Origin of the sequence: Phenylobacterium sp., from assembly GCF_025934275.1 — a bacterium.
In the GTDB taxonomy this organism is placed as follows: domain Bacteria; phylum Pseudomonadota; class Alphaproteobacteria; order Caulobacterales; family Caulobacteraceae; genus Phenylobacterium.
Map to the genome: position 1 here is coordinate 1 of NZ_JAICYI010000002.1, position 51,553 is coordinate 51,553.

Consider the following 51,553-nt stretch of genomic DNA (forward strand, 5'->3'; position numbering starts at 1 on the left):
CTCGGGGACCCCGGTCAGTTGCGACCAGGCGGGATTGACCAGCCGGAAATAGCCGCCGTCCGCCACCACATGCATGAGGTCGCCGCTGCTCTCGAACAGCCAGCGGATCATGTCGGGCTTCCCGGCCGCGCCTGTCGCGCGCTTCTTGGCCATCGACTTCCCTCACCAACAGGAAGCCGATAGCGCAGTCAGGTAAACACAAGGTTTGGCCGCGGTGCGGCCGATGGCTCACCGGAGGTTGTATTTCCCCCTTAGAAGGCGTTCTCGCCGGTGATCGCGCGGCCCAGGATCAGGGCGTGCACGTCGTGGGCGCCTTCGTAGGTGTTCACCGTCTCCAGGTTCGCGGCGTGGCGCATCACGTGGTACTCGCCGGAGATGCCGTTGCCCCCGTGGATGTCGCGCGCCTCGCGGGCGATGGCCAGCGCCTTGCCGCAATTGTTGCGCTTCATCATCGAGATGGCTTCCGGGACCCAGGCGCCCTCGTCGATCAGCCGGCCGAGCGCCAGCGCCCCTTCCAGGCCGAGCGCGATCTCGGTCTGCATGTCGGCGAGCTTCTTCTGCACCAGCTGGCGGGCGGCCAGCGGCCTTCCGAACACCTTGCGCGTCGCTGCGTAATCGCGGCTCGCGTGGAAACAGAACTCCGCCGCGCCCATCGCGCCCCAGGCGATGCCGTAGCGGGCCTTGTTGAGGCAGGAGAACGGCCCCCGCAGGCCGGAAACGTTCGGCAGCATCATGTCCTCGGGCACGAACACGTCGGCCAGCGCGATCTCGCCGGTCACGGACGTCCGAAGGCTGAGCTTGTTCTGGATCTTCGGCGTCTCGAAGCCCTCGGCGCCTCGCTCCACCAGGAAGCCGCGGATCACGCCGTCCAGCTTGGCCCAGACCAGCGCCACATCGGCGATCGGGGCGTTGGTGATCCACATCTTGGCGCCGCTCAGCCGATAACCTCCGTCGACCGGCCTCGCGAGCGTGCGCATCGCGCCCGGGTCGGAGCCGCCGTCCGCCTCGGTCAGGCCGAAGCAGCCGATGATCTCCCCCTTGGCCATGCCGGGCAGGAACTTCTTCCTCTGCGCCTCGGAACCGAACGCGTAGATCGGGTACATCACCAGCGAGGACTGCACGCTCATCGCCGAGCGGTAGCCGGAGTCGATCGCCTCCACTTCGCGGGCGATCAGGCCATAGGCGACGTGGCTGACGCCGGCGCCGCCGTAACCCTCGGGCAGGGTCGAGCCCAGGAAGCCGAGAGCGCCCATCTCGGTCATGATCTCGCGGTCGAACCGCTCCTCGGCGAAGGCCGAAACCACGCGCGGCAGCAGCTTCCCGCGGGCGTAGGCGCGCGCCGCCTCCCAGACCATCCGCTCCTCGTCGGAGAGCCGCGAGGCGAGGTCGAGCGGATCGTCCCAGCGGAAGGTCTTCTGGCTTTCGCCGGTGTCGAGGGCCATCTGGTCAGGTCTCCTGGGCTGGGGCGCGCGCCTTATGCCGCCAAATCAGGCCCCGGTGTAGACGCCTTTGCGCTTCTCCAGGAACGCGGCGCGGGACTCCTTGACGTCGTTCGGCGCCTTGCGGGCGTAACCGAGCCCAACCGTCTCGTAGCGCAGCGCCTCCTCGATCTGCACGTCGACATTGTGCTGCAAGACCCGCTTGGACATGCGCAGCGCCAGCGGCGGCCATTGGGCCATCTGTTCGGCGTAGGCCACCGCCTCGTCGAGCAGGCTCTCGGTCGGCACGCTGCGGTTAAGCAGCCCGATCCGCAGCGCCTCCTCGGCCTCGACGGTGCGGCTGGTGAAGATGATGTCGGCCGCCGCCGCATATCCCACCACCCGCGGCAGGAAGTAGGAGAGCCCGGAATCCGGCGACAGGCTGCGCTCGATGAACACGCTCTTGAAGCGCGCCGCCGGCGAGCCAAGCCGCACGTCGCAGGCGAGCGCCGTCGACATGCCCGCGCCCGCCGCCACGCCGTTGATCGCGCCCACGATCGGCTTGTCGAAGGTGCGCCACATCATCGCCCAGCGGCCGACCCAGCCCATCTCGTCCATGCGCCCGTCCTGCGACGTCGGCTCCTCCGGCCGGCCGGTCGCCACCGGACCGGTGCCCATGAGGTCTGCTCCCGCGCAGAAGCCGCGCCCGGCGCCGGTCAGCACGAGCGCCCGCGCCTCGTCGTCGCCGCGCACCGCGGCCACCGCCTGCTCGACCTCGCGCCTGAGCCCCTGCGAGATGGCGTTCAGCCGGTCGGGGCGGTTCAGCGTCAGCACCGCGACCTGTCCGCGGCGCTCAAGGGTGATGGTCTCGTAGTCGACCGCTTCATAGGCCATGGCGTCCTCCTCGGTTTCCGGAAGCATCGCGCCGATGGCCGAGCAGGGAAAGCGCTGTTGCGGGGCTGGAATCGAGCCATCCTTGCCGGTCCGGCGCAACCAGCGCCGCGCTTCGGTGTTGTTGGGCGAGACCTGGCATGGAGTCCGCCGACGATGCACGGCGCCGCAGCTATCCTGAAGTCTTTCGCCTGGCTGGCGGTGCTCGCCTTCGCGATCGGTTTCTTCGGAGTCCTGGCCTTCCATCAGCCGACCCGCGCCATGGCCTCGAACGTGGCGGCCGAGCCGGCGGTCGCGTCCGGGCCGGCCTCGGCCGACTGGAACCTGCCCAAGCATATTTGAGCGGCCCCGGGCCGTTCAGCCGCCGCGGGCGACGAACCAGCCGTTCCGAAAGCCCTCGTCCGCCTTGCCGTACCTGAATGGCTGGCCGTCCGGCGTCGTGAGCCGCCCGCCTGCGGCCGCCAGCACCGCATGGCCGGCCGCGATGTCCCACTCCATGGTCGGGCCGTGCCGCGGATAGATGTCGGCTGCGCCCTCGGCGATCCGGCAGAGCTTGATCGAGGAGTCCATCGCCTCGGTCCTGTCGAAACCGTACTGGCCGCGGAGCTCATCCAGCGTCTCCGGCTTCATGGTGTGGCTGATCAGCACCAGGGCTTCGCCCGCCGGCCAGGGCCGCACGTGCACGGGCGCGGCCGCCCCGCCGCCCGTCCGCTTGAGCGCCCGGCCCTGCGAAGTGAACCAGGTCTCGCCGGTCGGCGGCGCGGCGACCGCGCCCGCCACGGGTCGCCCATGGTCGACCAGGCCGATATTGACCGTGAAGTGGGGGTCGCCGCGTACGAAGGCCTTGGTGCCGTCGAGCGGATCCACCAGGAAGAACCGCGGGCCGATCGCGTCCGGCGTGCCGAAACGGGCGGCGTCCTCCTCCGAGATGATCGGCAGATCGGGGAAGCGCTCGCGGAGCCCCTCCAGGATCAGCGCCTCGGCGCGGTGATCGGCCTCCGTCACAGGACTCTCGTCGTCCTTGCGCGTCACCGCCAGGCCAGACCGCCAGAGCGGCAGGATCAATTGCGCCGCGGCCTCGCAGAGCTCGGCCAGCTGCGGCCCCACGTCATCGATCACGCTCTCGCTGGCCAAGGTCCCGCCTGGAATTCCGCTGCCGGTGGTGGGCTCTCTTAGGGGGCCGCCGCGGTTTTCCAAAGGCTCAAATCACGCCAAGCTCGGGCCATGACCGACATGCCGGCCCCTGACGACGCCTCCGTTTCCACGCCGGCCGCCGCCGTGCGCCCGGCCCAGCTCGCCGCCTATCTCGCCGCGCGCATGTGCCACGACTTCATCAGCCCGGCGAGCGCCATCGTCTCCGGCCTGGACTTGCTGGACGATCCCGCCGCGCAGGACATGCGCGACGACGCGCTCGCCCTGATCAGCGCCTCGGCGCGCAAGCTCGCCGACCTCCTGGCGTTCTCGCGGGTGGCGTTCGGCGCGTCGGCTTCGGCCGAGACCTTCGACCCGCGCGACCTGGAGGCGCTGGCCCGGGGCGTGTTCGGCCATATGCGAGCGGAGCTGGCCTGGACGATCGAGCCCGTCTCGGTGAACAAGCCGGCCGCGCGCGCGCTGCTCAACCTCGCCCAGATGGCGGGGGCGGCGCTGCCGACGGGCGGCACGGCGAGCGTCCAGGCGGTGCAGGAGGCGGGCGCGATCGCGATTGCGGTGGAAGCTTCCGGACCGAGGGCGCGGCTACGGCCCGAGGTGCTCAGCGGCCTGCAGGGCCAGCCGCCAGGCGATGGCCTGCACGGCCACTGGGTGCAGGCCTATTACGTACACCTGTTGCTGGGCGACGCGGGCGGGCGGGTGTTCGCCGACGTGGCCGAGGAGAAGGTCGTCTTCGCCGCCACCGTCCCCGCCTGAGGGGCGGGCTACGGCTCCTTAACCATAGCGCGAGAAGCTCGCACCCGAAGGAGCCCGCGCCGCGTGAAGACCTGCCTCGTCGTCGACGACAGCCGCGTGATCCGCAAGGTCGCGCGCCACATCCTCGAAGAGCTCGGCTACCGCGTCGCGGAGGCGGGCGACGGCGCGGAGGCGCTGGCCCATTGCCGCAGCGGCATGCCGGAGGCGATTCTGCTGGACTGGCGCATGCCGGTTATGACCGGGCCCGAATTCCTGCGCCGGCTGCGCGTCGAGCCGGGCGGCGGCGATCCGAAGGTCATCTTCTGCTCGGTCGAGTGCGAGCTCGGCCGCATCCGCGAAGCTCTGGAGGCGGGCGCCGACGAGTTCATGATCAAGCCGTTCGACGCCGAGATCGTCGCCGGCAAACTGCAGGCTGCAGGCGCCCAATGACGCCCCGCGAGCGCGAATTCGTCGCCGCGCTCTGCGCCGAGCGCGCCGGCCTGAGCCTCGAGCACCGCCGCGGCTATCTGATGGACTCGGCGCTGGCGCCGGTGGCGCGGCGGGAGGGCTATCTGTCGATCTCCGAGCTGGTCCGCGCGGCCCGCGATCGCGCCGACGAGCGGCTGTCATGGGCCATCGTCGAAGGGCTGGCGCCTCCCCAGACCGGCTTCTTCCGGGATCCGGAGGTGTTCGCGGCCGTCGTGGACGCCTTGCCGGCCGGCCGCGCTGAGCCGATCCGCATCTGGAGCGCGGCCTGCGGATCGGGACAGGAAGTCTATTCCCTGGCCATGCTGCTGGCGGAGCGCGCCGCGGTCCCGGCGGCGGAGATCTTCGGCTCCGATCTCAGCCAGCGCCTGGTCGACAAGGCGAAGACCGGCCTCTACAGCGCCTTCGAGGTGCAACAGGGCCTCTCAGCCCGACGCCTGGTCCACCATTTCGAGCAGCAGGGGGAGAGTTTCGCCGTCGCGCCTCGCCTCCGGCAGGGCCTGCGCTGGCGGCGGGCGAACCTGCTGGACGATGCTCCGGGGCCCGATCGCTACGACGTGGTGCTCGGGCGCTATCTGCTGGGCGCCATGACGCGGCCCGCGCGCACGCGCGCGCTCGCCCGCCTCACCGCGGCCCTGAAGCCCGGCGGCTGTCTGGTGGTCTCGCCCAATGACGTCATCGCGGCCTACGCGCTCGGTCTCGAGCCGATCTGCGGCGCACCGGGCCTGTTCCGCCAGAGCGCATCGGTGGCTGCGGCGGCCTGAGGGGCGAAAGCCCCGCCGCTGAGGCGGCGGGGCCTGCCTGCGGACGCGCTTAGTGCTTGGCGTCCTGCGCGGTCTGCGACACCGCTTGGCCGGCGGCCGAAACGTCCTGCCCCGCGCCCTTGACGGTGTTGCAGGCGGCCACGGCGAAGCTGGCGGCGAGCGCCGCCAAGATCACGAATTTGCGCATAAGGTATTCTCCCGGGGGTTTGCGAGTCGCGCTCGCCGAACGCCTATGCTGCCGCCTGGTTCCCATCGGCAGTCTCTCCCGGGCTGTGGGCCGGCGCGCTCGGATTGGGGAAGATCAGCCGCGCGGTGATGCCGCCCTTCGCATTTCGGACCAGCTCCGTGCGCCCGCGCAGCTGTCGCGCGAAGGCGGTCATCAACGTCCGGCCGACGCCCGAGGTCACCAGGGCGTCGTCCGGCGCCTTGCCGTCGTCGGAGATCGCCAACTCGGCCTCGTCTCCCTTCACGGCGAAGTTCACGCTCAGCACCCCGCCGCGCTCGGAGAAGGCGTGCTTCTGGGCGTTGGTGATGGCCTCCACCGCGAACAGCGCCAGCGGCGCGAGCCGGTCTGGGTCGATGATCAGGGCCTCGACCGAGAGATCGGTCCTGACCGCCGGCCCATGCAGCATCTCGCCGGCCACGAGCTGTGCGGTCAGCTCCTCCAGGAACGGCCGCAGGTCCACGCGCTTCAGGTCGGGCCCCTGGTAGAGGGCGCGGTAGATGAGCGCCAGCGCCGTGATCCTCTGGCGCGTGTCGGACATCGCCGCCCGCGCGGCCGGGTCGGCGAGCGAGCGCTGCTGCATGTTGAGCAGGGAGGAGATGACCTGCAGGTTGTTCTTCACCCGGTGGTGGATCTCGCGCATCAGCGCGTCCTTCTGGGCCAGGCTGTCGCGCAGCGAGGCGTCGCGCCCGACGATCGCGTCGGCCATATCCTCCAGGGTTTCCGCGAGTTCGCGGATCTCCGGCGGCATCTGGTCGGCCTGCACCGGCCGCACGGAGAGCCGGCCGCGCGCATAGAGCGCCGCAATTCGCTGCAGATAGGCGATCCAGCGCACCACGAGACGATCGGTGGCCATGGTCACGGCGGCCAGCGCCAGCGCAAAGGTCAGCAGCGGGAAGGCGATGCCCGACAGTGGATTGACCCAGGCCCAGGAGATGATCCCCGGGGAGCGCGCCGAGAGCACCACATAGACGGCCTCGCCGACGACCGGGGCCGCCGAGTAGACCCGCCGCTCGCCTCGGGCGTCGCGCGCGTACCAGACATAGGAGCCCTGGGCGCGGACCTTGTCGCGCCAGTTCGCAGGCAGGGCGGTGAAGGCGGCGGCGCTGGTCTCGGTGATGAAGCGGCCGGTCGCGTCCGCCAGCGCCACCTCCGAATGCGCCGGCAGGATCGGGTCGGTGACCGACGGCTCCAGGCTGGCCAGCCTGATCACCGCCACGAACGCCCCGTCGAAGCGCCCATCGGAGGCGGCGGCGCGCACCGCCGTCAAGACCGCCGGTTCGCCCGCGTAGGGCGAGCCGGCATCGCGCGTGACGACCAGCGGCTGACCTGCGGCAAGCGCCTGGAACCAGGGCCGGGTTGCGCGGTGGTCGTCGGCGGGGACCGGACCGGCGGAGCAGACTAGCCGGCCGCGGCTGTCGAACCGGATCAGGTTGGCATAGCCCGGGATGCGCTGGGTCACCTCCGCCAGGCGCTGGCCGCATTGGTAGCCGATCGCCCCCGGCGCGAGGGTCTGCAGCAGGATGTCGGCGCCTTCCATGCGGGCGCGGGCGGTGGCGGCGCTTCGTTCGGCGGCAAAGCCCAGGTTGTGGCGCAGCTGCGCCCGTTCGCGGCTGAAGGCGATCCCCGACTGCAGCACGCCCAGCAGCAGCACGGGCAGCAGCGCGGCCGCCAGCGCCGCGGTGAGGCGGACCCTGATGGTGGTCAGTGATGCCCAGGGCAGGCCGGCCATGAAGCCCGTATCCGTCCTTACCGGACGGTGCTTAGCCGCTCCGCATCGGCGAGGATAGAGCGCATGGCCTCGCCCGCCGGCTCCCCGTCCCGATCGTAGGCGCCGCCCTCGAGAATGGCGTGCAGCGCCCGGCGCGCGCGGCTCACGCGGCTCTTCACCGTGCCCACGGCGCAGCCGCAGATCTCGGCCGCCTCCTCGTAGGCGAAACCGCCGGCGCCGACCAGGATCAGCGCCTCGCGCTGTTCTGGCGGCAGCATGGAAAGGCCCTGGCGCAGTTCGTCGAGCGCCACCGGCGCCTCCGGATCGTCGACGGCGACCAGCGTCCGCTCGGCGGCCTCCTGGTCGAGCTGGCTCTGGCGCCACGAGCGGCGCTTCTCGGAATAGAACTGGTTGCGCAGGATCATGAAGGTCCAGGCCTTCATGTTGGTGCCCATCTGGAAGCTGGCGCGCGCGTCCCAGGCCTTCATCATCGCGTCCTGGGCAAGGTCGTCGGCCGCGGCGGGATCGCCGCACAGGGTGCGTGCGAACGCCCGCAGGTGCGGGATCAGCTGGACCAGCTCGCGCTTGAAAGCCTCGTCGTCGGATTCGCGCGAGGACGCGGGTTGCTGCGCCCCGGCCATCAGCCCTTCTCCGAGGAGCGGCTGTCGGCGCGCCGCAGGATCTCGAGGAATTCCTCGGGCACGTCTTCGTTGACCACCTGGTCGAACATCTGGCGCAGGCGCACGCCGATCGCCTGCTGGCGCAAGCGGGCTTCGTCCAGGGCGGCGGACGACTTGCGTCGTTCACTGGAAGGCTTTTGCTCGATCATATCGTCGGCGTGCCGCTCTCGCGACGGCCGCCCCCTCTTTGTATTCTCGCCGTCGCTCAACGTCCGACTCCGTCGCCGGTTCCCTTAAGTGAGCGAACAAGATGCGGAAAACCGCGCCGATTGGGAACAAGTTCCCCCTGGTCACGTTTCTGGAGCATCATGGGGCCTCGGCGGGGCACGTCCTGCATGTCCGCTACTGTAAGCCTACAATGGAGGTGTTGCCTTTGAGTCTCCTTGCTCGACTCGCACCGCACCTGCCCTACGTGCGCCGCTACGCGCGCGCGTTGACGGGCGATCAGACGACCGGCGACCACTATGTCCGCGTCGCGCTGGAGGCCCTGGCCGCGGGCGAACGCGTGCTGGATCCCAACCTGACCCCGCGCGTCGCGCTCTATCACGTGTTCCACGCCATCTGGTGCTCCTCAGGTGCCCAGCTCGAAGGGCCAGGCGACGACGACCCGGCGGCCGATGACACCACGCGGCGGCTGATGCGCATCGCCCCGCGCTCCCGCCAGGCGTTCCTGCTCACCGCCCTCGAGGGCTTCACCCCCTCCGAGGCCGCCCAAATTCTGGGCGCGGACTTCTCCGAGGTCGAGAAGCTGATCGCCGAGGCGCAGGCCGAGATCGACGCGGAGCTCGCCACCGACGTGCTGATCATCGAGGACGAGCCAGTGATCGCCGCCGACATCGAGGCGCTGGTCAAAGAGCTCGGCCACACGGTGGTCGACATCGCCGCCACCCGCACCGAGGCGATCGACGCGGTGGCCCGCAAGACGCCCGGACTGGTGCTGGCCGACATCCAGCTCGCCGACGGTTCCTCGGGGATCGATGCGGTGAAGGACATCCTGGCCCGCTTCGACGTGCCGGTGATCTTCATCACCGCCTTCCCGGAGCGCCTGCTCACCGGCGAGCGGCCGGAGCCCACCTTCCTGATCACCAAGCCGTTCCAGCCGGAGACGGTGAAGGCGGCCATCGGCCAGGCGCTGTTCTTCCATCCGCGCAAGGCTTCGCGCCAGGCGGCGTGATCCCGGAACGAGGGCGCTCGGCCCCACGTTGAAGGTCAAGGGCGCCTCCGGGCGCCCTTGTCATGTCTGATGGAGCTTCGACGTCATGCTCGGCTGGTCATTGATCTTCGCCATATTGGCCGTCGTGGCCGGCCTCCTGGGCTTCCTGGGCCTCGCAGGCATCGCCGCCACGATCGCCAAGATCCTGTTCTTCGTCTTCCTCGTGCTGCTGGTCGTGAACTTCGCGATCCGCGCCTTCCGCGGCCGTTCGGTGCTGTAGCCCGCGCTCGGCTGCGGTCGTCCCCGCTCGCGTTGTCGGCGCGGAAGCCCTCGATCAGGACGGCGGATTGCTCGGATTGCCGCCCTTGGGCGCCAGCGGCCCGCCCTTGTCGTAGTTCTGGCGGCTCGCTGCGCTGGGCGGCGGAGCCTTGAAGGCCGCGGCCTGCGACGGCTGGGTGGCGTAAGGCTGCGAGGCGGAGGACAGGCCCGGCGCGTGGAACGCCCAGGTGATGACGAAGCCCAGGATCACCAGCGCCATCCCGATCACCAGCACCCACAGCATGGGCAGGCCTCTGCGGCCTTGTCGGGCCCGCGTCTCGCCGAGCGAGGGTCGATGGGAGTTGGCCATGAAGCGGGCTCCTTACTCGTTACTCGGACGGAAAATAGCTGAACGGCCCGGTCGAGGCGTGGGCATGGGAATCGAGGCGCGGACCGGTCATCGAGCCGATGAGGCCGCTGGCGAGCGCCAGCCCGAGCACCGCCGAGATGACCAGCAGGCGCCGTCGAGTCTGCTGATGGCGATAGTTCGGCGTCCGGACGAGGACGAAGCCGCTTCGGGAATCGAAGCTTGAGCGCATCGCGAGCCCTCCTCCCGAGAAGGCGGCCCCCATCGCCCGCCAGTCTCGGAAACGCCCGTCCTCGCCGGAACGTTCCGCGGCCGGGACGAGAACGGTCGAGCTCAAGAAAAATCTCGCAATTTCAACACTTATGGAGAAATGTCGAGAGCCGCCGCCCCGCGTCAGGGATCCAGCCGACGCCGGTCGCGGGGGCGCGCGAATTATTTTCGAAAAAAAGCGAGCCCTGCGGAACGCACTTGGGGGAGTGGGTGTTTAGCCAGTTGCGGAGGCGGCGACGCCCCCCCCGACTTGAGACTGGCGAGCATGCCAGTCTGCCGTCTCCGCACCCTTTTCTCGATGATGCACACTCTCCGGCGGGTCCCCAGGGACCCGCCCTTTCTTTGTGCGGCGTTCCGCTCCGGCATGCGGCGGGAGCTACTTCGGCGCGGCGAGCCGCAGGGTCACGTCGGCGCGGCGGCGAAGTGGCGCGGCTTTTCCATCGCTTGTCACTGCGCCCGCCTGACCCGCGGCGGCGACGTTGAAGTTGGCCGCCGGCAGGCCGTTGGCCGCCAAGGCCTGGGCGACCGCGGCCGCCCGTCGCCGTGAGAGTTCGAGATTGGCCGCCGGCGCGCCCGCGGCGTCGGCCAGGCCGGTCACCTCCACGGCGCGCACCGTGCAGTCGCGGGCGGCGGTCGCGGCCTGGTCGATCACCAGCCGGCCCTCGCGGGTCAGCTCCGCCGACTGCGGCTCGAAATAGATCGAGACGGTCTCGTCGGCGCAGCGCGGCGGCTCCTTCACCAGCCGGGATCGCGCCGGCTGCAGGCTCCCGCAGCCCCCCAAGAGCATCGCCGCGGCCAGCCCGGCCGCTACCGCCCGTTGCATCGTCCTTCTCCCCAGCGCCCACGACAAGGGGCGGCCGGCAGCCCGACCGCCCCTCGCCGGAGTGGCTCGTGCGCCTCAGTAGCGCGGCGTGCCGTCTTCCCAGTAGTACCGGCCAGTCGCCGGATCATAGTAGTAATAGCGGCCCGCGCGCTCGTCATAATACTGACGGCGGTTGGGAGCCGCCTGGGCGCCGCAGCCGCCTTCGTCGCGGCACCCCTTCACGGCGCCCGCGGCGCCGCCGATAGCCGCGCCGATAGCCGCGCCGCCGAGCGTGCTGCCATGGGCCAGGTTGTTGCCGACCACCGCGCCGGCGACTGCGCCGAGCGCGGCCCCGCCGAGCGTGGTGTTGGTCGTGTGCGGATCGTCGGCGCAGGCCGCGACCAGGACGCTGGCGCCGGCGAGGGCGATCAATGGCTTGAGCATGAGGCTCTCCTTGGTTGTCCCTGGATTGTCCCCTGACGCCCTAACGCCAGGCTGCCTGCGCAGTTCCGTTTCGGAACCGCCCGCCTCGACCGCCGTTGGAACCGCGCAACACCGGTTTTCGGAGCACTTCCCATGGTTGGCGGACGCTTGGACGACGGCGCAAGAGCCCCTGAGGCCCCCGACACAGGCGACATCCGTGCGGACCTGCGCCACGCCTATGAGCGCGGCCGGCAGGACGAGCGCGGCCGCCGCCGGCGTCACCCCGTCTTCATGACCGTCACCTTCATCTGCGCGATCGTCGGCCTCGTCTCGCTGGTGCTGGCGGGCGTGAACGGCTCGTTCGCCCGAGGCGGCGAAGTGATGGACAGCGGCCTGGCGATCGCCGCCAACCGGGCTGGCCCGGTCGCGCGCCAAGCCGCCGACAACGCCCGGCAGGTCGGGGGCGCGGCCAGCCCGTCCTCCCCGGCCGGAACCGCCAACGGCGCCGGCTGAGATCTGCGAGGTCTTGACGGTCCGTGACCCGCATCCATCGCGTCGAGGTGGTGGTGAACCTCGCCTCGGGCGGCGTGAACGCGGACGCTCCCGGCGAAATCGAGAAGATCTGCGCCGATCACGGGCTGGCGGCCCACGTCTGCGCGCCGTCCACGCATGACCTCGCCAACTGCTTGCGCGCGGCGGCGGACGCCGGGCCGGACCTCGTGATCACCCTGGCCGGCGATGGGACGGCGCGCGCCGCCGCCGAGCTCTGCGGCCCGCAAGGTCCGCTGCTCGCGCCGCTCCCGGGCGGCACCATGAACATGCTGCCGAAGGCGCTCTATGGCGATCGCGACTGGCCGGACGCCTTGAGCGTCGCGCTCGCCCAGGGCGAGGAACGCGACTTGTCGGGCGGCGAGGTCGAGGGTCGGGTTTTCCTGGTGGCGGCGGTGCTGGGCGCGCCGGCGCTCTGGGGCGCGGCGCGCGAGGCCGTGCGCATGGGCGCCGTCAAGCTCGCCTGGCTGCGCGGCCGGCGAGCCCTGAAGCGAGCCTTCTCTGGCCGGCTCCGCTACGCGCTGGACGGCGGCGCGCGCGCCAAGGCCGAGGCGCTCGTCTTCCTTTGCCCGTACGTCTCCCGGGCGCTGCCGGACGAAGCCTCGGCGCTGGAGGCCGCAGCGCTGGACCTCGACGGCGCGGCCGACGCCTTCCGCCTCGGCTTCCATGCCCTGATCGGCGATTGGCGCGCGGCGCCGGCCGTGGAGACGGCGGCCTGCCGCGAAGCCCGGGTCTGGGCGGCCGACGGCATTCCCGCCCTGCTCGATGGGGAGCTGGTGCGCTTGAACGCCGCCGCCAAAGTGAGCTACCGACCGGCGGTGGCCCGGGTGCTCGCCCTGGCGAAGGCCCCCTGAAACCCATGCCCCTCCGGCTCGCCCACCTCTCGGACATCCACTTCGGGGGCGAGAACCCGACGGCTGTCGCGGCCGCCCTCGAGCACCTCAACGCGGGCGCCTACGACCTGATCGTCGTCTCCGGCGACCTGACCCGCTTCGCCGAGCGGCGGGAGTTCGCGCAAGCCGCCCGCTGGCTCTCGGCCCTGAAAGGTCCGAGGCTGGTCACCCCCGGGAACCACGACGCCCCCTACCTCGCCTGGGCGGAGCGGGTGTTCAAGCCGTTCCGGCGCTTCGAGGCTGCGATCGGCCCGGCCGCCGGCCAGACCTACCAAGGCTCAGGGTTCGCCGTGCGCGGCCTGAACACCGCCCGGGGGGCGCAGCCGCGCCTCAACTGGTCGAAGGGCCAAATGGCGCTGCACGAGGCGCGCGACGCCGCGCGCTGGCTGGCCGCCGTGGAGCCCGAGTGCGTGCGCATCGTGGCCTGCCACCATCCGCTGATGGAGATGATCGGCGGCCCGATGACCGCGCGGGTCTGGAACGGCCAGGCTGCGGCGCGCCTGTTCGCCGAGGCCAAGGTCGACCTCGTGCTGTCGGGCCATATCCATGCGCCGTTCACCTGGGCCTATCCGTTCGGCGACGGCTGCACCTATGCGGTGGGCGCGGGCACGCTGTCGATCCGCGAGCGCGGGACGCCGGCCAGCTTCAACGTGGTGGAAATCGAAAGGGCGGCGATCCGCATCGCCGCCCTCGCTTGGTCAGGCTCGCGCTTCGAGCCGTATCGCACCTGGTCTGTCGACCGGCGCCCCGCCCTAGTCAAACGAGACTAAAGCGTTGGCCGTCCTCGCACGAAGTGCATCACGATCGAGACAAGGAACAGGACCAGGAAGACATAGAACAGGATCTTGGCCACACCCATCGCCGCCCCTGCGATTGTCGTGAAGCCGAGCACAGCGGCGATCAGAGCGATCACCAGGAAAGTCAGGGCCCAGCCTAGCATTTCGGGTTTCTCCAAACGCGCCTGTGAACGGCGCTGACGACTGCGGGCGCTCGCCCGCGCCGCACTCAACGTCTGCTTGGAGGCGCCGTTCCCACGGGCGTCACGACTTCCGCGCGCCGCGGCTGGCGAAGGCGGCGGAGACGACGGCCGTCAGGATGCGCGGATTCTTCACGATCACTGCGACCGCCGCGGCGATCGCTCCGGCGGCGACGAGCGGCCGCTCACGTGCGAGCTCGACCAGGCGCGAGGTCAGGTTCTGCTCGTCGCCCTTGGGCCGCTTGGGCCGCGCCTTGCGGGTCAAGAGGAAGGCCAGGATGAGTGCGATGAGGGCGGCCGCGAGCGCCACCGCCGCAGCGCCCCAGGCGGGGCCGATGAGGTCGCGCACGACGGCGTATAGCGCAAAAGCCAGCGCCACCACGCATACGACCGCCGCGGCCGCGATCGCGGCGATCGCGGCCACCAGCGAGATCAGTCTCTTGAAGATCAACGCCGGCCGGAGGAGAGCAGCAGGCCGATGAGGACTCCAACGCCGAGCGCCGCGCCGGTGGCGGCGAGCGGCCGCTCACGAACGCGCTCGGTCACATACTGCTGGGCCTGCTCCAGTTGTTCGCTGGCGGAGTCGGCATAGGCGCGCGACTGGGCGCGAAGCTGCTCGAGGCCATCCTGCACGGCTTGTTCGATCCGCGCGCGGGCGTCAGCGAAGGTGCGCTGGGCCTCGGCCGTCATGCGGCCGGCCGTGTCGGAGGTGGTCTTGGTCGCCTCGTCGGCGAAATCGGCGGCGTTGGCAGGCATGTGGGTGTCTCCGAAAAGGCAGCCCCGGCGCGCAGGCGGAGGAGCGCAAGCGTCAACGTTGGACATGGTAGGCGGGTTCCGCGTTTGGCGCAAAGGCGGAGCCGTGCCCCCTCTCCAATCGGCGGAACGCCGGCGGTTGGCGGCGGTTCCTTGTCGCGCTCCGGATTGGGCGGCCCTATGTATGGCCCATGACCCGCCAAGAAAGGGGCCGACCGACCGACCGCCGCCGCCTGGAGTTGGCCCTCGAGGCTGCCGGCCTAGGCGAGTTCGAGTGGGACATGGACCGCGATCTGCTCGTGGTCAGCGAACGCATGGCCGCGATCACGGGCGTGGCCGCCGGCGAGCACGGGGCGGACGGCGGGCGGGCTCTCGAATCCATCGTCCATCTCGACGACCTGTGGCGCGTGCGCGAGGCGCGCGAGCGGGCGCTCGCCGCCGGCGACAGTTTCGAATCGGAGTTCCGCCTCGTTCGCCCGGACGATAGCCGCAGTGTCTGGATCCGCGCCGCCGGAATCCTGGTGCGCGCCCCGGACGGGCGCCCGGTGCGGGTGACCGGCATCGTCCAGGACGTCAGCGGCCAGAAGCTCGACGAGGATCGCCGCACGGCGTTGATGGCCGAGCTCGACCATCGCGTGAAGAATGTGCTCGCCGCCGTCCAGGCGCTCGCCTACCAGACGGCCAGGCAGACCACGTCGCTCGATGTCTTCCTGCAGAACTTCGCCGGGCGGCTGAAGGCGATGGCCTCGGCCAACGAGCTGCTCACCGCCGCCCGCTGGCGCGGCGCCGCCGTCGATCACCTCGCCGCCGCCGAGCTCGGCGCGATCGCCCCGGGCCAGACGAGCTGGCAGGGTCCGGAGCTGTTCCTGACGCCGCGCGGCGCCAACGCGCTCGCGCTCGCCTTCCACGAGCTTTCAGCCAACGCCGTGAAGTTCGGCGCGCTGTCGGTGGAGACCGGTCGGGTCGACGTGCGCTGGCGGCGGGTCTCCGACGGCTTCGAGCTCGACTGGATCGAAAGCGGAGGCCCGCGCGTGGCCCCGCCCACCAGCCGCGGCTTCGGCTCCACGCTGCTGGAACAGGTCACCGGTCGCGAGCTCAACGGCCACGCCGAGATCGAATACCGCCCGTCCGGCGTCAGGGTTCGGCTGCGCGCCGGGGCCGGGGCCATCGCGCCGCGGCCGGAGACGGTGCCCGAGGCGCCGCCGGCGCGGGTCACCGAGACGCTCGCGCCGGGCCTGGGCGGCGGCGGGTTCAACCTCAAGGGCGCCCGCGTGCTGATCGTCGAGGATGCGGTGCTGCTCGCGCTCGAGTTGGAGACCGGGTTGTCCGAGGCCGGCGCGGACGTGATCGGTCCCGCCTATGAGCTGGAAGAGGCGATGGCGCTGCTCGATCGGCCGATCGACGCGGCCGTGCTCGACGCCAACCTCAACGGGCGCTCCGTCGCCCCGGTGGCGGAGGCGCTCGCCGCCCGGCATGTGCCGTTCGTCTTCGCGACCGGCTATGGCGAGACCGGCGGCGCGCCCGGCGGCTTCGACGCGCCGGTGATCCGCAAGCCCTACGATGTCACCCAGGTGGCCGCCGCGGTGGCCGAGCTGCTCAGCGCCTGACCCTGCGCGAACCCCCCTGAGACAAGGCGCCGCCTCGCGCCCCCTGAAGCTAAGCTGTAACAAGCTGCTTGGGGGATCTGCGGCGGGGGCCGCAGGGGCCGGACCGGCGGCCATGGGACCTCGCCCGGATCAAGCGACCCTGCCTCCCTGCCTGCTGCCGCAGCGCAAACTCAGATCACGCCCTTGGCCCTGAGCTCGGCCAGGCGGTCCTCCGAACAGCCGGCGAGATCCCTCAGCACCGCCTCGGTGTGCTCGCCGAGCATTGGCCCCGGCCAGCGCACCCGCCCGGGGGTCTCGGACAGCTTCGGAAAGGCATTCTGCATCTTCAGCTTGCCGAACACCGGGTGCGGCAGCTCGACGATGTCCTCGCGCGCCCGGAATTGCGGGTCTTCCAGCATGTCGGGGGCGCGGTAGATGCGGCTCGCCGGCACGCCGTGCGTCTGCAGCAGCGCGAGCAGGTCTGCCAATCGCTGGCCGCCCGTCCACTGGGCGATGATCGCGTCGAGCTCCGCCTGATGGGTCCCGCGCGCCGCGTGGTCCAGGAACTTCGGGTCCCGCGACAGCTCCGGCCGGCCCATCGCCTCGCACAGCCTGGCGAACACCGTGTCGCCATTGCCGCCGATCAGGATCAGCTCGTCGCCGGCGCACGGGTAGGCGTTCGACGGCGCGATCCCCGGCAGGATCGAGCCCGAGCGCTCGCGCACATAGCCGGTCAGATCGTATTCGGTGACCAGGTTCTCCATCACCGCCAGCACGCTCTCGTAGAGTGCCGCGTCGATCATCTGGCCGCGGCCGGTGCGCTCGCGGGCGTGCAGCGCCATCAGGACGCCCATGGCCGCATGCATGGCGGCCAGGCTGTCGCCGATGGAGATGCCGGCCCGGGCCGGCGGGCGGTCCGGCTCGCCGGTCACATAGCGCAGGCCGCCCATGGCTTCGCCGATCAGGCCGTAGCCGGCGCGCTGGGCGTAGGGGCCGGTCTGGCCGAAGCCGGAGACCCGGGCCATGATCAGCCCCGGGTTCTCGGCCGCGAGGCTCTCGTAGGAAAGGCCCCACTTCTCCATCGCGCCGGGGCGGAAGTTCTCGACCAGGACGTCCGCCCCGCCGATCAGCCGGCGCGCGATCGCCTGGCCGTCCGCCGTGCGCAGGTCCAGGCCCACCGACTTCTTGTTGCGTCCGATCACCGGCCACCAGGGCGACAGGCCCTTCGGCAGGCTGCGGCCCCACTGGCGCATGGGATCGCCGCCCTTCGGGTCCTCGATCTTGATCACCTCGGCGCCGAAGTCGCCCAGGATCTGCCCGCAGAACGGCCCGGCGATCAGGGTGCCCATCTCGATCACCCGCAGGCCGGCGAGCGGGCCTTCGGTATCGGCGGCGGCGTCGGTCATGTGGGGCGAGGCTCGAGAAGGAACGCAGGAGACAAGCGTGGGTTTGGGGATTTGGTCAGGAGCCGTGGCCCGTTGCGCTTGTCAACGCCGGAGGCCGACATGCCCCGCCGATTCGCCTTCGCGCTGATCGCCGCCGCCGCGCTCTCCGCCTGGTCCAGCACCCTCTCGAGGTCGCACAGCAGGTCAAGGCGGCGCTGAAGTAGGTTTTGCGCCGGAGCCGGCTGCGCGCTAGGCCGTGCGCATGGACGCCAAGACCGCCGCCTACGTGATCGCACCGCCCGCCCTCGTCGCCGTCCCTGTGGCGGGGGAGACGGGCCTCTTCCCGGTGCGCCGCATCCTGTGCGTCGGGCGCAACTACGCCGCCCACCGGCGCGAGATGGGCGGCGACGATCGCGATCCTCCGTTCTTCTTCGCCAAGCCCGCCGACGCCATCGTCCTGCCGGGCCGCGACGTCGCCTATCCGCCGCGCACGGCGAACCTGCACCACGAGATGGAGCTGGTCGTGGCGCTCAAGGCGGGCGGCGCCGAGGTTTCCCCGGAGCGCGCGCTCGAGCTCGTGTTCGGCTACGCCGCCGGCGTCGACCTCACCCGGCGCGACCTGCAGAACGCGGCCAAGGACAAGGGCCAGCCCTGGGAGGCCGGCAAGGCGTTCGACGAGGCGGCCCCGATCTCTTCCATCCGCCGCTGGTCTGGCCCGCCGCCCCAAGGGCGCATCCGGCTCTCGATGAACGGTGAGACGAGGCAGGACGCGAGCCTCGCCGACATGATCTGGAACGTGGCCGAGGTCATCGCCGAGGCCTCCAGGCTGTGGCGCCTGGCGGCGGGCGACCTGATCTTCACCGGCACGCCCGAGGGGGTCGGGCCGATCGTCCGCGGCGACCGCGTCGAAGGCGAGGTCGAGGGCGTGGGCAGGCTCGCGTTCACGGTGATCTGACATGGTCATGCGGCTGCACAGCTACTGGCGCGCCACGGCGCCCTACCGCGTGCGGATCGGGCTCAACCTCAAGGGTCTTCCGTTCGACTACGCGCCGGTGAACCTGGTCTCGGGCGACCAGCACGGCGACCGGTATCGCGCGCTCAATCCCCAGGAGCTCACGCCCGCGCTGGAGCTCGGCGACGGAAGGGTGCTGACCCAGAGCCTCGCCATTCTGGAGTGGCTGGAGGAGGTCCATCCCGCGCCGCCGCTGCTGCCGGCCGATCCGGCAGAGCGCGCAACCGTCCGCGCCATGGCCGATGTCGTCGCCTGCGACATCCATCCGTTGAACAACCTGCGCATCCAGCAGCAGCTCACCGCGCTGGGGGTCGATGACGCCGGCCGCAGCGCCTGGAGCCAGCGCTGGATCGAGGACGGCTTCCGCGCGCTCGAGCCGATGGTCGCCCGCCACACCGCCGGCTGGGCGTTCGGAGCCGAGCCCACGCTGGCCGACTGCTGCCTGATCCCGCAGGTCTATTCCGCCGAGCGCTACAAGGTCGACCTCGCCGCCTATCCCGCGATCCGCGCCGTGGCCGCGCGCGCCGCCGATCATGCCGCCTTCGCCGCCGCTCATCCCGACCGTCAGCCCGACGCTAGGCCGGGCTGACAGGGGTTGTGGCGGCCGTCGGAGGGCTCTAGAGCGCGGTCATGCTGGACGACCTGAAGGCCAACAACCGTCGGTGGGCGGAGCGCAAGACGTCCGAGGACCCGGGATTCTTCCAGCGCCTGCTCGGGCAGCAGGCGCCGGAATACCTCTGGATCGGCTGCTCGGATTCGCGCGTGCCGGCGACGGAGATCGTCGATCTCGATCCGGGCGAGATGTTCGTCCACCGCAACATCGCCAACCTCGCCCCGCCGCAGGACGCCAACTACCTGTCGGTGCTGCAGTTCGCCGTGGACGTGCTGCAGGTGAAGCACATCCTGGTGGTCGGCCATTACGGCTGCGGTGGGATCGCCGCGGCGGTGGACGGCGGCCGGCGCGGGCTGATCGACCACTGGCTGCATCCGATCCGCGAGGTCGCCCACGAGCACCGACACGAGCTCGACGCCCTTCCCGAAGAACGCGGCCGCCTCAACCGGCTCTGTGAGCTCAACGTGATCCGCCAGGTGAGGAACGTAGGCTCCGACGTCTTCGTGCAGGACGCCTGGGCTCGCGGCCAGAAGATCAGCGTCCACGGCTGGGTCTATTCTCTGGAGACCGGGCTCATCAAGGACCTCGACGTCACCGTGCGTGCGCCCGCCGATCTCGAACGGCTGGAAGGCTAGCCCGCGTCGGCTCGGGTGGCCGACGATCGCGGGCCGGCAAATCAGGCGAGCTTGATCTCGCGCAGCCGCTCCTGGAGGTAGTCGTTGGCGGTGATCGGCTCGGCGTAGCGGTCCGGGTGGGCCGCGTCGATGCAGTTCGGCAGCGTGCGGATCACGTAGTCCGAGTTGAAGTGCAGGAAGAACGGCGTCGAGTAGCGCGGGTAGCGCCGCCGCTCCGGCGCGGGATTGACCACCCGGTGCGTGGTGGACGGCAGCTTGTCGTTGGTCAGGCGCTGCAGCATGTCGCCGATGTTGCAGACCAGCGAGCCCGGCGGCGGGTTGATCGGGAGCCAGCCGCCATCGCGGTCCTTCACCTCCAGCCCGGCCTCCTCCGCGCCGAGCAGCAGGGTGATGACGTTGATGTCCTCGTGCGCCGCGGCGCGGATGTGCGGCCCGTCCTTCGGGACCGGCGGATAGTGCAGCAGGCGCAGGATGGAGTTGCCTTCCGCCACGGTGGGATCGAAGAAGCGGCGCTCCAGCCCGAGCCAGCTCGCGATCGCCTCCAGCACCTTCAGCCCCATGGCGTCCAGCGCGCCGTAGAGCCAGCCCACGGTCTCGTGGAAGCCCGGGACGTCGGCGTCGGGCCAGGCGTTGTCCGGCATGTGGTCGCGGTAGCGGTGGCCGGCCGGCAGGTCGCGTCCGACATGCCAGAATTCCTTCAGGTCGTAATGGGTCTCGCCCTTGGCCGTCTCGACGCCGAACGGCGTGTAGCCGCGCTGGCCCATCACCGGCAGCCTGTACTTGAGCTTGGTGGGGTCCGGGAGGGCGAAGAAACGCTTGGCCGAGGTCAGGGCCGCATCGATCCGCTCCTGCGGGATCCCGTGGTCGGCGATCACCGCGAATCCGTAGCGCGCGAAGGAATCGCCGAGCGCCTTGGCGAACCCCTCGAAATCGCGGCTGAACTCGCGGAACGAGACGGGCGCGAGGCTGCGGAGCGGGGCGGCGGCTTGGCTCATGGCGCGGAGCCTACACGTCCCGAACCCCGCTCTCCACCGCCGGCGTCGCCTCACATCGGCGGCTTGGCGCCGTTCTCGCCGATCGAGACCGAGCTGGCGGACATCGAGCCGTCCGGGCTCTTGCGCACCACCATGAAGACCGGGATGCCCGGCTTCACCTGCTCGCGCGCGCCGCCGGTGATCTGCACCACCGGGACGTTCGCGGGCACGGTGATGTGGCGCAGGCCCGTGCCGTTGTAGGCCACGTCCAGCTCGCGGCTGCCCCTCTTGCCGGCGACCACCTTGCCGACCGTGCCGTTAGTCATCATCGAGCCCGGCTTCAGGTCCCAGCCGTAGTGGCCCTCGCCCATCTTCACGCCGGGCGGGAAGACGTGGACCTCCAGGCTGCGTCCGACGCCTTCCGATTTCGGCATCTCGGTGGTGCCGATGAAGCTGCCCGGCGTGATCGCGTCGATCGCCACGGGCTTCATCACCGCCACCGTCCAGGCGGGCGCCAGCGCCACCTTCTCCCGGGCGCCATTGTCGGGCTTCACCGTGAGCACGTTGTCGGCGAGTGAGACGACGCGGCCGCGCACCACCGTGGGGCCGGGCGGCGTCGCGCCCTGGGCGTGGGCGGCCCCGGAGAGCGCGAAGGCCGCGGCGGCGCCGGCGAGCGCGGCGAAGAGTCTGGACATGGCGATCCCCGATCCGAGCAACAGCGCGTCCTACGGGAGCCCCGAAGGCCGACCGTGGCGCGGCGTTCACATAGCGGCGTTCAATCCGGCAGGTCAACGACGCCCGTCGCGCCGGGAACAGAGCCGCCGGCTCGGCGGTCCGATGGACGCCAAGCGGCAGGTCCCCTCCGATCCCAGCCGCGACCTCGCCAATGGCAGCGGCGCGGATTGCCGCTCGCTATTTCGAACCGCTCAGCTTGGCCTGCAGCTTCTTGGCCGCGTCGTCGTGCTTCTGGACGACGGGGATGGCCTTGCCGGCCAGCGCCTTCAGCCCGGCGTCGGAGCCGTCCTTGGCGTAGCCCTGCAAGAGGGTGAGCGTCTCGTCATGGGCGGAGACCTGCTGGTCCATGTAGGTCTTGTCGAAATCGTTCGGACCGGCCGCCTTGAGGTTGTCGAGGAAGCCCTTCCGCCGCTGGTCGAGGTCGGTCGGGGCCGTCTGGCCGGACTTGGCGATCACCGGCTTGGCTTCGGCGCCCAGTTTCGTGTGGTCGGTGGTCATCATCTTGGCGAAGGCCTTGACCGCGGGGTCCTTGGCCTTCTGCTCGGCGATCTTGGCCGCGTCGAGCTCGTACATGTTTCCCTGCACCAGGTTCGAGACGAAGGCGCCGGTGTCGTGCGCGCCCATCGTGGCGGCCGAGGTCGAGCCGACCGCCGCGCCGGTGACGTCCTGGGCCTTGTTCGCGGGCATGCTCTGGCCCGGGGTCGAGGTGTTGGCGGCCTCGGCGGTGTTGGTCTCTGCGGGCGCGGAATTGCCGGCCTGGTTCTTGTTGCAGGCCGCAAGCGACAGCGCCGCGGCCGCGGCGGCGCAAAGCATGATTGCGCGGGTCATGACGGGAGGCTCCTTTAGAACGGTTCACGAAACCGCGAGCCGGGGTCAGGGTTCCCGCGCGGGGGGCAAATGAGGGGAGCGCCGTCTTCGAGCGCGAGGGGCGTTGCGGAGCGCGCCCCGAAAGCCGATGTTGCGCGTCCCAGGAGGCCTCCATGATGCAGCTCACCTCGACGCCCGCCACGCCGAAGCGGCCGATCCGCGACGGCGTGACGATCACCCCGCTCCGCATGGACGCCGGCGCCGGCACCTTCCTGATGCACTATGCGCCGGGCTCGCGCTCGCCCGCCCATGTCCATCCGGACGGCGAGGAGATCTTCGTCATTTCGGGCAAGGGACGGCTGGACGACCTGCCGATCCAGGCCGGTGACTTCATCTACACGCCGCCCGGCGAATCCCACACGCTCTTCGCCGAGACCGAGGTGGTCATCCACGTGGTCCTGCCTGGGCCCGTGGTGGTGACTGAGTGAGCGAGAAGGATCCCGAGGCCCGGGCCCGCGACGAGGCGCGCCGCCGGCGGATCGGCCGGCTGGCGGTGATCTTCCTGGGGCTGCTGGTGCTGGTCTACCTGGTCCCCCTGTTCCTCCGCCTCGCCGGCGTGAGGTTCTGAGGCGTGGGCTGGATGGTCGGCGTGATGCTGGAGCTCGCCGACGAACCGCAGCCCGTGCGCCACTTCTACGCCGTGGGCCACGACGACCGCTCGCGCGCTGAGTGGGCCGCCGTCGATCAGGCGCTGACGACGGGGGCCGTGGCGACGAGCCCGGTCGGCGGGGTCGAGCCGGTGGAGGCGTTCGCCCGCCTGTCGCCGCGGATCATCCGCCGGATGGGCCTGGCGCCCGGCCGTGTCCACCCGCTCGGGCGGCTCTGGCCGCGCCGCTGGCTGGCGTAGCGGCGACTACTTCGCTTCGGCGACGGCCTTCATGGTGTTGATGACGCGCGTGAACATCGCCGTGCGCCCGGCCGTGTCCTTGGCCCGGTCGGCTCCGGCCGGCAGCGCCGCGGCGTCATAGATCAGGGTGTAGAGGATCTTCGACGTCTTCGGCCCGTCCGGCCGGACCTCCACCGTGCCGTGGTAGTCGATCGGCGACTTCGGCTGGGCGTAGGTGTAGGACCACGCCGTCCGGCTGACGAGCACCTCGTCCACCCGATCGGCGATGCGGCGCACGGCGCCCACCTCGTCGGCCTTGCCGGAGGTGATCACGCAGCTCGTCTTCAACCAGGCGCCGATATCGCAGAAGCCGCTGACCTTCTTCCAGGTCACCTCGGCCGGGGCGTTGACGCTCGCCTCCAGGGGGATGGTCACATAGTCGGCGGCGTGCGCCAGCCCGGCGGACGCACCCAGCGCGGCGGCGCTCGCCAGGACGGCGTTGCGGAAATGATGGCCCATGTCGAATCCCCCCAGGCGATTTGGCGCAGTTGGCCACAGCTTCCCGCGTGGGCCAAGCGTCGCCATGGCGCCGACGTGACGGACGTTCCTTCCGGGGTTGATCGAGCGGCCCAGGTCGATAGGGTCGGACCGCGACCTATTGGGAGAGGGTGTTGTCAGACCAGGATCTTGCAGCGTTCGTGCGCGAGCACGTTCGCTCGGTCTGGGCGCTCGAGCTGCTGCTGCTGCTCAAGCGCGACGCCGAACGCTGCTGGGAGCCGGCCGAGCTGGTCAGCGAGCTGCGCGCCTCGACGGGCCTCGTCAACGACAACCTGCAGCGGTTCGAGCGCGGCGGCATCACGGTCCGCGACGACAAGGGCTGCCATCGCTACGCGCCGGCGGCGGCGGTGCTGGGTCAGCTCTGCGACCGTCTGGAGGCGGCCTACAAGGAGCGGCCGGTGGCGATCGTCAACCTGATCGCCGCGCCGCGCGATCCGGTGCAGTCGCTGGCCAATGCGTTCAAGTTCAGGGGGGAAGACAAATGAGCGCGCTCGCGCCGACGGCGGTTTATCTCTTATGCCTGCTCACCAGCGGGGTGTGCGCCATCCTGCTGCTGCGGGCCTATTTCCGCGAGCGCTCGCGGCTGCTGTTGTGGACCGCCGTCAGCTTCGTCTTCCTGGCGCTCAACAACCTGGCGCTGGTCGCCGACATGGTCGTCTTCCCCGCGACCGATCTCTGGATCTGGCGCCAGCTCGCCGCCGCCTTGGCGCTCGGCGTGCTGCTCTACGGCTTCATCTGGGAGGCGGAGTCGTGAACCTGCATCCCATCTTCGTCGCCGGCGCCCTGACCTTCGGCTACCTGATCGGCGGCGTGTTCTTCGTGAAGTTCTGGCGCCGCACGCACGACGTACTGTTCCTGGCCTTCGCCGCGGCCTTCGGCTTGATGGCGGTGAACCAGGCGGTGCCAGCGATCTACGGCATTCCCGACGAGGCGCTGAGCGGGGTCTACCTGCTTCGGCTTGCGGCCTACCTGCTGATCATCTGGGCGATCCTGCGCAAGAACATGGCCCGGCCGCGTTAGAATCCGCGGCCCGAGAGCATGGCCAGCACCGCCACGATGGCGATCGCTGCGAGCAGGATCAGGCCGGCGTGGCGCCGGCGGCCGAGTAGCGGCTCGGCGCCGGCGGGCCTTTGCGGCGGGGCGCGACGGGCCCGTTCGCGCTCGCGGCGGTAGCGGCGCAGATCGGTGACGCGCGGATCGGACTTAGGCCGTCGCACGGGGGAACCAGCGGATCTCGCGCATGATTCCGCAGCATACCCGAGCCGCGCCGGGCGCCAACGCGGGCTTGGCGAAATCCGCCCTGTCGCCTTAAGTCTTGCATCCGATGCCGAGCCTTGACGACGTCGCCGAGCTGATCGACGCCCGCCGCACCGGCCCGGGGCCGCTGGTCGTCGGGGTCACCGGCTCGGTTGCGGTCGGCAAGAGCACCTTCGCCGCCGCCTTGACGGATCGCCTCGCCGAGCGCCCTCGCCCCCCATCCGTCGAGCTCGTCTGCACCGACGGCTTCCTGCTCGACAATGCCGCCTTGCTGGCGCGCGGCCTGACCCTGCGCAAGGGATTCCCCGAGAGCTACGACGCCGAGGCGCTGGCGCGGACCCTGGCGAGCCTCCGGCAAGGCGCGGCGAAGGTTCCGGTCTATTCGCATATCACCTACGACATCGACCCGGGGCTGGCGCGCGAGGTCGCCCGCCCCGAGGTGCTGGTGGTCGAGGGTCTCGGCCTGCACGATCCCGCGGCGGTCGGCCTCGACGCGCTCATCTATCTCGAGGCCGAAGAGGCGCATCTCGAGGCTTGGTTCACGGCCCGATTCGTGGCGCTCTGGCGCGCCGCCGAGCACGATCCAGCCTCTTTCTACGCCCGCTTCCGGACCATGAGCGCCGAGCAGACGGAAGCCTTCGCCGGCGAGGTCTGGCGACAGATCAACCTGCCGAACCTGCGCGACCACATCGCGCCGGCCCGCGAGCGCGCCGACATCGTCGTCCGCAAGGGCCCGGAGCACCAGATCGAGGCCATCGTGAGCCGCTACGACGCCAGCCGCTCGAGCTCGTCGGCCGGAATTTCCTCGTTGGTGTAGACGTTCTGCACGTCGTCCTCGTCGTCGAGGGCGTCGAGCAGCTTCATCAGCGTCGCGGCCGGCTCGCCGCTCAGGGGCGTGCGGCTCCTCGGCCGCCGGGCGACGGCGGCGGACTTGGCTTCGCCGAGGCTCTTCTCAAGGGCCGCCGCCACCTCCGACAGCTGCTCGAAGGCGGTGTAGATGGTGTGGCCGTCCTCGTCGGACTCGACGTCCTCGGCGCCGGCCTCGATGGCCGCGTCCATCACCGCCTCATCGCTGCCCGCCGCAACCGGATAGACGATCTCGCCCACGCGCTCGAACATGAACGCCACCGAGCCCGTCTCGCCGAGGTTGCCGCCGTGCTTGCCGAAGATCGAGCGGACGTTGGAGGCGGCCCGGTTGCGGTTGTCGGTCAGCACTTCGACGATCAGGCCCACCCCGCCGGGTCCGAAGCCCTCGTAGCGGATCTCCTCGTAGGTCTCCGCGTCGCCGCCCTGCGCCTTCTTGATCGCCCGCTCGATGACGTCCTTCGACATCGACTCGGCCTTGGCGTTGGCGATCGCCAGCCGGAGCCTAGGGTTCATCGCCGGGTCGGGCATCCCATGCTTCGCCGCCACGGTGATCTCGCGCGACAGCTTGGAGAACAGCTTCGAGCGGGCCGCATCGGCGCGGCCCTTGCGGTGCATGATGTTCTTGAATTTGGAGTGGCCGGCCATCTTGCGAACTGGTCGAGACGAGGAACGGCGCCGGTTCTACCCTCAGGGTCCGGCTTGCGGAACCCCCGCTATGTGCGAGGGTTAGGCCGCTGGAAGCGAGACCGGCGGAGGCTGCAGCCATGACCGAGAGCGTGCTGGACCAGATCGACGACATCCTGCCGGCGCAGCCCAATGGCGAGCTCGTCCACTGGATGCAGCCCCGGCCGCTGACGATGGGGCCCGCCGGGATCTCCATCGCCACCGCGGCGGCCTTCGCGATCGGCGCGCTCACCGCCGTGGCCGCGCTGGCGCTGCTGCGCTGGGGCTGGGGCCGCAACGGACCGAGAAAGGCTGAGCAGGGCTCCTAGAACGGAAAGAGCCCCGACGTGGGGGTCGTCGGGGCTCCCGTCCGTGTGACGCAGATCGGGGTTGGGGGTTGATCAGGCGTCGGAGCTTGTTTCACCCGGGAAATGTGGCGGATTCCCGACACAGGCGAGGACGTTCTGGGGCCCATGTGCGCCATCCGGTCGCAACCCGACAACTCTTGGGCGATCGTCTGCAATCTCCCATAGAGCCTCGCGGCCCGCCCGCGAAATTGTGATCTTGCGCCGGCTTGTCCTGCGCCGCCGCGCGGGCTTCCGATTTGACCCAGCGGAGGATGAACATGGAAACCAGCATCGCCGAGATCGGCGCGGGCGTTTACCGGCTCTCGACCTGGGTGGCGGACGTCGCGCCGCCGGCCGGCTTCACCTTCAACCAGTTCCTGATCGATGCCGACGAGCCGATGCTGTTTCATTGCGGGCACCGCCAGCTGTTCCCGCTCGTCTCGGAGGCGGTGGCGCGGATCATGCCGCTGGAACGGCTGCGGTGGATCAGCTTCGGCCACGTGGAGGCGGACGAGTGCGGCGCGATGAACGCCTGGCTCGCCGCCGCGCCGCAGGCGCAGATCGTCCACGGAGAGCTCGGCTGCATGATCTCGCTCAACGACCTCGCCGACCGGCCGCCCCGGCCGCTGGCCGACGGCGAGGTGCTGGATCTCGGCGGCAAGCGGATGCGCTGGCTCGCCACGCCGCACGTGCCGCATGGCTGGGAAGCCGGCGTGTTCTTCGAGGAGACGGCCGACGTGCTGCTCTGCGGCGACCTCCTCACCCACGTGGGCGGCGGCCCGCCGATCACCGACGCCGACATCCTCTCACTGGCCATCGAGTCGGAGGCGCAGTTCGGCGCCATGACCATGGCGCCCGGCACCGCCGATCAGCTCCGCCGCCTGGCCGAGCTGGCTCCGCGCACGCTCGCCCTGATGCACGGCGCATCCTTCGCCGGAGACGGCGCCGAGCCGCTGCGGGGCCTGGCGGAGTTCTGCCAGGCGGCGGCGCGCGCCTCGGTCGAACCGGCCTAGCGACGGCGTCGCACGAGCAGCGGCGACGGACGCTCGGACGGTCAGGAATCGGTCACGGGCTCGCAGGCGAGGGCGTCAACCTGGCCGCCGGCCAGCCGGAAGACGTGCTCTTGGCTGTGGCCGACCTGGATGGTCAGCGTGGTCTCCCGGTCGAGCCCGGCATAGACCCCGCGCAGGATGCGGCCCAACACGCCATGGCTGACGGCGATCAGGCGGTCGTCTTCGGCCGCCTCCGCCAGAAAGCTGCGGGCCCGGGCGCTGATCTCGTCGAAGCTCTCTCCGCCGGGGACATGGAAGGGCTGCTCGTGATCGGGCACGCCGGTGGGAAGGCGCCGGCGGAGCGCTTCGGCGCGCAGGCCGTCGAGCTCGCCCATCGAGTGCTCGCGCAGGCGCTCGTCGATCTCGACCGGGAGATCGAGCCGTTCGCCGACGATCCGCGCCGTCTGCTGGGCGCGCCCCAACGGCGAGGCGACCAGCCGCCAGGCGCCGCCCGGCTCGCGCGCGACGAGATCCGCCAGCAGCTCGGCCATGGCCCGGGCCTGGCGCACGCCGCGTTCGGTGAGCGGCGAGTCCAGCCGGCCCTGGGCCCGGCGGATCACGTTCCACTCGGTCTCGCCATGGCGGACCAGGTAGATCATCGGCGGCGCCGCACCACCGGATGCGAGGAGGAGAGGCCGCCGTCCACGGCGATGAACTGGCCGTTGACGTAGGAGGCGTCGTCCGAGGCCAGGAACAGGCCCATGTTGGCGATCTCGTGCGGCTCGCCGCCGCGGGTCAGCGGGTTGAGCTGGCCGATCTTGTCGGCGGTGCCGCGCGCGCGGGCGGCCTCGTAGACGCCGCGCGTCATGCCGGTCTCGATCAGCCCCGGGCAGATCGCGTTCACCCGCACCCCCGTGCCGTAGAGCTCGTTGGCCGCGGTCTGGGCGAGGCTGATGACGCCCGCCTTGGAGGCCGAATAGGGCATGCCGCCCGCGCCCGAGCGGATGCCGGCGACCGACGCCGTCATGATGATCGAGCCCTTCCCCTTGGCGATCATGATCGGGCTGGCGTGCTTCAGGGCCAGGAAGTGGCCGATCAGGTTGACGCGCAGGATTTCGGCCCAGTGCGCCGCCGTCTGGTCCTGCAGCGGGACGTAGCCGCCGGAGATGCCGGCGTTGGCCCAGATCACGTCCAGCCCGCCGAAGTCGTTCACCGCTCGCGTGACGTACTGCTGCACGAAGCCCTCGTCGGCGGCGTCGCCGGCCATCGCGACCGACTTGCCGCCGGCGGCGGCGATCTCCTTGGCGGTCTCGCTCACCGTCTCGGCCTTGTCGACGCAGACCACGCTCGCGCCTTCGCCGGCGAAGATCTTGGCCGCGGCGCGGCCGATCCCGCTCGCCGCCCCGGTTATCACCGCCGAGCGGCCCTCCAGTCGTCCCATGCTGTGCCTTTCGCTGTCCTAGGCCGCCTGTTTGGCCCGGCTCGCGGCCGCCACGATGGCGTCGATGACCGTGTCGTAGAGCCCCGGCGGCAGGTCGTGCCCCATCCCCGGGATGATGCGCAGCTCGGCGCCCGGGATCGCCTTGGCGGTCAGCTCGCCGCCGATCGGCATGACCAGCGGATCGTCCGCCCCGTGCGCCACAACGGCCGGGACCTTCAGCGTCTTCAGCTCTTCCGTCCGGTCGCCGTCGGCTCCGATCGCCTGCCGCTGGCGGACCACCCCGCTCGGATTGAACGCGCGCCGGTATTCCGAAACGACGCGCTGGCGCAGCTGGTCCTCGTCCCACGGATAGGCCGGGCTGCCGATGGTCCGCGCGTTCCTGATCCCGTGCGCCACGAACGCCTCGAAGTCGGCCTCGGGATCCGGCGGGGCCACGTTCAGCACCGCGGCTGCCGCCGGCGTCGACTGCAGGATCGGCGGGTTCGCCGCCGGGGCGGCCATGATCGAGGTCATCGAGAGCACGCGATCCGGGTGGTCGATGGCGACCCGCTGAGTGATCATGCCGCCCATGGAGACGCCGGCCACGTGCGCCTTCTTCACGCCCGCGGCGTCCAGGACCGCGATGACGTCGTTGGCCATGTCCTTCAGGACGTAGCTCCCGCCGTCGAGCCAGCTGGACAAGCCCACGTCGCGGTTGTCCATGCGGATCGCGCGGAAGCCGCGCGCCACCAGCTTTTCGCAGAACGGAACCGGCCAGCGGGTCATCTGCGAGCCCAGCCCGTTGATCAGGATCACCGTCTCGGGGTTCGCATCCCCAAAGGTTTCGTACTCCAGCTCGACCCGGCCGTTCTTCGCGCGCGGCATGTTCGTTCTCCTCGCTCAGGGGACCAGCAGCACTCGGCCCACGGCCTGGCGGCTTTCGATGTAGCGGTGGGCGTCGGCGGCTTCGGAGAGCTTGAACTGGCGGTCGATCACCACTTTCAGCTCGCCCTTCGCCACATCCTCGATCAGCCCCTGGATGATCCCATAGACCCGGTCGGTGGCGATCTCGGCGCCCAGGAACACCCCCGAGAGGGTGCGGTTGCCGCCCATCATGGTGGAGACGTCCACCTTCATCGGCTCGCGGCCCGCCTGGCCGACCATCGAAACCCGCCCGCGGTAGGCCAGCGACAGGATCGAGGCCTGCAAGGTCGTGCCCCCCACCGGATCGACGATCACGTCGCAGCCCTTGTTGTCGGTGAGCCGCATCACCTCGGTGACCAGATCGTCCCTCTGGTAGTTGATCCCGTGGGTCAGCCCGAGCGGCTGCAGCTTCTCCAGCCGCGCATCGGAGGAGGCGGTCGCCAGCACCATCGAGGCGCCGGCCCGCGCGGCGAGCTGGATGGCCGCGATCCCCACGCCCGAGGCGCCGGCCTGCACCAGGACGACCTCGCTCTTCTTCATCCGTCCGAACTCGAACAGGCACTCGTGCGCGGTCCCGAACGGGATCGGCACGCAGGCCGCGAGCTTGAGGTCCATGCCCGCGGGGATCTTCCAGGCGGCCCGGGCCGAGACCGCGCGCAGCTCGGCATGGCTGCCGTAGGCGCCCGTGGTCACCGCTTTGTCGCCCACCTTGAGGTTTGTGACCTCGCTGCCGACCTCGACGACCTCGCCCGCCGCCTGGTAGCCGACGACGTGCGGCTTGGTGACCAGCGCGCCGCGCAGCCGGTTCAAGGTGTCGCCGCCCTCGATCGAGACCGCCTCCACCCGGATGACGATGCCCCTGGGGTGGCACTCGGGGTCCGGGACGTTCTCGTAGCGGAACACGTCCGGCGCGCCGTTCTCGTAATAGACCGCCGCCTTCATTCCGCGCCTCCCGTTCCAAACATCTGTTTGACTTCACGCATCCCACGGCCATGCTGCCGAGGCAAGGGAGGGCCCATGCAGCTCGCCAAGCCGAGGGTCGACATCGGGCTTTCCACAAATCATCTCGAACCCATGCTGGCGTTCTGGCAAGGGGAGGCGGGGCTCGCCTTCGACCACCTGCTCCCGATCCGCAAGGGTCAGGACCAGCACCGCCACGACGCCAACGGCAGCGTTGTGAAGATCAACCACGTCGCCGAGCCGATCCCCGACGCGCCGCCCTCCGGCTATCGCGAGCTGATCGTCGCGCGTGAGGGCGTGGCCGCGCCGCGCCACCTGAAGGACCCGGAAGGGAACCGCATATCCCTCGTTCCGCGGGGCCACGACGGCGTCAGCCAGATCGGCATCCGCCTCGCCGTGCGTGACCTCGAGGCCCATCGCCGCTTCTACCGCGAGGCGCTCGGGCTGCCGGAGGAGGCGCCCGGCCGCTTCCGCGCCGGCGAGAGCCTTATCCTGCTCGAACAGGACCCTGATGCGCCCGCCGACGCGCAGATGCGCGGTCCCGGCTGGCGCTACATCACCTTCCAGGTCTTCAAGGTCGACGAGGAGCACGCCAAGGTGCTGGCCCATGGCGGCCGCGAAGCGATGGCGCCGGTGACGCTCGGGACGACGGCCCGCATCTCCATGGTCCGCGATCCCGACGGCAACTGGATCGAGCTCTCGCAGAGGGCTTCCATCGTGGGCTCGCTGGAGTAGCGTCGCCCGCACGGTCTGGGAGGTGAAGCCATGTCACGCGCGCTGGTTCTGGGCGGCGGCGGTCCGGTGGGGATCGCCTGGGAGTGCGGACTCATCGCAGGCTTCGCCCGCGCCGGCGTCGATCTCGGCCGCGCCGACTTCACCCTCGGCACCTCGGCGGGCTCCTTCGTCGGCGCACGGCTAGCCCTGGGCGCCGAGGCCGCGAGCCTCGCCGATCCGATCCTCGCCGAGGGCGAGCGGGCGGCCAGCGCGCCGCGCGCAAGGGGTGCCGAGCGGCGGCCGGCGGACCTCACCTTCCTGATGCAGAAGATGGCCGAGGCGCAGGGCTCGCTGCGCAATCCCGCCGAGGTCCGCGCCGAGATCGGCCAGTGGGCGCTCGCCGCCGACACCATGGCCGAGGACGACTTCATCGCCAGCTTCGGCCGCTCCTTCGCCAGCCTGCCGGCGGACTGTTGGCCCGAGCGCGGCTACGCCTGCACGGCGGTCGACGCGGAGAGCGGCGCCTTCCAGCTCTGGACCAAGGAGTCCGGCGTGGGCGTCACCCGCGCGGTGGCCTCCAGCTGCTCGGTGCCCGGGGTCTATCCGCCGGTCAGCATCGAGGGCCGCCGCTACATCGACGGCGGCATGCGCTCCGGAACCAACGCGGACCTGGCGACGGGCCATGACCTCGTGGTGCTCGTCGCGGTACGGACGGCCGCCGCCGCCGCCGGCGGCGCCGCCGAGCGCATCGCGGCGCGCCTCGACGAGGAGATCCGCACCCTCAAGGAAGGCGGCTCGGAGGTGGTGGTGATCGGGCCCGACGAGGCGAGCCAGCAGGCGTTCGGCGCCAACCTGATGGACTTCCGCCGCCGTCCCGGGGCCGCCAAGGCCGGCATGGCGCAGGGCGCGGCCGAAGCGGAGCGCCTGCGCGCCCTCTGGACGTAGGCCGGATCTCCACGCGTGACCGTCTTCTTCGTCTGCGGCGCGCCGAAGTCGGGCACCACCTGGCTGCAGCGCCTGCTCGATGCGCACCCTCAGGTCGCCTGCGCCGGCGAAGGCCACTTCATCGAACGCTTCACGGCCCCGCTCTCGCAGCTCGTCAGCAGCTACAACCGCCAGATGCTCCTCGAGGTCGAGGAGGTCTATGAGGGCCGCCCGGCCTATGGGCCCGTGAACCAGGCCGAGTTCGACGAAGTCGCCCGCACCTTCATTTTGAACCGCATGATGTCGCGCCGGGCGGGGCCGGAGGTCCGCTGGATCGGCGACAAGACCCCGCGCTACACGCACTATCTGCCGCAGCTCCACCGGCTGTTTCCCGCCGCCAGGATCATCCACATCGTGCGCGATCCGCGCGACGTCGCCGTCTCGCGCATGGCGCATTCGAAGCGCGCCGGCGCGCCGGACGCGCTCACCCCCGGGACCGAGCCCTACTGGGCGACCGTCAAGGACGCCGTGCAGTTGTGGAACGAGGCGGTGAGGGACGTGGACGCCTTCGCCGCGGCGCATCCCCGTCTGGTCCACGAGCTCCGCTATTGCGACCTGCAGGCCGACCCGGCGGCCGAGACCGCCCGGCTGTTCGGCTTCCTGGGCGTCGATACCGGCGCGCCGCTGCTGGAGCGCGTCGTGGCCGCCGCCTCGTTCGAGGCGCTGAGCGGCCGGCGCCCCGGCGAGGAGGATCCGGACTCGTTCCTGCGCAAGGGCGTGTCCGGCGACTGGAAGACCCAGCTCGATCCGCCGACCGCCCAGCTCGTCCTCGCGGCCTGCGGCGAGCTCATGCGCGCCAAGGGCTTCGCCGGCTAGCTACCGGTTCTTCTTCACGTACGCGCGCACGGCGGCGATGATCTGGTCCTGGTCGTGCGGCTCCAGATAGGCGTGCATCGGCAGGCTGATCACGCGGCCCGCCTTGGCCTCGGTCACCGGCAGGCCGTGCGGCGCCGTCGGATAGCCGGAATAGACGCCCTGCATGTGGATCGGGATCGGATAGTAGACGGCGGTCGGGACGCCCTGTTCGCGTAAGCTCGCGGCCAGGCCGTCGCGGGCCCCAAGCTCGATCGTGTACTGCGCCCAGACCGAGACCCCGCCCTCGATCACCTTGGGCGTCGTGACGAGGTCGCCCAGGCCCGCCGCATAACGCTCCGCCACGCGGTTACGGGCCGCGATCTCGTCGGCGAAGATGCCGAGCTTCTGCAACAGGACTGCGGCCTGCAGGGTGTCCATCCGCGCGTTCAGGCCGATGCGCAGGTTCAGGTACTTGGGGTCGTGCTCGAAAGTGCGCCCCTCGAGGTCGGACTTCACCGCCTGGCCGTGCACGCGCAGGCTGACCAACAGGTCGTGCAGGCGCGCGTCGTTGCACAGCACAGCCCCGCCGTCGCCGTAGCAGCCCAGCGGCTTGGCGGGGAAGAAGGAGGTGGTGGCCACGTCCGCCCAGCGGATCGGATGCTGGCCGGCCAGCGTGCAGCCGAAGCCCTGGGCGGAATCGGCGATCAGCTTCAGGCCGTGCTTCTGCGCCACCCGGGCGATCGCCGGATAGTCGGCGGGCTGGCCGAACAGGTCGACGGCGATCACCGCCCTGGGCCTGAGCTTGCCCTCGCGCTTCACGCCCTCGATCGCAAACTGCAGGCTCTCGGGGTCGAGGTTGTACGTCTCCGGATCGATGTCGACGAACACCGGCGAGGCGCCGACCAGCGGCATGACCTCGGCCGTCGCGGCGAAGGTGAACGAGGGGCAGAAGACCGCATCGCCTGGTCCGATCCCCCAGGCCATCAACGGCAGGATCAACGCCTCGGTGCCGGAGCCGCAGGCCAGGGCATGCTCTGCCTGCCCGAACGCCGCCAGGGCCGTCTCCAGCTCGGCGATCTCCGGACCCATGACGTAGGCGCCGGAGCGGACCACCTTCAGGATCGCGTCCTCCAGCGGCTGGCCGAGGCGGCGGCGCTGGGCCTGCAGGTCGATGAACGGAATCGGCATGGGTCCTCGGTTCGCGCCCCCCGCGGGAGAATCGGTTGCGCCGCTCTTCGCATGCTCGCTGCGGTCGCGCCAAACACGCTTGTTTTCGAATGATTTCGGGCTAGCGTCGTTCGCGGAACGGCGCCCATCGGACGCCAGGGAAGGGGGAATTCCCATGGTCGCAACGACCTTGAACCAGGCGCAGGCGCGCACGGGCTACTTCTACTTCTGGATAGCCGTGGGTTGTGCGCTGTTCGCCTGGGGCGCCTTCGCAACCACCTACTGGACCCAGCTCGCGGCCGGCACCTTCGTCGGCGGCTTTCCACTGATGCACCTGCACGCCGGGCTGTTCTTCAGCTGGACCGTGTTCTTCATGTGGCAGACCTGGCAGGCGCGGAACGGCCGCCTCGAGCACCACCGCGCCTGGGGCGTGGCCGGGGTCTCGCTCGCGACCGCCATGCTGGTCATCGGGCTGGCGCTGGCGATCCATTCGGTCAGAGACTTTCAGGCGCAGGGTTACGGCGATCGCGCCCGCAGCTTCTTCATCCTGCCGTTCACCGGCATCGGGCTGTTCGCGCTGTTCTTCGTCGCGGCGGTGGCGAACGTCGCCCGGCCGGACTGGCACAAGCGGCTGATGGTGACGGCGACGGTTTCGCTGCTGGCGGCGGCGGCCGGACGGGTGGGCTTCCTGCTCGCCACCGGCGGCGGCGGGCCGGGAATGCGGCCCGGCACCGTCGCCCCGCCGCCGCAGTTCGCGGGCTTCCAGGGCTCGCTGATGATCAGCCTCTTCCTGGTGGCGGGCGCGATCTACGACTGGCGCACGCGCGGCCGGCCGCACCCGGCCTACCTGATCGGGCTCGCGACCATTGTGGGCGTCGGCTACCTGGGCTCGGTCATCTCGGTGACGCCGCCCTGGCTGCACTTCGTCGACGGCTGGCTGGCCCTCGGAAGCTAGCGCCGCGGCTCCGGGCCAGGAAATGGTCCATGCCGTCTCCGGCGCCCGCCGCGAAGCCTAGATCTGCCGCGCGCGGCCCTCCCAGTAGGGCGCGCGCACCTTGTTGCGCTGGATCTTGCCGGCCTCCGAGCGGGGCAGGTCGGCGACGAAGTCGATCTTCTTCGGCGCCTTGAAGCCCGGCAGATTGGCGCGGGCGAAGGCCAGGATCTCCTCGGCGAGTTCCGCCGAGGGGGCATAGCCCTCCTTCAGCAGGATCACCGCGCGGACCTGCTCGCCCCACTGGTCGTCGGGGACCCCGACCGTCGAGGAGTCGGCCACCGCCTCGTGCTTGATGAGCTCGTTGTCGATCTCCTGCGGGTAGATGTTCACCCCGCCGGAGATGATCGTCTCGGCGTCGCGGCCGGTGAGGAACAGATAGTCCTCCTCATCGTAGTAGCCCACGTCGCCGAGGGTGAAGTAGTCGCCCACCCGGCTCTTCTGGGTCTTGGCCTCGTCCTTGAAGTAGACGAAGCCGCCGCCCGGCGGCAGTTGGTGGTAGATCTTGCCTGGGACGCCCGGCGGGCACTCGGCGCCTTCGTCGTCGAGGATCTTCGAGCCCAGCATGACCGGCCGCTTGCCGACCGAGCCCGGCTTCTTCAGCCACTCGTGGCTGTCGATCGTGAAGCCGGCGCCGCCTTCCGAGCCTGCGTAGTACTCTGTGATGATCGGGCCGAACCATTCGATCATGGCCAGCTTCACCTCGGGCGGACAGGGCGCCGCGCCGTGGATGATGAACTTCACGTGGCCGACGTCGTACTTCGCCTTCACCTCGTCCGGCAGCGCCAGCAGCCGCTGGAACATGATCGGCACCAGGTGCATGTGGGTGACGCGCTTCTCGGCGATGGTGCGCAGCGTGGCTTCGCTGTCCCACTTGTCCAGGAACACCAGCTGGGCGCCGGTGCTCATCGCCGCGCCGATGTCGAACGCCAGCGGGGCGGCATGGTAGGCGGGGCCCGCGCAGAGCTGCACCGAGTGCTCGTCGTAGCCGCGCGCGGCGAACGGGTTGACCATCACCATTGGCGGATTGGGCCGGAACACGCCCTTCGGCCGGCCGGTGGTCCCGGATGTGTACATCATCTGGTTGCCCAGCGCCGGCTCCTCGATGTCCGAACCGTCGTGCGTGGCGAGGGCGGCGTCGTAGTCGGCGAATCCCGGAATCGGCCCGCCGATCGCCACCTTGACGATCAAGTTCGGGCATTGCTCGGCCGCAGGCCCTGCCGCGGCGATGCGGTCCTCGGCGAACAGGGCCTTGGCCTCGCAGTCATTGACCACGTAGGCGATCTCCTCCGCCGTCAGGTGCCAGTTGACCGGCGTGATGCGCAATCCGCTGCGGCGGGTGGCGGCCAGCACCTCCACGAACTCCGCCCGGTTCGAGCAGAGCAGCGCCACCGCGTCGCCCTTCTTCAGCCCCGCCTCGCGCAGCAGCCGCGCGATGCGGTTGGCGTTTGCGTTCACCTCGACGTAGGAGCGGGTCTTCCCGGACGGGTCGTGGATGTAGGGCTTCTCGCCATGCAGCTCGGCCCACACCGACAGCGTCATGCCGGTCGGCGCGGCCGCCGCGAGCCGCTCGTCCAGGGTTTCGCGTTCCTTCAAAGCTTCCATCAAAATCCTCCCGCCTACGCTACGCGCGGCGCTGAAATTGCGTTTGGGGCGCGCGGACAGGGCGGACGAAATGGTCCGCCTCGCAGGCTCCGCGACCGGGATCGCAACAAAACACGCCGGAAGCCAGGCGCCAATTCCCTTGCGCCCGAGGCGCGGAGTCTCAGGCCGCCCGTCGGCAAAGCCCGGCCGCAACGCATCCTCCGCCCGGCGGCGGCCGTTTTCGCCTTGCGCTTGCGCGCGTCGGGCCCAGATTCGGGCGTCGGTTCTGGAGGTCCCCCCGTGGCGTTCCCGTTCGACGGCTATGAGGTGGCGGCGCATCTGCGGCCGTCGCAGGCCGCCTACGGCTTCGACCTCGATCGCGCGCTCTCGGCTGTCGTGGCGCTTGAGGCGCGCACGCCGCAGGACGCCTTCACCGCCGCAAGTCTCGGCGCCGAGCGTGTCGGCAACGGCGTCGTGATCGGGCCCAACGGCCTGATCGTCACCATCGGCTACCTGATCATGGAGGCCGACGCCGTGGTGCTCACGCTCGAGGGCGGCCGCCGCGTCGCGGCCCATGCGCTGGGCTCCGATCCGGTGACCGGCTTTGGGCTGGTGCAGGCGCTGGAGCCGCTGGGCCTGCCGACCCTGCGGCTCGGGGATTCGTCAGGACTGCGCGCCGGCAGCCCGGTGATCGTCGCCGGCGCCGGCGGCCGCGCCCATGCGGCGGCGGGCGAGGTGGTCACCCGCATGCGCTTCGCGGGCTACTGGGAATACCTGCTGGACGACGCCATCATCACCCAGCCCGGCCATCCCCACTGGAGCGGCGCGGCGCTGATCTCGCCGGCCGGCGACCTGGTCGGCGTCGGCTCGCTCAGCCTGGAGGGCCAGACCCGCTCCGGCGCGGTCAAGCCGATCAACATGTTCGTGCCCGTCGACCTGTTGCCGCCGATCCTCGACGACCTGGCGCGCGGCCGCCCCGCCCATCCGGCCAGGCCCTGGCTGGGCGTGCTGGCGCAGGACCTCGATCCGCATGCGGTGGTCGTGGCGGGCGTCAATCCGCACGGGCCCGCCGCGCGCGCCGAGCTGCGCCGCGGCGACGTCATCCTGGCGGTGGACGGCGAGCCGGTCTCAGATCTCGCCGACTTCTACCGCAAGCTCTGGGTGCGGGGCCCGGCCGGCGCGACCATACCCCTGCGCCTGCAGCGCGACGGCGACGTCTTCGACGTGGAGGTCCGCTCGGTCGACCGCACGTCGATGCTGAAGAAGCCGCGGATGAACTGAGGGGCCGGGCCGCCGCTCCGCCGGCGCGTGTTTCCGCCCTGACGCAAAATCGCGGGTTGGCCGCGCTCGTTCGGCGCCTCAGAATGGGGCCGCATAGAGGAAATTATGAGATGAGTGATTCGCCCCACCGGGGGCGGAGTGCGGCGCTGTCTGACCTCCCGACGGTGGATGTCTCGGCCATGCCTTCGGTGCTGGCCCGGATCGCCGCCCTGACCTTGAAGTATCGCGCCCGGGTGGCGCTGACGGTGGCGACCTCGCTGGTCGCGACCATCGCCAGCATGACCCTGCCTCGGCTCTACGGCCACGCCATCGACGATGCGCTGCGGCTCTCGGCCCGCGGGCACGCGGGCGTTGCGCGCCACGCGCTGCTGGTCACCGCCGCCCTGGTGATCGCCGCCACGCTCACCCGCGGCGTGCTCACCGCCGCGGCCGGCTACCAGTCGGAATATCTGTCGCAACGGGTCGCTTACGACCTGCGGCTGAAGTTCTTCCAGCAGCTGCAGCGCCTCTCCTTCGGCTTCCACGATCGCGTCCACTCGGGCGACCTGATCACCCGCGGGATGCTGGACCTGGAGGGCACGCGCGCCTTCGTCCAGACCTCGCTGCAGCAGGCGCTGTCGCTGGTCATGCTGATCAGCTTCTCCGCCTACATGATGATCTCCGCAGACCGGCTGATGGCGGTGCTGGGCCTGGCCTTCGTGCCGATCGCGGGCTTCGCGCTCGCCCGCATGGGGTTCCTGCTGCGGGTCACCTGGCTGCGAGTGCAGCAGCTGATGTCGATCCTGACGCTGACGATGGAGGAGAACCTCCAGGGGATCCGCGTGGTGCGCGCCTTCGCCGGCAAGAACTTCGAGATGGGCAAGTTCGACGAGGCCGCCGGCAATGCGCTCGCCTACGCCTTCAAGCGAATCACCCTGCGCTACCGCGGGGTCTCGGCCATGCAGGTGAGCTTCTACGGCTCGATGGCGCTGCTCCTGTGGATCGGCGGCGGCAAGGTGGCGGCGGGCCGGATGACCCCCGGTCGGCTGACCGAGTTCCTCGGCTACATGACGCTGCTGCAGGCGCCGATCCGGCAGGTGGCGATGATCTTCAACTCCATGGCCCGCGCCACCTCCTCCGGCGGGCGGGTGTTCGAGGTGCTGGACCTGAAGCCCGAGATCGCCGATAGGCCGGAGGCCAAGCCGCTCGCCCCCACCGAGGGCACGCTGCGCTTCGAGCATGTCGACTTCCGCTACGCGCCGACCAGCAAGCCGATCCTCACCGACCTCAGCTTCGAGGTCCGCGCCGGCAAGACCCTCGGCATCGTGGGTCCGCCGGGCTCCGGCAAGTCGACGCTCGCCAACCTGATCCCGCGCTTCTACGACGTGAGCGGCGGGGCGATCACCATCGATGGCGTCGACATCCGCGACGTGACCCTCGCCTCGCTGCGCCAGTACGTCGGCCTGGTCCAGCAGGAGGCTTTCCTGTTCGACGCCTCGGTCGGCCACAACGTCGCCTACGCCGATCCCTGGGCGGAGGATCAGCGCATCCTGGGCGCCGCCAAGACCGCCCAGATCCACGAGCACATCTCGGGCCTGCCGGCCGGCTACGAGACCCGCGTCGGCGAACGCGGCGTGGCGCTCTCCGGCGGCCAGCGCCAGCGGATGAGCATCGCCCGCGGCGTGGTGCCGGAGCCCGGGATCATGATCTTCGACGACTCCACGGCGGCCATCGACGCGGTCACCGAGCGGAAGGTGCGCGACGGCCTCGCCCACGCCACCAGCATGAAGGCGACGATCATCATCGCTCACCGGCTGTCGTCCCTGATGCATGCCGACGAGATCCTGGTCCTCGACGAGGGCCGCATCGTCGAGCGCGGAACGCACCCGGAGCTGATCGCCCAGGGCGGCGTCTACGCCGACCTCTACGAGTTGCAGACGCGCTCCGACGCCCGCGCCACCCTGGAGGGCGAGGCCGAGGACGCCCCCGCCCGGCGGGAGGCCCGCGCGTGACCGACGCCGTCCTCGAGCCTGACGTCACCGCCCGGCGGGCGCCCCGCGCCTCGCTGGGCTCGCCGGAAGGCGACGACGTCTTCGGGACTTTCGATCCCCGGATCGCGCGGCGGTTCTTCAGTTACCTCGGCCCGCACCGGCGCGACTTCCTGATCACCCAGGTGGCGGTGCTGCTGTCGGCCGCCTCACAGGTGACGCTGCCCTACCTGATCGGCCAGGTGGTGGCCGCCGCCACCCACCATGACGCGGTCCGGCTGCACACGACGCTCATCTGGTTCGTCGCCGGGGCGGCGGCCTTCGTGGTCTGCTTCTTCTGCGGCGAGTGGCTGTCCTCGCGCCTGGCGCAGCGGGTGATCTTCGACATCCGCCGGGCGATGTTCGCCCACTTCCAGGACATCTCGCTGTCGTTCATGGACAAGACGCACGTCGGGCGGATCATGGCCCGCCTGCAGGGCGACGTGAATTCGCTCCAGGAGTTCCTGGAGAGCTCCACCGGCGCGGTCGGCGATTTCGCCACCCTGATCGGCATCTCGGTGATGCTGGTCGTCATGGACGTGCGGCTGGGCCTGCTCACATTGCTCGTACTTCCGGCGCTGATCGGCATCCGCGCGCTGTGGCTGCCCCACTCCAAGAAGACCTTCCGGCTCGCCCGCGACGCCTCCTCCACCGCCAACTCGGCGCTGGCCGAGAACATCAACGGCGTGCGCACGGTGCAGGAGACCCGCCGCGAGCAGCTCAACTTCGAGCTCTACCGCGAGAAGGCGCACGACAACTTCAAGGCCCAGACCGGCGCCTCCTGGATGAGCCAGATCATGGTCCCGACCGTGGATGTGCTCACCGGCGTCGCCATGTCGCTGGTGATCGTGGTGGGCGGCGAGGCGGTGCTCGACAAGCGCCTCGAGGTCGGCGTGATGGTCGCCTTCCTGTTCTACGTGCAGCGCTTCTTCGACCCGGTCCGCATGCTCTCGATGCAGTACACCATCATGCAGCGGGCGATGGCCGCCGGGCACCGGATCTTCGAGGTGCTCGACGTGCCAGTCACCATCAAGGACAAGCCGGACGCCCTGGCGCTGGAAGCCTTCGAGCCCACCGTCGAGTTCCGCGACGTGACCTTCGGCTACGAGCCGGGCCGGCCGATCCTGCACGACGTCTCGTTCAAGGTGCGCCCCCGCGAGGTGGTGGCCCTGGTCGGACCCACCGGCTCGGGCAAGACCTCGATCATCTCGCTCACCCACCGCTTCTACGAGGTTGACAAGGGCCAGGTGCTGGTCGGCGGCCACGACGTGCGCGACGTCACCCTCGACAGCCTCGGCCGCAACATCGGCATGGTGCTGCAGGAGCCGTTCCTGTTCACCGGCGCCATCGAGGAGAACATCCGCTACAACACCTCGGCCTCGCGCGAGGAGATCGTGGAGGCGGCCAAGGCGGTCTCGGCGCACGATTTCATCATGCGGCTGCCGGAGGGCTACGACACCCAGCTCGGTCAGCGGGGCCGCAACATCTCGGTGGGCCAGCGCCAGCTGATCTCCTTCGCCCGGGCGCTGGTCGCCGACCCGCAGATCCTGATCCTCGACGAGGCCACCGCCAATATCGACAGCTTCACCGAGCAGGCAATCCAGAAGGCGCTGAAGGTGCTGTTCGCCGGGCGCACCTGCATGGTGATCGCCCACCGGCTGGCCACCATCCGCGACGCCGACCGGATCATCGTGCTGCAGCAGGGCCGGATCATCGAGCAGGGCAGCCACGGCCAGCTGATGCGCGCCAGGGGCCTCTACCACCGCCTCTACACCTCGGCCCACGCGAGCTTCGACGACCAGGTCGTAGCCGCCACCGGCGACGCCGAGTTCGCCACCCGGACCTAGCCGCCACCAAGAAGGCGTCTTCAATGCTCGCCAACGCGCGCCTGCAGACCATCGTCTGGACCTCGGACAAGGGCCGGGCCGCCGGCTTCTACGAAGGCGTCCTTGGCCTCACCCTGCTGCGCGAATCTCACGGCGCCCTAGTCTACGACGTCGGCGGCGGCGAGCTGCGCGTCTCGCCGGTGCCCACGACCGAGCCCTCCGCGCACACGGTGCTGGGCTTCGCGGTGGCCGATATCGACGCGGTCGCGGCCGCGCTCGCCGGCAAGGGCGTCGCCGTCGAACGCTTCCCCGGCTTCAGCCACGACGCCCGCGGCGTCTGGCGCGCCCCCGACGGCGCCCAGGTGCTGTGGATCCGCGATCCCGACGGCAACCTGCTCTCGGTGGTGCAGTACGCCTGAGACCTGCGGCCCGCGGACGTGAGCCCTCAGGCCCTCGTCTGGCGGGTGTTGGACCAGATCACTTGGCCCACGCCGAGCAGGGCCAGGATCGTCCCGTAGAGCGCCCACTGCGGGTTGCTGACCATGAAGCCGCGCATGATGGCCGCCGGGCCGATGTGCAGGCCCTGTCCGATCCAGACCAGCCCCATGAAGACGAACAGCAGGCCCACCAGCGTGCTGAAGATCCTCATGACGATATTGAACGCACCCGCCATCGTCGTTCCCTCCCGTCTTGTCCTCGCCGGTCGAGACTTCGCTCGCGGCCGCTCATCCTGGCCGAAAACCGGCCCCGGCGCGAGCATCGGCCCGCGCGGGACGCCGGATCAGGCCTTCCGGAACACCCAGATCTCGCCCACGCCGCCCAGCGGGATCGGCGGCCGATCGAGCGCGAGGCCGGCCAAGGCGGCCGGGGGCCCCGGATCGGCCATGTAGTAGGCGAGCCGCTCTGACGAGCGCCGCAGCTCGCGGCCGGCCCGATCCAGCTCGACGTAGTCGATCACCTGCTGCAGCCGGCCCAGGTCCTCCCGGAACCGCCGCTCGCGCACGTAGAGCCGAAGCCGTGCGCCGCCCGCCAGCGGCTGCTCGAGGACCGGCGCCGTCGGATCGGCCGGCGGCTGCCGCATGGCTGCGGGGCTCGGCAGGTGGAACGCCGCGAGCCCGCCGTCCGCCAGGTGCCGCGCGGCGGTTGCGAAGGCGTTGCGCCAGGCCGCGCCGGCCGGCAGGTGCGCCAGGCCGAAGTAGGGGCAGATCACGAGATCGAAGGCCCGCTTGAGGTCGAGCGCGGTCATGTCGCCCAGCCGAAGCTCGATGCGCCCCGCGACGTCGGCCGGCAGCGACCCGAGGCGCGCCTTCGCCTGCTCCAGCATGGGGCGGGCGATGTCGATCCCGGTGACCGCAAAGCCCCGCTCGGCCAGGGCGGCCGCCACCCGTCCGGAGCCCGTCCCGAGCTCCAGGACTTGCGCGCCCGGCGGGGCCAGCTCCGCATAGATGCCGATGTCGCCCGCCAGCCGCACGTCGGCCGCCGTGACCACGTCGTAAAAGGCCGCGCTCAGCGAGCCTGGCGCATAGTATGGCTTGGTCGGCATGGCGGCCGAAGCTGGGCCGGGCGTTGCGCTCGATCAAGGGCGGGGCCAAATTGGTCTTGACCAAGACGGGCTTGCACAAAGGGGGACATCTGCCGTGAGCAGCCTTCGCCCGCGCCTCGCGCGCTTCGTCCTCATCCTCGTGGCGCCGCTCGTGCTGGCCGCCTGCGGCTACAACGTGATCCCGACCCAGCAGGTGAAAGCCCAGCAGGCCTGGGCTGAGGTCCAGAACCAGTACCAGCGCCGCAGCGACCTGATCCCCAACCTCGTCAACACGGTGAAGGGCTACGCCGCTCAGGAGAAGAGCGTTTTGGTGGAGGTCACCGAAGCGCGCGCCTCGGCGACCCAGGTGAAGGTCGACGCCTCCACCCTCACCGACCCGGCGAAATTCCAGCAGTACCAGGCCGCCCAGGACCGGCTGACCGGCGTGCTCGGCCGGCTGATGATGATCTCCGAGCGCTATCCGGACCTGAAGTCGAACGAGAACTTCCTGGCGCTGCAAAGCCAGCTCGAAGGCACCGAGAATCGCATCGCCATCGCCAGGCGCGACTACAACCAGGCGGTCGCCGACTACAACACCAGCCTTCGAACCTTCCCGCAGATGATCTGGGCGCGCCTCCAGCACGCCCAACCCATGCAGTTGTTCTCCGCCACGGCGCAGGCGCAGTCGGCGCCGACGGTCTCCTTCGACACCACGCCGCCGCCCCTACCGTCCGGCGCCGCCCCGGCCCAGTCGGGCGGCCCGGCGCCTGCATCCGCCGCGCCGCCCCCGGGCCAGGCCCCGAAGTGATCGCCGCAGTCGGCTTCGACCCTGCCTTCTCCCGCTGCGGGAGAAGGTGTCGGGCGGAGCCCGACGGATGAGGGGTCGCCTTGCTCTTTCCCTCGGTTCGCAACTGAGATGACGTTCAGCCCCTCATCCGACCGCCTGCGGCCGCCGCCTTCTCCCGCACGGCGGGAAGGCTCGATCGCCGCTCTCCTCGTCATGCTGGCGGCGGTCCTCCTGGCCCTTCCTGCGCTGGCCGCGCCGACGTTCCCGCCGCTGACCGGCCGGGTGGTGGACGACGCCCATCTCCTGTCGCCGCAGAGCGTCCAGAAGCTCGACGGCGAGCTGGCGCAGCTGGAGGCCCAGACCGGCCACCAGCTGGTGGTCGCCACCATCCCCGACCTGCAGGGCTATTCCATCGAAGACTACGGCTACCAGCTCGGCCGCACCTGGCAGCTCGGCCGCAAGGGGATCAACGACGGGGCCATTCTGCTGGTCGCGCCCAACGATCGAAAGGTCCGCATCGAGGTGGGCTACGGCCTGGAGCCGGTGCTCACCGACGCGCTCTCCGACGTCATCCTGCAGCGCAAGGTCCTGCCGCAGTTCAAGGCCGGCCACATGGAGCAGGGGATCGTCGACGGGGCCGAGGCCGTGATCCAGCAGCTGTCGCTGCCCGACGACCAGGCCAAGGCCCAGGTCGCCCAGGCCGCGCAGCAGCCGGCGGTCCAGACCGGCGGCCGCCGCAGCGGCTCGCCGATCCCGCTGGTGGCCATCTTCCTCGTGCTGTGGGTGATCGGCGCGCTGTTCCGGCGGCGCAGCGGCTTCGGCGCCGGCGGCCTCTGGTGGCTGCTGCCGCTCGCGCTTTCCAGCGGCGGCCGCAGCCGCGACGGCTGGAGCGGCGGCGGCTTTTCGGGCGGCGGTTTCGGCGGGGGCGGTTTCTCCGGCGGCGGCGGCTCGTTCGGGGGCGGCGGCGCCTCAGGGAGCTGGTGAGATGGCTGACCACAACGCCTTGAGCCCCGCCGATCTCGCCGCCGTCGAGGCGGCCGTGCGCCAGGCCGAGGCGCGCACCACCGGCGAGATCTACTGCATGGTGGCGCAGGAGAGCTCGCACTACATCGAGACCCCGCTCGCCTGGGCGGCCGGTGTGGCGCTGCTCGCGCCGGCGATCCTCCTCCTGGGCGGCGTGCACGTGAGCGCGCCCGACCTGTTCGGCGGCTGGACCGCGGCCCAGGTGGGCGAGCTCGCCGAGACCGCCGTCCGCCGGGCGCTGATCGGCGCGGTGCTCCTGCAGGCCGCCCTGTTCGCGGTCGTTGGCGTGCTCGTGGCGCTGCGGCCGGTCCGGCTCGCGCTCACTCCCAGGGGCGTGAAGCGCCATAGCGTCCGCCGGCGCGCCGCCGAGCTGTTCCTGAGCAAGGGCCTCGAGGCCACCCGACACCACACCGGCGTGCTGATCTTCGTCTCGCTCGCCGAGCGCATGGCCGAGCTGATCGCTGACGAGGGGATCGCCGCCCACGTCGAGCCGCAGGTCTGGGACCGCGCCATGGCCGCGCTCGCCGAGGGCCTGAAGCGGGGCGAGCCGGGCGCGGGGTTCGCCGCTGCAGTCGGGCTCTGCGGCGACGTCCTCGCGGAGCGCTTCCCGGCCGACCCGAACGACAATCCCAATCAGCTGCCGAATTCGGTCGTCCTGCTGCCGAGGCATTGAAGCCTCAAGCCGCGTGCAGAGGGGAAAAATTCGCTTCTCGCGAGAGTGGAACCGGTTTTTGCAGTTGTTCTCCAAGCTCGGCCGCACCAGATTGCGTGGGTGGAGCGTTTGGGGTTGACGTGGACGACCGCAATAAATTCGGCCGCCCGGACGCGGCGCCCTTCGCGCAAGTCGCGGAGACGCTCGGTTTGGGCATGGCGTTCCAGATCCTCGCCGGTCCGGGCGGGGTGGGCCGCCGCTTCACCTACCTGTCGCCGAACTGCGAGGCGCTGACCGGCGTGCCGGCCGAGGCGGCGCTGGCCGATCCCGCCAAGCTCTACGACCAGATCCTCCCCGAGCATCGCGACGCCTTCGTCCGCGCCGAGGCCGAGGCGCTCGCGGGCGACGGCCGTCTCGACATCGAGGTGCGCATGCGGCGCGCCGACGGCGAGGTCCGTTGGCGGCGCATCGCATCGCTCGGGCGCAGCCTCGCCGACGGCGGTTCGCTCTGGGACGGACTGATGAGCGACGTCACCGAACTCAAGCTCGGCGCCGAGGAGCTGGAGGCCCAGCGTCGCCGCCTGGAGGTGGCGGTCGAGTCCACCGGCCTTGGGTTCTGGGAGTGGGACGTCCGGTCGGGCCAGCTCACCTGGTCGGAGCGCAACAAGGCCATCTTCGGCCTGCCGGCCGACGCGCCGGTCACGATCGAGGCTTACATGGCGATGATCCACCCGGACGACGTGGATCGCGTCCGCAAGGCGTACGCCGATGCCCGCGATCGTCCCGGCGGCGGCGACTTCGGGTTCCAGTACCGCGCCGTTGTCCCCAATGGGCAGATCCGCTGGATCCTGACCCGCGGCCGCGTCGTCACCGACGAGGCCGGCCCCGCCATGGTGGTCGGCACCACGCTCGACACCACCGACCGGCGCGAGGCCGAGGAGCGCCGCAACCTGGTCATGGGCGAGCTCGCCCACCGCGCCAAGAACGGCATCCAGGTGATGACCGCCATCATCTCCGAGACCGCCCGTAGCGCCGAGAGCGTCAAGGGCTTCGAGGAGCTGCTCGTCGCGCGCCTGCAGGCCATGGCCCAGTCGCAGGACCTGGTCACCGCCGCCGGCGGCCGGCCGGTGCCGCTGCATGAGCTGGCCGCCCAGGCGCTCGGCCCGTTCGGCCTCGCCCGCTTCGACATCGAGCCGGCGATCGCCGAGCTGACCGTCAACGGCGATGTCGCCGCCGGTCTCGCCCTGCTCCTGCACGAGATGGCCACCAACGCGGTGAAGTACGGCGCGCTTTCGCGTCCCGAGGGCCGCATCGCGCTGAATGCCGACGGCGCCGGGCCGGGCATGGCGGCGCTCAACTGGCGCGAGCGCGGCGGTCCGCGCGTCGAGCCCTCCAACCGTCGCGGATTCGGCTCGCGCCTGCTGCAGGCGGCGCTACGCAACCAGGGCGGCAAGGTCGAGCCGGCGTTCGACCCGGACGGCTTTTCCGCGCGCATGGAGTTCCGCGTCTCCGGCTAGCGCCTGTCCCGCACAGCGCCCGCTTTGCCCGCCCCGTCCGCTGCGCTACGATTGGGCGCTCTTTGGAGGAGCGCCATGGCCTACAAACTCAACGTCAACGGCAAGGTCCTGACGGCCGACGTCGATCCGGACACGCCGCTGCTCTGGACGCTTCGCGACACCCTCGGCATCACCGGGCCGAAGTTCGGCTGCGGCGTCGGCCAGTGCGGCGCCTGCACGGTGCATATCGACGGCCAGCCGGTCCGCTCCTGCTCGACCCCGGTCTCCGCCGTGGGCGAGAAGAAGGTCACCACCATCGAAGGCGTCGGCGCCGACCCGGTGGGCAGGAAGCTGCAGGCCGCCTGGGCCGAGTTCGACGTCGCCCAGTGCGGCTACTGCCAACCGGGCCAGATCATGTCGGCGACCGCGCTCTTGAAGGCCAAGCCCAGGCCGACCGACGCCGACATCGACGCGGCGATGAGCGGCAACATCTGCCGCTGCGCCACCTACAACCGCATCCGCGCCGCCATCAAGCGCGCCTCCGGCCAGCCCGTGGAGGCCTGAGCCATGACCCTGGAACTCACCGGAACCTCCCGCCGCGGCTTCATCCAGGCCTCCGCCTCGGCCGCCGGCCTGCTGCTCGCCTTCCAGATCGCGCCGAAGGCCGGCGCGGCCGAAGCCGGCGTCAAGCCGCTCAACGCCTACGTTCGCGTGGCGCCCGACGGCATGGTCACCATCATGGCCAAGAACCCGGAGATCGGGCAGGGCGTGAAGACCTCGCTGCCGATGCTGATCGCCGAGGAGCTGGACGTCCCGTGGGAGAACGTCCGCATCGAGCAGGCCGACAGCGATCCCAAGCTCTACGGCCGCCAGTTCGCGGGCGGCTCGATGGCGACCCCGTTGCACTGGGAAGAGCTGCGCCGCGTGGGCGCCGTCGCCCGCGCCATGCTCATCGAGGCCGCCGCGCTCGCCTGGAACTGCCCGGCGGGCGAATGCTCCACCGACCGCGGCATGGTCATCCACGCCTCGACCAAGCGGCGCGCCAGCTACGGCTCGCTGGCCGCCCAGTGCGCCGGCGTCACGGTGCCCGACGCCAAGTCCGTCGCGGTGAAGGACCCCAAGGATTACAAGATCATCGGCAAGGCGACGCCGCAGTACGACACCGCCAAGATCGTCACCGGCCAGCCCTTGTTCGGGATCGACGTGCGTCGGCCGGGGATGCTCTACGCCACCTACGAGAAGGCGCCCGTCTTCGGGGCCAAGGTGGCGAGCGCCGACGTGGCCGCGGCCAAGGGGGTCAAGGGCGTGAGGGACGCCTTCGTGGTCGAGGGCGGGGAGAACCTCTCGGGCCTGCTGCCGGGCGTCGCCGTGGTCGGCGACAGCTGGTGGGCCGCGCGCAAGGGACGCGACAAGCTCAATGTGAAGTGGGCGGAGCATCCCACCTCGGCGCAGAGCTCGGCGGGCTTCGCCAGGCGCGCCGGCGAGCTCGCCGCCGCCGCGCCGCAGAAGGTGATCCGCAAGGACGGGGACGCCGATCAGGCGCTGAAGGGGGCGGCCAAGACCGTGAAGGCGGCCTACGCCTACCCGTTCCTGGCTCACGTGGCCATGGAGCCGATGAACTGCACGGCCGAGTTCGGCAAGGACGGCAAGCTGGAGATCTGGGCGCCGACCCAGAATCCGGAATCCGGCCGCCAGCTGGTCGCCCAGACGCTGGGCGTCAAGCCCGACGACATCACCATCCACATGACCCGTTGCGGCGGCGGCTTCGGTCGCCGGCTCTCCAACGACTACATGGTCGAGGCCGCCTGGATCGCTCGCGCCGCCAAGGCGCCGGTGAAGCTCCTGTGGACGCGCGAGGACGACATCAAGCACGACTTCTACCGCCCGGCGGGCTTCCACTTCCTGGAGGCCGGCCTCGACGCGCAGGGGAATGTCGTCGCCTGGAAGAACCACTTCGTGACCTTCGGGGAAGGCCCGGAGAAGCCCGCCTCCTCCGCCGCCATGGGGCCCAACGAGTTCCCGGGCCGGTTCGTGAAGAACTGCGAGTTCGGCGTCTCGACCATGCCGTTCGGCGTGCCCACCGGCCCGCTGCGCGCGCCCGGCTCGAACGCGCTCGCCTTCGTGCACCAGTCCTACATCGACGACCTGGCGCATGCGGCGGGGCAGGATCCGGTGGCCTTCCAGCTCAAGCTCCTGGGCGATCAGAAGCTGGTCGGGGAGGGCCCGTCCGCGTTCAACGCGGGGCGGATGCGCGGCGTGCTGAAGGCCGTCGCGGAGATGAGCGCCTGGGGCAAGACCAGGCTTCCGGCCCGCACCGGAATGGGCGTCGCCTGCTACTTCAGCCACCTGGGCTACTTCGCCGAGGTGGTCCGTGCGCACGTCGATGCGGACGGTGCGGTCAAGCCCGAGCGGGCCTGGGTCGCCGCCGACGTGGGTCATCAGATCGTCAATCCGTCGGGCGCCATGAATCAGGTGCAGGGCGCGGTGATCGACGGCCTCTCGCACGCGCTGTTCCAGAAGGTGACCATCGAGAACGGCGCGGTGGCGCAGAACAACTTCTACGACTACCCGGTGCTCCGCATGAAGGATGCCCCGCCGGTCGAGGTGAAGTTCCTGAAGACCGCCTATCCGCCCACCGGCCTGGGCGAACCGGCGCTTCCGCCGGCGCTGCCCGCCCTCTGCAACGCGATCTTCGCCGCCACCGGCGTCCGCATCCGCGAATTGCCGGTGGATGTGAAGCTCCTGAAGGCCTGATTACCTTCCCGGCGGCCGCGCGCTTCGCGTGCGGCCGCCAAGCGCCTGCGGTCGGTTCAGCGCCTTGCGGAATTCGTCCCGCCGCTCGTGGATCGAGGCGATGACCGGGCCCATCGGCACGCCGATCTCGACCAGCACCGCCTCGGAGAGCTGCAGGCTGGCCTCGACGGTTTCCGGCACCGCGTCGGTCGCGCCGAGGTCATAGAGCCGCTGCGCCTGGCGGGCGTCGCGGGCGCGAGCCACGATGGTCAGATCCGCGCGCATCTCGCGCGCCGCCCCCACCACGGCCTCCACGCCGTCGGGCGAATCCATGGTCACCACCAGCGCCGGCGCCCGCTCCAGGCCGCAGCGCACCAGGAACTCGGGTCGCGAGGCGTCGCCATAGAAGATGGTCTCGCCGGCGCGCCGGCCGGCCTCCACCAGGCGCGGCTCCCGCTCGGCGGCGAGCCAGGGGATTTGATGGCGGCCGAGCATCTCGCCCACCAGCTTGCCGACGCGCCCGTAGCCCACCACCAGCACGCGGGGCGTCTCGCCGACGCCGCCGGGCGGCTCCGCGGCGAGCGTGGTCTCCGCGGTGCGCCGTCCGCCGAGTCGCAGGCCGATCGCCGCCAGGCCCGGAATGGCCATCATCGAAAGCGTCGCGGCGACCAGCATCGTCTCGCCGGTCGCGCGATCCACCACCTGACCCGCCATCGCCGCCGCCAGGATCACGAAGGCGAATTCGCCGCCGCCGGCCAGCAGCAGCGCGCTCTCCGCCGCCCGCCGGCCGGCCAGGCCGAACAGCCGCGCTGCGCCGAGCACCACCGCACCCTTGATCCCGATGAGGCCGGCCGCCACCCCCAGCACCGC

The 51,553-nt window shown here is 70.7% G+C and carries 67 protein-coding genes (1 of these 67 cut by a window edge); 36 read left to right on the forward strand and 31 right to left on the reverse strand.

Translation table 11 applies throughout. The annotated features are described in order from the left end of the window. The 3 genes from Q0W60_RS17370 to Q0W60_RS00865 all read right to left on the reverse strand — a co-directional run. Positions 1-153 (reverse strand): PAS domain-containing protein (locus Q0W60_RS17370; protein ID WP_366074862.1); only part of this gene is annotated, 153 nt, incomplete at its 3' end. Between the two features lie 98 nt (positions 154-251). After that, the gene (locus Q0W60_RS00860; RefSeq protein ID WP_297691593.1) at positions 252-1,442 is read right to left on the reverse strand and encodes an acyl-CoA dehydrogenase; all 1,191 of its coding nucleotides are present in this window, start codon (positions 1,440-1,442) and stop codon (positions 252-254) included. 45 nt (positions 1,443-1,487) lie between these two features. Then, positions 1,488-2,312, reverse strand: coding sequence for an enoyl-CoA hydratase/isomerase family protein (locus Q0W60_RS00865; protein ID WP_297691595.1), 825 nt, complete (start codon positions 2,310-2,312; stop codon positions 1,488-1,490). Between the two features lie 153 nt (positions 2,313-2,465). Here Q0W60_RS00865 and Q0W60_RS00870 point away from each other — a divergent pair, with 153 nt between their 5' ends. Beyond that, positions 2,466-2,651, forward strand: coding sequence for a hypothetical protein (locus Q0W60_RS00870; protein ID WP_297691596.1), 186 nt, complete (start codon positions 2,466-2,468; stop codon positions 2,649-2,651). A 15-nt stretch (positions 2,652-2,666) separates the two neighbouring features. On the opposite strand, the gene cysQ is transcribed toward Q0W60_RS00870, so the two are convergent. Next, positions 2,667-3,443 (reverse strand): 3'(2'),5'-bisphosphate nucleotidase CysQ, encoded by a 777-nt coding sequence (cysQ, locus tag Q0W60_RS00875; RefSeq protein ID WP_297691598.1) that lies wholly within the window; start codon positions 3,441-3,443, stop codon positions 2,667-2,669. 90 nt (positions 3,444-3,533) lie between these two features. Here cysQ and chpT point away from each other — a divergent pair, with 90 nt between their 5' ends. The 3 genes from chpT to Q0W60_RS00890 all read left to right on the forward strand — a co-directional run bounded on the left by chpT (position 3,534) and on the right by Q0W60_RS00890 (position 5,443). After that, the gene (chpT, locus tag Q0W60_RS00880; RefSeq protein ID WP_297691600.1) at positions 3,534-4,214 is read left to right on the forward strand and encodes a histidine phosphotransferase ChpT; all 681 of its coding nucleotides are present in this window, start codon (positions 3,534-3,536) and stop codon (positions 4,212-4,214) included. A 63-nt stretch (positions 4,215-4,277) separates the two neighbouring features. After that, positions 4,278-4,643 (forward strand): response regulator, encoded by a 366-nt coding sequence (locus Q0W60_RS00885; RefSeq protein WP_297691602.1) that lies wholly within the window; start codon positions 4,278-4,280, stop codon positions 4,641-4,643. Beyond that, positions 4,640-5,443, forward strand: coding sequence for a protein-glutamate O-methyltransferase CheR (locus tag Q0W60_RS00890; RefSeq protein WP_297691604.1), 804 nt, complete (start codon positions 4,640-4,642; stop codon positions 5,441-5,443). Before Q0W60_RS00885 ends, Q0W60_RS00890 begins: the two co-directional genes overlap by 4 nt. Positions 5,444-5,492: 49 nt before the next feature. Here Q0W60_RS00890 and Q0W60_RS00895 read toward each other — a convergent pair whose 3' ends face one another. From Q0W60_RS00895 to Q0W60_RS00910, 4 genes are read right to left on the reverse strand one after another with little or no spacing between them, the layout of a single operon-like run. Beyond that, positions 5,493-5,630 (reverse strand): entericidin A/B family lipoprotein, encoded by a 138-nt coding sequence (locus Q0W60_RS00895; RefSeq protein WP_297691606.1) that lies wholly within the window; start codon positions 5,628-5,630, stop codon positions 5,493-5,495. A gap of 43 nt (positions 5,631-5,673) precedes the next feature. Beyond that, positions 5,674-7,398, reverse strand: coding sequence for a sensor histidine kinase (locus Q0W60_RS00900; RefSeq protein ID WP_297691608.1), 1,725 nt, complete (start codon positions 7,396-7,398; stop codon positions 5,674-5,676). Between the two features lie 17 nt (positions 7,399-7,415). After that, entirely contained in the window at positions 7,416-8,018 is a 603-nt protein-coding gene (locus Q0W60_RS00905) for a sigma-70 family RNA polymerase sigma factor (protein WP_297691610.1), read from the reverse strand. After that, a complete protein-coding gene (locus Q0W60_RS00910) occupies positions 8,018-8,266 on the reverse strand; it encodes a NepR family anti-sigma factor (RefSeq protein ID WP_297691612.1) in 249 nt (82 codons plus the stop codon). Before Q0W60_RS00910 ends, Q0W60_RS00905 begins: the two co-directional genes overlap by 1 nt. Before the next feature lie 164 nt (positions 8,267-8,430). Between Q0W60_RS00910 and Q0W60_RS00915 the strand changes: the two genes are divergently transcribed. Together Q0W60_RS00915 and Q0W60_RS00920 are read left to right on the forward strand one after the other, a co-directional pair. Continuing rightward, positions 8,431-9,231 (forward strand): response regulator, encoded by an 801-nt coding sequence (locus Q0W60_RS00915; RefSeq protein ID WP_297691614.1) that lies wholly within the window; start codon positions 8,431-8,433, stop codon positions 9,229-9,231. Positions 9,232-9,316: 85 nt separating this feature from the next. After that, positions 9,317-9,490, forward strand: a complete 174-nt coding sequence (locus Q0W60_RS00920) for a DUF1328 family protein (RefSeq protein WP_297691616.1) — start codon at positions 9,317-9,319, stop codon at positions 9,488-9,490. Positions 9,491-9,544: 54 nt separating this feature from the next. On the opposite strand, the gene Q0W60_RS00925 is transcribed toward Q0W60_RS00920, so the two are convergent. From Q0W60_RS00925 to Q0W60_RS00940, 4 genes are all read right to left on the reverse strand, one after another. Beyond that, complete coding sequence (locus Q0W60_RS00925) at positions 9,545-9,838, reverse strand: hypothetical protein (RefSeq protein WP_297691618.1); 294 nt, start codon at positions 9,836-9,838, stop codon at positions 9,545-9,547. Positions 9,839-9,857: 19 nt separating this feature from the next. After that, positions 9,858-10,067 carry a hypothetical protein gene (locus tag Q0W60_RS00930; protein ID WP_297691620.1) on the reverse strand — a complete coding sequence of 70 codons (210 nt, stop codon included), beginning with the start codon at positions 10,065-10,067 and terminating at the stop codon, positions 9,858-9,860. Between the two features lie 414 nt (positions 10,068-10,481). After that, positions 10,482-10,928, reverse strand: coding sequence for an OmpA family protein (locus Q0W60_RS00935; protein WP_297691622.1), 447 nt, complete (start codon positions 10,926-10,928; stop codon positions 10,482-10,484). Positions 10,929-11,003: 75 nt separating this feature from the next. Beyond that, a complete protein-coding gene (locus Q0W60_RS00940) occupies positions 11,004-11,351 on the reverse strand; it encodes a YMGG-like glycine zipper-containing protein (protein WP_297691624.1) in 348 nt (115 codons plus the stop codon). Between the two features lie 147 nt (positions 11,352-11,498). Between Q0W60_RS00940 and Q0W60_RS00945 the strand changes: the two genes are divergently transcribed. Genes Q0W60_RS00945 through Q0W60_RS00955 form a run of 3 tightly spaced genes read left to right on the forward strand, consistent with a single transcriptional unit; the run spans position 11,499 to position 13,542 of the window. After that, positions 11,499-11,843: a hypothetical protein gene (locus Q0W60_RS00945; RefSeq protein WP_297691625.1), complete on the forward strand. Its 345-nt coding sequence runs from the start codon at positions 11,499-11,501 to the stop codon at positions 11,841-11,843. 23 nt (positions 11,844-11,866) lie between these two features. Continuing rightward, positions 11,867-12,733: a diacylglycerol kinase family protein gene (locus tag Q0W60_RS00950; RefSeq protein ID WP_297691627.1), complete on the forward strand. Its 867-nt coding sequence runs from the start codon at positions 11,867-11,869 to the stop codon at positions 12,731-12,733. Positions 12,734-12,738: 5 nt separating this feature from the next. Further along, positions 12,739-13,542, forward strand: coding sequence for a metallophosphoesterase family protein (locus Q0W60_RS00955; RefSeq protein ID WP_297691629.1), 804 nt, complete (start codon positions 12,739-12,741; stop codon positions 13,540-13,542). Here Q0W60_RS00955 and Q0W60_RS00960 read toward each other — a convergent pair. From Q0W60_RS00960 to Q0W60_RS00970, 3 genes are all read right to left on the reverse strand, one after another. After that, positions 13,539-13,712 carry a DUF1328 domain-containing protein gene (locus tag Q0W60_RS00960; RefSeq protein WP_297691631.1) on the reverse strand — a complete coding sequence of 58 codons (174 nt, stop codon included), beginning with the start codon at positions 13,710-13,712 and terminating at the stop codon, positions 13,539-13,541. The two genes, Q0W60_RS00955 and Q0W60_RS00960, sit on opposite strands and share 4 nt — an antisense overlap. Before the next feature lie 100 nt (positions 13,713-13,812). After that, positions 13,813-14,172, reverse strand: a complete 360-nt coding sequence (locus Q0W60_RS00965; protein ID WP_297691633.1) for a hypothetical protein — start codon at positions 14,170-14,172, stop codon at positions 13,813-13,815. 23 nt (positions 14,173-14,195) lie between these two features. Then, positions 14,196-14,504, reverse strand: a complete 309-nt coding sequence (locus Q0W60_RS00970) for a hypothetical protein (protein WP_297691635.1) — start codon at positions 14,502-14,504, stop codon at positions 14,196-14,198. A gap of 188 nt (positions 14,505-14,692) precedes the next feature. On the opposite strand from Q0W60_RS00970, the gene Q0W60_RS00975 reads away from it, so the two are divergent. Next, positions 14,693-16,108 carry an HWE histidine kinase domain-containing protein gene (locus Q0W60_RS00975; RefSeq protein ID WP_297691637.1) on the forward strand — a complete coding sequence of 472 codons (1,416 nt, stop codon included), beginning with the start codon at positions 14,693-14,695 and terminating at the stop codon, positions 16,106-16,108. Between the two features lie 170 nt (positions 16,109-16,278). Here Q0W60_RS00975 and Q0W60_RS00980 read toward each other — a convergent pair whose 3' ends face one another. Further along, positions 16,279-17,493 carry a CaiB/BaiF CoA-transferase family protein gene (locus Q0W60_RS00980; RefSeq protein WP_297691639.1) on the reverse strand — a complete coding sequence of 405 codons (1,215 nt, stop codon included), beginning with the start codon at positions 17,491-17,493 and terminating at the stop codon, positions 16,279-16,281. Between the two features lie 241 nt (positions 17,494-17,734). Here Q0W60_RS00980 and Q0W60_RS00985 point away from each other — a divergent pair, with 241 nt between their 5' ends. Genes Q0W60_RS00985 through can form a run of 3 tightly spaced genes read left to right on the forward strand, consistent with a single transcriptional unit; the run spans position 17,735 to position 19,732 of the window. Then, the gene (locus Q0W60_RS00985; protein WP_297691641.1) at positions 17,735-18,427 is read left to right on the forward strand and encodes a fumarylacetoacetate hydrolase family protein; all 693 of its coding nucleotides are present in this window, start codon (positions 17,735-17,737) and stop codon (positions 18,425-18,427) included. 1 nt (position 18,428) lies between these two features. After that, positions 18,429-19,073: a maleylacetoacetate isomerase gene (gene maiA, locus Q0W60_RS00990; protein WP_297691643.1), complete on the forward strand. Its 645-nt coding sequence runs from the start codon at positions 18,429-18,431 to the stop codon at positions 19,071-19,073. A gap of 41 nt (positions 19,074-19,114) precedes the next feature. Continuing rightward, positions 19,115-19,732 (forward strand): carbonate dehydratase, encoded by a 618-nt coding sequence (gene can, locus Q0W60_RS00995; RefSeq protein ID WP_297691645.1) that lies wholly within the window; start codon positions 19,115-19,117, stop codon positions 19,730-19,732. A gap of 41 nt (positions 19,733-19,773) precedes the next feature. On the opposite strand, the gene Q0W60_RS01000 is transcribed toward can, so the two are convergent. From Q0W60_RS01000 to Q0W60_RS01010, 3 genes are all read right to left on the reverse strand, one after another. Then, a complete protein-coding gene (locus Q0W60_RS01000) occupies positions 19,774-20,727 on the reverse strand; it encodes a 2-oxoglutarate and iron-dependent oxygenase domain-containing protein (protein WP_297691646.1) in 954 nt (317 codons plus the stop codon). 50 nt (positions 20,728-20,777) lie between these two features. Next, on the reverse strand, positions 20,778-21,401 hold the full coding sequence (locus tag Q0W60_RS01005) for a hypothetical protein (RefSeq protein WP_297691648.1): 624 nt from the start codon (positions 21,399-21,401) through the stop codon (positions 20,778-20,780). 217 nt (positions 21,402-21,618) lie between these two features. Beyond that, positions 21,619-22,269, reverse strand: coding sequence for a DUF4142 domain-containing protein (locus Q0W60_RS01010; protein WP_297691650.1), 651 nt, complete (start codon positions 22,267-22,269; stop codon positions 21,619-21,621). A gap of 152 nt (positions 22,270-22,421) precedes the next feature. Here Q0W60_RS01010 and Q0W60_RS01015 point away from each other — a divergent pair, with 152 nt between their 5' ends. The 3 genes from Q0W60_RS01015 to Q0W60_RS01025 are packed head-to-tail and all read left to right on the forward strand — an operon-like array spanning position 22,422 to position 23,155. Further along, positions 22,422-22,736, forward strand: coding sequence for a cupin domain-containing protein (locus Q0W60_RS01015; protein ID WP_297691652.1), 315 nt, complete (start codon positions 22,422-22,424; stop codon positions 22,734-22,736). Next, positions 22,733-22,876, forward strand: coding sequence for a hypothetical protein (locus Q0W60_RS01020; protein WP_297691654.1), 144 nt, complete (start codon positions 22,733-22,735; stop codon positions 22,874-22,876). Before Q0W60_RS01015 ends, Q0W60_RS01020 begins: the two co-directional genes overlap by 4 nt. Positions 22,877-22,888: 12 nt before the next feature. Beyond that, the gene (locus Q0W60_RS01025) at positions 22,889-23,155 is read left to right on the forward strand and encodes a hypothetical protein (protein ID WP_297691789.1); all 267 of its coding nucleotides are present in this window, start codon (positions 22,889-22,891) and stop codon (positions 23,153-23,155) included. 6 nt (positions 23,156-23,161) lie between these two features. Here the strand turns inward: Q0W60_RS01025 and Q0W60_RS01030 are convergent, their stop codons facing one another. After that, the gene (locus tag Q0W60_RS01030) at positions 23,162-23,653 is read right to left on the reverse strand and encodes an SRPBCC family protein (RefSeq protein ID WP_297691656.1); all 492 of its coding nucleotides are present in this window, start codon (positions 23,651-23,653) and stop codon (positions 23,162-23,164) included. Between the two features lie 152 nt (positions 23,654-23,805). Here Q0W60_RS01030 and Q0W60_RS01035 point away from each other — a divergent pair, with 152 nt between their 5' ends. From Q0W60_RS01035 to Q0W60_RS01045, 3 genes are read left to right on the forward strand one after another with little or no spacing between them, the layout of a single operon-like run. Then, complete coding sequence (locus Q0W60_RS01035; RefSeq protein WP_297691658.1) at positions 23,806-24,177, forward strand: hypothetical protein; 372 nt, start codon at positions 23,806-23,808, stop codon at positions 24,175-24,177. After that, a complete protein-coding gene (locus Q0W60_RS01040; RefSeq protein WP_297691660.1) occupies positions 24,174-24,446 on the forward strand; it encodes a DUF5985 family protein in 273 nt (90 codons plus the stop codon). Before Q0W60_RS01035 ends, Q0W60_RS01040 begins: the two co-directional genes overlap by 4 nt. Continuing rightward, positions 24,443-24,712, forward strand: a complete 270-nt coding sequence (locus Q0W60_RS01045; protein WP_297691662.1) for a DUF5985 family protein — start codon at positions 24,443-24,445, stop codon at positions 24,710-24,712. Before Q0W60_RS01040 ends, Q0W60_RS01045 begins: the two co-directional genes overlap by 4 nt. Here the strand turns inward: Q0W60_RS01045 and Q0W60_RS01050 are convergent. Continuing rightward, the gene (locus Q0W60_RS01050; protein WP_297691665.1) at positions 24,709-24,909 is read right to left on the reverse strand and encodes a hypothetical protein; all 201 of its coding nucleotides are present in this window, start codon (positions 24,907-24,909) and stop codon (positions 24,709-24,711) included. The two genes, Q0W60_RS01045 and Q0W60_RS01050, sit on opposite strands and share 4 nt — an antisense overlap. A gap of 107 nt (positions 24,910-25,016) precedes the next feature. Between Q0W60_RS01050 and Q0W60_RS01055 the strand changes: the two genes are divergently transcribed. Beyond that, complete coding sequence (locus Q0W60_RS01055; RefSeq protein WP_297691667.1) at positions 25,017-25,766, forward strand: hypothetical protein; 750 nt, start codon at positions 25,017-25,019, stop codon at positions 25,764-25,766. Here Q0W60_RS01055 and Q0W60_RS01060 read toward each other — a convergent pair. Continuing rightward, positions 25,715-26,461 (reverse strand): YebC/PmpR family DNA-binding transcriptional regulator, encoded by a 747-nt coding sequence (locus Q0W60_RS01060; RefSeq protein WP_297691669.1) that lies wholly within the window; start codon positions 26,459-26,461, stop codon positions 25,715-25,717. The two genes, Q0W60_RS01055 and Q0W60_RS01060, sit on opposite strands and share 52 nt — an antisense overlap. A gap of 119 nt (positions 26,462-26,580) precedes the next feature. Here Q0W60_RS01060 and Q0W60_RS01065 point away from each other — a divergent pair, with 119 nt between their 5' ends. After that, positions 26,581-26,808: a hypothetical protein gene (locus Q0W60_RS01065; protein ID WP_297691672.1), complete on the forward strand. Its 228-nt coding sequence runs from the start codon at positions 26,581-26,583 to the stop codon at positions 26,806-26,808. Positions 26,809-27,104: 296 nt separating this feature from the next. Continuing rightward, a complete protein-coding gene (locus tag Q0W60_RS01070) occupies positions 27,105-27,839 on the forward strand; it encodes an MBL fold metallo-hydrolase (protein ID WP_297691674.1) in 735 nt (244 codons plus the stop codon). A gap of 41 nt (positions 27,840-27,880) precedes the next feature. On the opposite strand, the gene Q0W60_RS01075 is transcribed toward Q0W60_RS01070, so the two are convergent. From Q0W60_RS01075 to Q0W60_RS01090, 4 genes are read right to left on the reverse strand one after another with little or no spacing between them, the layout of a single operon-like run. Beyond that, positions 27,881-28,477 (reverse strand): histidine phosphatase family protein, encoded by a 597-nt coding sequence (locus Q0W60_RS01075; protein WP_297691676.1) that lies wholly within the window; start codon positions 28,475-28,477, stop codon positions 27,881-27,883. Continuing rightward, positions 28,474-29,259 carry an SDR family NAD(P)-dependent oxidoreductase gene (locus Q0W60_RS01080; protein WP_297691678.1) on the reverse strand — a complete coding sequence of 262 codons (786 nt, stop codon included), beginning with the start codon at positions 29,257-29,259 and terminating at the stop codon, positions 28,474-28,476. Before Q0W60_RS01080 ends, Q0W60_RS01075 begins: the two co-directional genes overlap by 4 nt. An 18-nt stretch (positions 29,260-29,277) precedes the next feature. After that, a complete protein-coding gene (locus Q0W60_RS01085; protein WP_297691680.1) occupies positions 29,278-30,123 on the reverse strand; it encodes an alpha/beta hydrolase in 846 nt (281 codons plus the stop codon). A 15-nt stretch (positions 30,124-30,138) separates the two neighbouring features. Continuing rightward, entirely contained in the window at positions 30,139-31,104 is a 966-nt protein-coding gene (locus Q0W60_RS01090) for a zinc-binding alcohol dehydrogenase family protein (RefSeq protein WP_297691682.1), read from the reverse strand. Positions 31,105-31,179: 75 nt separating this feature from the next. Here Q0W60_RS01090 and Q0W60_RS01095 point away from each other — a divergent pair, with 75 nt between their 5' ends. Genes Q0W60_RS01095 through Q0W60_RS01105 form a run of 3 tightly spaced genes read left to right on the forward strand, consistent with a single transcriptional unit; the run spans position 31,180 to position 33,636 of the window. Continuing rightward, positions 31,180-31,857, forward strand: a complete 678-nt coding sequence (locus Q0W60_RS01095) for a VOC family protein (RefSeq protein ID WP_297691684.1) — start codon at positions 31,180-31,182, stop codon at positions 31,855-31,857. Positions 31,858-31,887: 30 nt separating this feature from the next. Then, positions 31,888-32,781: a patatin-like phospholipase family protein gene (locus Q0W60_RS01100; RefSeq protein ID WP_297691685.1), complete on the forward strand. Its 894-nt coding sequence runs from the start codon at positions 31,888-31,890 to the stop codon at positions 32,779-32,781. 15 nt (positions 32,782-32,796) lie between these two features. Next, a complete protein-coding gene (locus tag Q0W60_RS01105; RefSeq protein WP_297691687.1) occupies positions 32,797-33,636 on the forward strand; it encodes a sulfotransferase in 840 nt (279 codons plus the stop codon). Here Q0W60_RS01105 and Q0W60_RS01110 read toward each other — a convergent pair whose 3' ends face one another. Beyond that, positions 33,637-34,803, reverse strand: a complete 1,167-nt coding sequence (locus Q0W60_RS01110) for a DegT/DnrJ/EryC1/StrS aminotransferase family protein (RefSeq protein WP_297691689.1) — start codon at positions 34,801-34,803, stop codon at positions 33,637-33,639. Positions 34,804-34,957: 154 nt separating this feature from the next. Between Q0W60_RS01110 and Q0W60_RS01115 the strand changes: the two genes are divergently transcribed. Continuing rightward, on the forward strand, positions 34,958-35,737 hold the full coding sequence (locus tag Q0W60_RS01115; RefSeq protein ID WP_297691691.1) for a hypothetical protein: 780 nt from the start codon (positions 34,958-34,960) through the stop codon (positions 35,735-35,737). A gap of 57 nt (positions 35,738-35,794) precedes the next feature. On the opposite strand, the gene Q0W60_RS01120 is transcribed toward Q0W60_RS01115, so the two are convergent. After that, the gene (locus Q0W60_RS01120; RefSeq protein ID WP_297691693.1) at positions 35,795-37,378 is read right to left on the reverse strand and encodes an AMP-binding protein; all 1,584 of its coding nucleotides are present in this window, start codon (positions 37,376-37,378) and stop codon (positions 35,795-35,797) included. A gap of 279 nt (positions 37,379-37,657) precedes the next feature. On the opposite strand from Q0W60_RS01120, the gene Q0W60_RS01125 reads away from it, so the two are divergent. From Q0W60_RS01125 to Q0W60_RS01140, 4 genes are all read left to right on the forward strand, one after another. After that, on the forward strand, positions 37,658-38,638 hold the full coding sequence (locus Q0W60_RS01125) for a S1C family serine protease (protein ID WP_297691695.1): 981 nt from the start codon (positions 37,658-37,660) through the stop codon (positions 38,636-38,638). A 110-nt stretch (positions 38,639-38,748) separates the two neighbouring features. Further along, positions 38,749-40,629 (forward strand): ABC transporter ATP-binding protein, encoded by a 1,881-nt coding sequence (locus tag Q0W60_RS01130; RefSeq protein WP_297691697.1) that lies wholly within the window; start codon positions 38,749-38,751, stop codon positions 40,627-40,629. Continuing rightward, complete coding sequence (locus Q0W60_RS01135; protein ID WP_297691699.1) at positions 40,626-42,491, forward strand: ABC transporter ATP-binding protein; 1,866 nt, start codon at positions 40,626-40,628, stop codon at positions 42,489-42,491. The genes Q0W60_RS01130 and Q0W60_RS01135 overlap by 4 nt, the downstream gene beginning before the upstream one ends. A gap of 23 nt (positions 42,492-42,514) precedes the next feature. Then, positions 42,515-42,889 (forward strand): VOC family protein, encoded by a 375-nt coding sequence (locus Q0W60_RS01140; RefSeq protein WP_297691701.1) that lies wholly within the window; start codon positions 42,515-42,517, stop codon positions 42,887-42,889. A gap of 26 nt (positions 42,890-42,915) precedes the next feature. Here the strand turns inward: Q0W60_RS01140 and Q0W60_RS01145 are convergent, their stop codons facing one another. Continuing rightward, positions 42,916-43,143 (reverse strand): hypothetical protein, encoded by a 228-nt coding sequence (locus Q0W60_RS01145; protein ID WP_297691703.1) that lies wholly within the window; start codon positions 43,141-43,143, stop codon positions 42,916-42,918. A 108-nt stretch (positions 43,144-43,251) separates the two neighbouring features. Further along, the gene (locus tag Q0W60_RS01150) at positions 43,252-44,013 is read right to left on the reverse strand and encodes a class I SAM-dependent methyltransferase (protein ID WP_297691705.1); all 762 of its coding nucleotides are present in this window, start codon (positions 44,011-44,013) and stop codon (positions 43,252-43,254) included. Between the two features lie 94 nt (positions 44,014-44,107). On the opposite strand from Q0W60_RS01150, the gene Q0W60_RS01155 reads away from it, so the two are divergent. From Q0W60_RS01155 to Q0W60_RS01180, 6 genes are all read left to right on the forward strand, one after another. Further along, positions 44,108-44,800 carry a LemA family protein gene (locus tag Q0W60_RS01155; RefSeq protein ID WP_297691707.1) on the forward strand — a complete coding sequence of 231 codons (693 nt, stop codon included), beginning with the start codon at positions 44,108-44,110 and terminating at the stop codon, positions 44,798-44,800. Positions 44,801-44,908: 108 nt separating this feature from the next. Next, positions 44,909-45,763 (forward strand): TPM domain-containing protein, encoded by an 855-nt coding sequence (locus tag Q0W60_RS01160; RefSeq protein ID WP_297691708.1) that lies wholly within the window; start codon positions 44,909-44,911, stop codon positions 45,761-45,763. Position 45,764: 1 nt separating this feature from the next. Then, on the forward strand, positions 45,765-46,475 hold the full coding sequence (locus Q0W60_RS01165) for a TPM domain-containing protein (protein ID WP_297691711.1): 711 nt from the start codon (positions 45,765-45,767) through the stop codon (positions 46,473-46,475). A 194-nt stretch (positions 46,476-46,669) separates the two neighbouring features. Beyond that, complete coding sequence (locus Q0W60_RS01170) at positions 46,670-47,971, forward strand: PAS domain-containing protein (protein ID WP_297691713.1); 1,302 nt, start codon at positions 46,670-46,672, stop codon at positions 47,969-47,971. Between the two features lie 75 nt (positions 47,972-48,046). Then, positions 48,047-48,514, forward strand: coding sequence for a (2Fe-2S)-binding protein (locus tag Q0W60_RS01175; RefSeq protein ID WP_297691715.1), 468 nt, complete (start codon positions 48,047-48,049; stop codon positions 48,512-48,514). 3 nt (positions 48,515-48,517) lie between these two features. Beyond that, a complete protein-coding gene (locus Q0W60_RS01180) occupies positions 48,518-50,704 on the forward strand; it encodes a xanthine dehydrogenase family protein molybdopterin-binding subunit (RefSeq protein WP_297691717.1) in 2,187 nt (728 codons plus the stop codon). Here the strand turns inward: Q0W60_RS01180 and Q0W60_RS01185 are convergent, their stop codons facing one another. Continuing rightward, positions 50,705-51,553 carry the end of a cation:proton antiporter gene (locus Q0W60_RS01185; protein ID WP_297691719.1) on the reverse strand. It continues 930 nt past the right edge of the window, so only the last 849 of its 1,779 coding nucleotides appear in the window; its start codon lies off the right edge, out of view — the gene reads right to left on this strand; the stop codon is at positions 50,705-50,707.

Coding starts and splice junctions, on each gene's coding strand:
- Q0W60_RS01040 (WP_297691660.1), top strand. CDS start 24,174: ATGAGCGCGCTCGCGCCGACGGCGGTTTATCTCTTATGCCTGCTCACC.
- Q0W60_RS00870 (WP_297691596.1), top strand. CDS start 2,466: ATGCACGGCGCCGCAGCTATCCTGAAGTCTTTCGCCTGGCTGGCGGTG.
- Q0W60_RS01100 (WP_297691685.1), top strand. CDS start 31,888: ATGTCACGCGCGCTGGTTCTGGGCGGCGGCGGTCCGGTGGGGATCGCC.
- Q0W60_RS00975 (WP_297691637.1), top strand. CDS start 14,693: ATGACCCGCCAAGAAAGGGGCCGACCGACCGACCGCCGCCGCCTGGAG.
- Q0W60_RS01080 (WP_297691678.1), bottom strand. CDS start 29,259: ATGGGACGACTGGAGGGCCGCTCGGCGGTGATAACCGGGGCGGCGAGC.
- Q0W60_RS01115 (WP_297691691.1), top strand. CDS start 34,958: ATGGTCGCAACGACCTTGAACCAGGCGCAGGCGCGCACGGGCTACTTC.
- Q0W60_RS01170 (WP_297691713.1), top strand. CDS start 46,670: ATGGCGTTCCAGATCCTCGCCGGTCCGGGCGGGGTGGGCCGCCGCTTC.
- Q0W60_RS01160 (WP_297691708.1), top strand. CDS start 44,909: ATGACGTTCAGCCCCTCATCCGACCGCCTGCGGCCGCCGCCTTCTCCC.
- Q0W60_RS00940 (WP_297691624.1), bottom strand. CDS start 11,351: ATGCTCAAGCCATTGATCGCCCTCGCCGGCGCCAGCGTCCTGGTCGCG.
- Q0W60_RS01015 (WP_297691652.1), top strand. CDS start 22,422: ATGATGCAGCTCACCTCGACGCCCGCCACGCCGAAGCGGCCGATCCGC.
- Q0W60_RS00900 (WP_297691608.1), bottom strand. CDS start 7,398: ATGGCCGGCCTGCCCTGGGCATCACTGACCACCATCAGGGTCCGCCTC.
- Q0W60_RS01130 (WP_297691697.1), top strand. CDS start 38,749: ATGAGTGATTCGCCCCACCGGGGGCGGAGTGCGGCGCTGTCTGACCTC.
- Q0W60_RS00935 (WP_297691622.1), bottom strand. CDS start 10,928: ATGCAACGGGCGGTAGCGGCCGGGCTGGCCGCGGCGATGCTCTTGGGG.
- Q0W60_RS01070 (WP_297691674.1), top strand. CDS start 27,105: ATGGAAACCAGCATCGCCGAGATCGGCGCGGGCGTTTACCGGCTCTCG.
- Q0W60_RS01005 (WP_297691648.1), bottom strand. CDS start 21,401: ATGTCCAGACTCTTCGCCGCGCTCGCCGGCGCCGCCGCGGCCTTCGCG.
- Q0W60_RS01065 (WP_297691672.1), top strand. CDS start 26,581: ATGACCGAGAGCGTGCTGGACCAGATCGACGACATCCTGCCGGCGCAG.
- Q0W60_RS00895 (WP_297691606.1), bottom strand. CDS start 5,630: ATGCGCAAATTCGTGATCTTGGCGGCGCTCGCCGCCAGCTTCGCCGTG.
- chpT (WP_297691600.1), top strand. CDS start 3,534: ATGACCGACATGCCGGCCCCTGACGACGCCTCCGTTTCCACGCCGGCC.
- maiA (WP_297691643.1), top strand. CDS start 18,429: ATGGTCATGCGGCTGCACAGCTACTGGCGCGCCACGGCGCCCTACCGC.
- Q0W60_RS01140 (WP_297691701.1), top strand. CDS start 42,515: ATGCTCGCCAACGCGCGCCTGCAGACCATCGTCTGGACCTCGGACAAG.
- Q0W60_RS00970 (WP_297691635.1), bottom strand. CDS start 14,504: ATGCCTGCCAACGCCGCCGATTTCGCCGACGAGGCGACCAAGACCACC.
- Q0W60_RS01145 (WP_297691703.1), bottom strand. CDS start 43,143: ATGGCGGGTGCGTTCAATATCGTCATGAGGATCTTCAGCACGCTGGTG.
- Q0W60_RS00985 (WP_297691641.1), top strand. CDS start 17,735: ATGGACGCCAAGACCGCCGCCTACGTGATCGCACCGCCCGCCCTCGTC.
- Q0W60_RS00930 (WP_297691620.1), bottom strand. CDS start 10,067: ATGCGCTCAAGCTTCGATTCCCGAAGCGGCTTCGTCCTCGTCCGGACG.
- Q0W60_RS01120 (WP_297691693.1), bottom strand. CDS start 37,378: ATGGAAGCTTTGAAGGAACGCGAAACCCTGGACGAGCGGCTCGCGGCG.
- Q0W60_RS01000 (WP_297691646.1), bottom strand. CDS start 20,727: ATGAGCCAAGCCGCCGCCCCGCTCCGCAGCCTCGCGCCCGTCTCGTTC.
- Q0W60_RS01150 (WP_297691705.1), bottom strand. CDS start 44,013: ATGCCGACCAAGCCATACTATGCGCCAGGCTCGCTGAGCGCGGCCTTT.
- Q0W60_RS01175 (WP_297691715.1), top strand. CDS start 48,047: ATGGCCTACAAACTCAACGTCAACGGCAAGGTCCTGACGGCCGACGTC.
- Q0W60_RS00905 (WP_297691610.1), bottom strand. CDS start 8,018: ATGGCCGGGGCGCAGCAACCCGCGTCCTCGCGCGAATCCGACGACGAG.
- Q0W60_RS01110 (WP_297691689.1), bottom strand. CDS start 34,803: ATGCCGATTCCGTTCATCGACCTGCAGGCCCAGCGCCGCCGCCTCGGC.
- Q0W60_RS01165 (WP_297691711.1), top strand. CDS start 45,765: ATGGCTGACCACAACGCCTTGAGCCCCGCCGATCTCGCCGCCGTCGAG.
- Q0W60_RS01025 (WP_297691789.1), top strand. CDS start 22,889: ATGGTCGGCGTGATGCTGGAGCTCGCCGACGAACCGCAGCCCGTGCGC.
- Q0W60_RS01030 (WP_297691656.1), bottom strand. CDS start 23,653: ATGGGCCATCATTTCCGCAACGCCGTCCTGGCGAGCGCCGCCGCGCTG.
- Q0W60_RS01075 (WP_297691676.1), bottom strand. CDS start 28,477: ATGATCTACCTGGTCCGCCATGGCGAGACCGAGTGGAACGTGATCCGC.
- Q0W60_RS00890 (WP_297691604.1), top strand. CDS start 4,640: ATGACGCCCCGCGAGCGCGAATTCGTCGCCGCGCTCTGCGCCGAGCGC.
- Q0W60_RS00925 (WP_297691618.1), bottom strand. CDS start 9,838: ATGGCCAACTCCCATCGACCCTCGCTCGGCGAGACGCGGGCCCGACAA.
- Q0W60_RS00980 (WP_297691639.1), bottom strand. CDS start 17,493: ATGACCGACGCCGCCGCCGATACCGAAGGCCCGCTCGCCGGCCTGCGG.
- Q0W60_RS01085 (WP_297691680.1), bottom strand. CDS start 30,123: ATGCCGCGCGCGAAGAACGGCCGGGTCGAGCTGGAGTACGAAACCTTT.
- can (WP_297691645.1), top strand. CDS start 19,115: ATGCTGGACGACCTGAAGGCCAACAACCGTCGGTGGGCGGAGCGCAAG.
- Q0W60_RS01060 (WP_297691669.1), bottom strand. CDS start 26,461: ATGGCCGGCCACTCCAAATTCAAGAACATCATGCACCGCAAGGGCCGC.
- Q0W60_RS00920 (WP_297691616.1), top strand. CDS start 9,317: ATGCTCGGCTGGTCATTGATCTTCGCCATATTGGCCGTCGTGGCCGGC.
- Q0W60_RS01055 (WP_297691667.1), top strand. CDS start 25,017: ATGCCGAGCCTTGACGACGTCGCCGAGCTGATCGACGCCCGCCGCACC.
- Q0W60_RS00860 (WP_297691593.1), bottom strand. CDS start 1,442: ATGGCCCTCGACACCGGCGAAAGCCAGAAGACCTTCCGCTGGGACGAT.
- Q0W60_RS00955 (WP_297691629.1), top strand. CDS start 12,739: ATGCCCCTCCGGCTCGCCCACCTCTCGGACATCCACTTCGGGGGCGAG.
- Q0W60_RS01095 (WP_297691684.1), top strand. CDS start 31,180: ATGCAGCTCGCCAAGCCGAGGGTCGACATCGGGCTTTCCACAAATCAT.
- Q0W60_RS01180 (WP_297691717.1), top strand. CDS start 48,518: ATGACCCTGGAACTCACCGGAACCTCCCGCCGCGGCTTCATCCAGGCC.
- Q0W60_RS00960 (WP_297691631.1), bottom strand. CDS start 13,712: ATGCTAGGCTGGGCCCTGACTTTCCTGGTGATCGCTCTGATCGCCGCT.
- Q0W60_RS00865 (WP_297691595.1), bottom strand. CDS start 2,312: ATGGCCTATGAAGCGGTCGACTACGAGACCATCACCCTTGAGCGCCGC.
- Q0W60_RS01090 (WP_297691682.1), bottom strand. CDS start 31,104: ATGAAGGCGGCGGTCTATTACGAGAACGGCGCGCCGGACGTGTTCCGC.
- Q0W60_RS01010 (WP_297691650.1), bottom strand. CDS start 22,269: ATGACCCGCGCAATCATGCTTTGCGCCGCCGCGGCCGCGGCGCTGTCG.